Genomic DNA, 51,981 nt, shown 5'->3' with positions numbered 1-51,981 from the left:
GTGTAAAAATGATTGAAAAGCAACAAAGTATGTGAAAACAGCCTTAGTAAAAAACATATTTAGTGGGGAGAAAGAGATATGCCGTTATTAATTGTCGCATTGGGGATTATTGTTTTACTAGTGTTAATCATGAAATTCAATATGAATACATTTATTGCATTAGTAGTCGTTTCATTCTTAATTGCTTTAGCTTTAGGTATGCCAATCAGTGAAATCGTTGGATCCGTTCAAACTGGGCTGGGGAATACGTTAGGTGGTATTGCTTTAGTCTTTGGTCTAGGAGCGATCCTTGGTAAATTCATTGCAGATGCTGGGGGAGCCCAACGTATTGCAATGACGTTAATTGATAAGTTTGGTGAGAAGAAAATTCAATGGGCTGTAGTAGCAGCTGGATTCATCTTAGGAATTGCTTTATTCTTTGAAGTAGGTCTAGTCTTATTAATTCCAATTGTTTATCAAATTTCCAAACATTTAAAAATATCGTTTTTATGGCTAGGTATGCCAATGGCGACTGCATTATCAGTAACGCATGCATTCTTACCACCACATCCTGGTCCGACTGTTATTGCTCAAGAATTCGGAGCAAACGTAGGTCTAGTGTTAGTGTACGGTTTCATTATCGCAATACCAACTGTTATTATTGCTGGTCCATTATTTACAAAATTCGCAAGAAAATTTGTACCATCAGCTTTTGAAAAAGAACCAATGGGTAGTATGGCTTCAATTGGTAATGCAAAACAATTTAAATTAGAGGATACACCTGGGTTTGGAATCAGTGCGTTTACAGCATTATTCCCGGTTATCTTAATGGCACTTTCAACAATATTCACTTTATTGCATGATGCATTACATTTACCACAATTGTTTATTGATATTATCAAAATGATCGGTGCACCAACTACGGTTATGTTGCTTTCTGTATTACTCGCTATGTATACAATGGGTGTAGCACGAAAAATTTCAATCAAACAATTAATGCAATCTGCTGAAAGTTCAATTGCATCAATCGGTATGATGTTACTCATTCTTGGTGCTGGTGGTTCCCTAAAGCAAGTATTAATTGATGGCGGTGTTGGTAATTATGTAGCTGTCCTTTTTGAAGGAAGTACAATCTCACCACTTATCTTGACTTGGTTAATTGCTGCAGTAATTCGACTTGCCCAAGGATCTGCGACAGTAGCTGCCTTAACAACTGTTGGACTAGTTATTCCAATGATGGGCGGCCATGATGTGAATTTAGAATTAATGGTATTAGCAACAGGAGCAGGTAGTATCATTGCTTCACACGTAAATGATACTGGTTTCTGGATTGTTAAAGAGTCCTTTGGTTTAACAATGAAAGAGACATTCGCTACTTGGACAGTGCTTGAAACATTGATTTCTGTTTGCGGTCTTGCTTTTGTACTAGTTCTTAGCTTATTTGTTTAAAAGAAAATGCTCTTTGATTGAAAATGTAATCGGTTTAAAGAGCTAAAAGAATAGCGCTTAAATTAGTGAATAGTAAGAGTAGTGACGACACTCAGTGTGTCATCGTTGGAAAATAGAATAATGTATTACTGTTTACGTACAGTTTCATTAAGGTACAGTGGGGAGTACATACAAATGAAAGAGTAAACAGAGAAGGTTGTTTACGTGTAAAGAAAATAATAGTGGGATGGGGAATTCCTTCGAGATAAGTAAAGGGATTAAATATGTAGTACCATTGGCTTTAATAGTGAGAAACTAATAGGTTCATAAATTTTATTAATGAAAAAAAGCTGTCCGAGTATGAAAGGGTCAAACCACACATCTACTATATTATTGTTTATATGACGTGTATTTAACACTATAAACGGAATATAGAATGTGAGGTCTGACCCTTTTCTATAAAATGTTTTAATTCTCTCGCTGGAATTAGATAAGTTTGGCTGACATCTAGTGCCAAGTCGCCTTTGTAAAACGGAAATAGTATTCAGAAAATATTAAAAAAACAAAAATGAAACTGTTTACAATTAGATATATTTGTAATAAAATGTACTTGTATACAAGTACACAACTTATTTTTGTAGGAGTGTGATCGATAATGAATTATCCTACATCTTGGCTAACCAGCATGTCAATTGGGGAGAAAATTGCTTGTGAAGTACGGTTAAAAATAATTAGGGGTGATATTTCAATAGGATCTGTTTTATCAGAAAATCACTTGGCACAAGAATTTGGTGCAAGTCGATCACCTGTGAGAGACGCATTACGTGTTCTCGCAAATGAAGGATTGATCCGGCTTGAGCGAATGGGTGCAGTCGTACTAGGCTTAAGTAAAAAGGATATGGAAGAATTATATGATGTACGGATATTAATTGAAACATATTTGCTAAAAACGATTAGTAAAACAGATCAGACGCGTCTAAGTCTTGAACTTAATAAAGTGATAGATAAGATGACTTTAGCAATGGAACACCGAAATCCGATTGATTTTTCTTATCAGGACTTAATTTTTCACGAGCTAATCGTAATTGAATCGAAACATGAACGATTATTAAGGGTATGGTATAGTTTAAAGCCGGTCGTTTTGACTGCGCTTCTCGTCGCTACAACAAAGAGATTTGAAGAGGATTATGATGAGATCCAACAATTAATAGACAAACATACATTGATCATTGATGCGCTTCTTTCACAGGATGATGATTTAATCGAACAAACATTACTCAATCATTTCCAAGACACGAGGACAACGGTCTATGATTCTTTATGGAAAGAGGACATACAAGAATAGAAAATGAAAACGCTTAAAGGGGAGAGTCGATTAGTATGAAAGCTGGTTTGTATCTATCTGAAAAAAACGTAAGTGTTGGAGAATTACAGAAACCTGTCATTAAGGAAAATGAAGCTCTTATTAAAGTAGCTTATGCTGGTATTTGTGGAACCGATATGATGATCTACTCAGGTAAACATCCACGGGCAAAAGCGCCACTTGCAATGGGGCATGAGTTTAGTGGAATGATCGAAGAGATAAATGGCGAATCGTCGTTTAATATCGGCGATCGGGTTGTCATTGAACCAACAATCAGCTGTGGAAAATGTGACGCTTGCTTATTAGGGAATTCACATGTTTGTAAAACGTTACAATTAATCGGGATTGATTCACATGGGGGATTTGCTGAATACGTGGCAGTACCGCTACACCGTTTGCATAAAGTACCGAGTTCATTATCCGATTTACATGCAGCATTAGCAGAACCAGTTGCTGTAGGCATCCATACTGTTCGACGTTCTAACGTAAAAGTGGGGGATACTGTCGTTGTACTAGGTGCAGGGCCGATTGGTTTATTGATTGCCTTAACGGCAAAATTGGCTGGAGCAGGTAAAATATTTATTTCCGATATTAGTCCATATCGATTAGGTAAGGCGGAAGAAATGGGATTTATCGCTCTAGATGGTAAACAAGTCGATGTAGTCGAGTATGTGAAAGAGGCTACGAATGGCGTAGGGGCAGATGTTGTTTTTGAAGTAGCTGGTTCAAGCGTAACGGTTGAACAAATGATCCATGTCTGTCGGACACAAGGTCAAATCGTTGTTGTAAGTGTCTTTAAACAACCGCCAACAATTGACCTAGCAGCCATGCATTTCCGTGAATTATCTTTGACAACGACTAGATGTTACAGTTCATCAGATTTTGCCATGGCAGTTAGTATGATGGCAAGTGGCCAAATTGATGTAACGCCGCTGATTTCACATGAACTACCATTGGAGGAAATTAAAAAAGGGTTTGAATTAATGACCAATCCAGAAGATTCATTAAAAGTATTATTTAGACCACACGTATAATTATGGAGGGATTAGAACATGTTTCGATTAGATGGTAAAGTTGCCGCGATTACAGGTGCAACGAGAGGGATAGGTAGAAAAATGGCTTTAGCTTTAGCGGAAGCAGGCGCTACTGTGGCCTTACTTCAAAGGAATACAAGTGATGATTCTGTCCAAAAAGAGATTGAAGCACTGGGACAAAAAAGTGTAATCATACCATGTGATCTGGAAAATCAGGCACAAGTGAAAGCTGCAATCCCGACGGTTGTGAAAGAACTTGGTCAGATTGATATTCTAGTCAATAATGCAGGTATTCAACGAAGATCACCTTCTGTTTCATTCTCTGAAACAGATTGGGATGATGTAATTAATGTGAATTTAAAATGTGTCTGGCTTTTATGTCAGGAAGCCGGTAAATTCATGGTACCTCAAGGTAAAGGGAAGATTATTAATATGGCTTCTTTATTATCCTTTCAAGGAGGTTTAACGGTCCCTGCTTATGCGGCAGCGAAAGGCGGAGTAGCGCAATTAACGAAAGCATTAGCTAATGAATGGGCGAAAGAAAATGTGAATGTCAATGCCATTGTTCCTGGCTATATTGCGACAGATATGAATGAAGCATTATTACAAGATGAAACAAGAAATCGCCAAATTCTTGAGCGAATCCCAGCAGGTCGATGGGGACAGGCAGAGGATTTTATGGGATCTGTAGTCTTCTTGGCATCTGATGCATCGAATTACGTTCACGGTCATTTATTAGTAGTAGATGGCGGTTGGATGGGAAGATAAAATAAGTTGAGTCGAATGGAATGGGCAACCTTGTTTCAACTGAAACATATTGACCTATCTAAATAAGTATAAAGGGTCTTACCTTGCTCTCTAAATCAGTATGTAGTGTTTGATACACTTATTTTATACTGAATTTTATTGTTGCGAGGTCTGGCCCTTTACTTTGTGACGTCCTCTTTTTCTGTGCTGATACTTTCTTCATAACCATTTTTCATCAACACTCGAAATAAAACAAAGAAAGGGTCGGAGCCCACATCTACTCCATCGTTTTTTTGACGTGTACTTGGCACGATAAACGATGTCTTAAGTGTAGGACCCAACCCTTTTAGGACTTTCTTTATTTACCAGTTCTTATTTTTCCAGTCCACTGTTTGAATCCACCTTTTAATTGGTAGATATCTGTGTACCCTTTTTTGCGTAAGATTTGAGCGGCTTTGCCACTGCGCATACTGTTTTGGCAGTATAAATAAATGGGCTTGTCCTTACGTAATTCTGTAAGGCGTGTCTTAATCTGTGTTAACGGGATGTTTCTTGCACCTAATATATGACCGCCCTCGTATTCATTCGGTTCGCGAACGTCAAAAAGCTGTGCTTTACGATATCCTTCAATAAATTCTTCCTGACTAAGCGGTTTAACCGCACGACGCTGACTGAAAAAATTGAAAAGTGCGTAAGCAAGAAGTGCAATAAGGATAACGAGTGATATAATCCAACTCACGGTAAAACTCCTTTCTAAACTAAGCAACATATAGACATTACTTATTATATAATTGTAACGTGACATAATCAAAAGATTTTTCCTTAAATGGCAGGAATGTTTGTTAAAGTTAAAATTCTTTTGATTTTTGGTAGTTTTTGATACACTACTAACGAAAAGGATAGTAATTTACTTTATTTTATGAGAAAAAGACAAGTAGGTTATGGGAGGATTTTATGGAAAAACAAACGTGGGCATTTATTGATTCAGGGAACTGCACGCCAGCGTTTAATATGGCATTAGATGAAGCCCTGTTGAATTGGCATAGTAATGGAGAGATTCCTCCGGTTGTTAGGTTTTACGGCTGGAATCCGGCAACTTTATCGATAGGATATTTCCAAAGAGCAGAAAAGGAAATAAACTTAGAAGAGGTAAAGAGACAAGGATTAGGCTTTATCCGCAGACCTACTGGGGGCAGGGCTGTTTTACATGAACATGAACTTACATATAGCGTGATTGTGAACGAAGAGTATCCAGATATGCCTAAAAATGTGACTGAGGCGTATCGGGTGATTTCAGAGGGCATTCTAATGGGGTTTAGAAATCTTGGACTAGATGCTTATTTTGCCGTTCCATCTACTGAGAAAGAAAAAGCAGCATTGAAAGAACCGAGATCTTCGGTTTGTTTTGATGCGCCAAGTTGGTATGAGCTTGTCGTTGAAGGTAGGAAAGTAGCAGGAAGTGCTCAGACGAGACAAAAGGGAGTCATATTGCAGCACGGTTCGATATTACTCGATATGGATGATGAGAAACTGTTTAATTTGTTTAATTTTCCAAATGAACGAGTGAAGGAACGAATGATGAAAAGCTTTAAAAATAAAGCTGTTGCCATCAATGATATACACACACGAAAAATTAGTTTAGATGAGGCAAAGATTGCATTTCACAAAGGATTTGCTTCAGGTTTGAATTGTAATCTCGAGCCTCTCATTCTGACAAAAGACCAAGAAAATGAAGTATACAACTTAGTGAAAAATAAATATGAATCAGATGAATGGAATTTTATGAGATAAGATGAATCATTGGAATAAGTTCATTGCTTGAGATTTAGTGATATTAGAACAGGACTAGCAATCCGTGGGGGATGAAGAATCCCCCACGGATTGAAGTTGCACTTTAATAAACTTATGTATCTTAATTTAGCGGCTACATCTCTTCAATTTTCTTTTTTCGGAAAGTAGAAGGGGTTGACCCAATTAATTTTTTAAACGTTCGATGAAAATGAGGTAAACTTTCAAAGCCACACTCTAAAGCTATCGTATTAATTTTTTCATCGGTGCTTAGTAATAATTCTTTTGCTTTTATGATTTTTTTAGTCGTAATATAATCTGAAACATTAAAGCCTGTCATTTGTTTGAATACTCGACTAAGGTGTGCTGTACTTACATTTCCAAATTGCGAGAGCTGATCAAGAGATATCCCCAAAGTATAATTTTCCTCAATATATCCTAATATGTCTTTCATCCAAATCGGACCAGAAAATTCAGCTGCTTTAGCTGTGCTTCTACAACTAGTCATGATTCTCCCCAAATATAATAGTAGTGCTTGCAGTTCCAAAAGAGTGGCATGTCTATAGCCTAAAGTTTCCTGACAAACTTCGAGCTGAATCGTTTCAAGAAAGTTTGCAAATACGATCTGCTCATCGATTCCATCTAATTTATATTTAAAGTTATTTAACCGAAGACTTTCTTCAAATATATGAAAATAACTAAAAGAGTCTCCTAAAATACGATTTTGGATAAGAATTGGATTAAAAAAAATAGCAGTTGAAGTTACTGGGTTTTCATAATCTGGAATGGCTCGGTGTAAAGTATTACCTGGAATAATAAAAATACTCCCTTTTTCCATACTTAGTATCGAGTGGTCTATAAAAAAAGTGCCATTCCCATCATAAACATAAACAATTTCATACCAGTCATGAAAATGATAGGGGAGTTCAACTTCTACACTTTTTGTATCTTTATATACGATTTGAAAGGGGAAAAAGTTATCGGGGTTAAATAGTTTTTGAATCGGCTGCATCGATTAAACAATCCACCTTTCTCTATATACCATGCTTAATATAGCAAAAAAAGGTACATGAAAGCAAGATTAGACAATTTAAATTTTTTGAAAATTCGTGATAGTATAACAGATAGAAAGAAGGTAATGTTTCTATTGATCACTAATAATGGAAGCGTTATCAAACGGTTGGAATCATTAACACTCTATATTTTCATTTGTATAGGAAAGGACAATGGCAATTCGTATTGTAAATCACTAATGGGAGGGGATTTTCCGTATTTAGTTAGATATGTATATTCAATAATATGTGATTAAACATAATGAAGAGGGGGACAATCTGTATGCGAAAGAACAAAATAACTGGACTTTTATTAACTGTAGTCTTAGTAGCAGCTCTATTTTTAACGGCTTGTAGCAGTGGAGGTACTTCAACAAAAACTGGAAGTGGAAATGAAAGTTCTGGAAAAGGCAAACGCACATTGCGAATTAGTATGGGGGTAAACGAAGAAAGTCCATCATATGCCGGAGCTGTGAAATTTAAGGAGATCGTTGAAAGTAAAACGGATGATTTTAATATTGAAATTTATCATTCAAGCCAACTTGCGGATGACCGTGGTGCCATTGAAATGTTACAATTAGGAACATTAGAAATGGTTATCCCATCTACCTCACCAGTCGTAAACTTCATTCCAGAGTTTGGAGTATTCGATTTACCTTTTACAATAACGAATGAAGAGACTGCAGATAAAGTATTAGATGGACCATTTGGAGACAAGATGCTTGGGTTACTAGCAGCTCAAGATTTAGTTGGCTTAGCTTGGTGGGAAAATGGATTTCGTAATCTAACCAACAGTAAACATCCTGTCGAAACAGTCGAAGACTTAAAAGGATTAAAGATCCGTACGATGGAAAATGAGATTCATTTAGATTTATGGAAATCACTAGGGGCTAATCCTACACCAATGGCGTTTGGAGAATTGTTTGTCAGTTTACAACAAGGGGTAATCGATGGACAAGAAAATCCATATGCTTCGATCTATCAAAGTAAATTTTATGAAGTACAAAAATATGTATCTGACACGAACCATGTCTACACTCCGTTTTTACTCTTATTAAGTAAGAAAGTTTGGGATGAATTAACACCAGAACAACAAGTGATTCTAAAAGAGGCTGGAGTAGAAGCAGGGAAATATAACCGTCAAGTCAATCGGGAAGATAATGCTGAAAGTTTAGAGAAATTAAAAGAAACACTTACATTTTCAGAAATCTCTCCTGAAGAATTAGAGCGTTTTAAACAATTAGCACAACCAACAATTGAAAAATATAAAGATAAAATTGGTGCGGGAATTGTTGATGAATACATGAAGGAAATTGCAAAATAATACGAGATTTTAGCTTATGAGTGAAGTAGATAAGGATGCTCATAGATAGGGGGAAGACCCACACATCCTACATACAGTGTAATACTGTGTAGGAGTGTTGGAGTCAGCCCCTTTTTTTGGATCCATTATATTTAATAATGAATGGCTGTTTTCACATACTTTGTTGCTTTTCAATCATTTTTACACTAATAACCCGGGTTGATTTCCGTTGCAGGTACTCGCTTTCCGCGGGCGGTCTCAGAAGCCTCCTCAGTGCTTTGCACTTGCGGTGTCTCCCTCAACACGCTTTTCCCGCAGGAGTCTCGCACCTGTAACGAAGATCAACATCTGTTCGAATTGGTTTCTTGCTAAAAACAACAATCTTTACGAAAAGAGCCTAATGAATAAAGGAAGATTAAAACTGTACTCAAATATCAAAATAAGCTATATTATTGTAGTTTTACGCAATATAAGTTCGGAATATTGATGATAATATGAATATGGAAGCTAGACTAGATGAAATCTACTTTTCTGGTTATTTAGAAGGGGCTGTCCCAAATGCAAAGGATCAGATATCCGAAAAACTATAGACAGTATGAGATACGTGTATGAATCACTACAGACTGATTTAGGGTGCGATGTCAAACCCTTATGAGACACCATTATTTTAGAAAGGAGTGGTAATAATGAGAGTGATAAGTTGTAAGGAGCCGAAACATTTGCAAGAGATAATTGAAGATATACCAACTGCTAGACAGGGAGAAGTGATCATAAAAGTAAAAAGAATTGGTATTTGTGGAACGGATGTACACGCATACAATGGGAACCAACCTTATTTTACATATCCAAGAGTATTAGGACATGAATTATCGGGAGAAATAGTGGATGTTGTTGGAGATGACAAGATCCAAGTAGGTGATCTTGTAACGATTATTCCATATATGGAATGTGGAAAGTGTGTAGCCTGTAGAAATGGTAAAACAAATTGCTGCACAGACATGAAAGTTTTCGGTGTACACATGGATGGAGGTATGAAAGAATATATCCGTGTGCCTGTTGATCATGTATTAAAAGTGAATAATTTAAGTTTAGATGAAGCATCAATGGTAGAACCATTAAGTATTGGTGCACATGCAGTTCGCCGTTCTAATTTAAAAGCAGGTCAGATAGCATTAGTAATTGGAGCAGGTCCGATTGGCTTGGGAGTGATGCGGCTTGCTAAGTTAACAGGAGCTACAGTAATAGCGATGGATGTAAACGAAGATCGACTGACATTTTGTAAACAATGGGCTGGAGTCGATCATATCGTTCATGCACAAAAAAATCCCATAGATCGCGTGAAGGACTTTACTAACGGTGAGTTTCCAACAGTTGTTTTTGATGCGACTGGGAATAAGTCGTCGATGATGAGTGCTTTCAATTTTGTAAGTCATGGCGGGATGTTAGTTTATGTTGGTTTAGTGAAGGATGATCTTATATTTAATCATCCTGAATTTCATAAACGAGAAATGAGTTTACTAGCGAGCAGAAATGCAACTTTAAAAGACTTTTTACATGTCATTGATTGTATAGAGGAAGGCTTAATTCAAATTGATGGCTTAATTACAAATCGTACAAACTTTTCCATGATCATTGATGATTTTGAATCATATATTAATCCAGCTAATAAAGTTATTAAAGCAGTAATAGAGATGTAATAAAATAAAGAACAAATCTTGAGAAGGGAAAGTTTCCTTCCGTTTAATAAAGCTAGGGTGTATCGGTAAATTAATCAACAATAGGAGATATAACCTCTATCACCTATTGTTGTTTATTATTGAATAATTCCTTAATTGTTAATAAAATAATTTTTCAAAAAAAACAAAAAACATATTGTAATGGTTTTTATTTTCACTTATACTCAATTCATAAACCGATTTAGTAAATCGATTTATAAAAAAATCGGTTTAGGTAAAAGGAGCTAAAGGATGAAACGGATAACAATAACAGATGTAGCGAAGCTTGCTTGCGTGTCTAAGAGTACTGTCTCACAATATTTAAATAAGCGGTATGACTATATGGGGGAAACAACAAAGTTACGGATTGAAAATGCCATTAGTCAGCTTGGATATCAACCGAATATCGTAGCCAGGAGTTTAAAGCAAAAGCGATCTTCAACAATTGGTGTCATTGTTGCCAATATACTCCACTCATTTTCTACAAAAGTCATTCGAGCTATTGAGGATACATGCAATGAAAATGATTTTCATGTTATCGTTTGTAATGCTGATGATGATCCTGTCAAGGAAGAGAAGTATATTCAAATGTTGCTTGCAAAGCAAATTGATGGTATGGCTATTTTTCCTACAGGTGGCAATTTGGCACTTTACGACTCTATGGTGAAAATGAATTATCCAGTAGTCTTCTTAGATCGGATGATTGAAGGTGTTAATATCGATGCATTTTTATTAGATAATGAAAACGCTTCGAATTTAGCTGTAAAACATCTAGTTGATCGGGGCCATACTCGTATTGGAGTGGTGACACCTTCTATTGAAAGAATGGTTACACCTAGGGTAGAAAGACTCGAGGGTTTTAAAAAGGCTTTGAAAGTACACGGGCTGCCAGTCACCAATGAATATATCAAAAGCATGGGTGTGGACAAGCTTCAATCGGGACTGAAGGAGATGTTTTCATTATGTGAAAAGCCTACAGCCTTAGTTGCGTCAAATGATCTCACACTTTTTGAAGTTCTTAAATTTGTAAAAGAAAATGGGTTGAACATTCCAGAAGAAATAGAAGTTGTGGGATTTGATGATATTCCTTTTGCGACGGTGTTGGAGCCTTCACTCTCCTTCTTATCTCAACCAGCTTTCGAAATGGGGAATAAAGCAGCAGAACGACTTTTAGAAAAGATTGAAAAGAGAGATGTTCTATTCGAGTCCGAGATCCATCGTTTTCAACCGACTCTTTTTCAGGGGCAATTACCTAAGAATTAGCATTGGCTATTTTTCTAGTTAGAAAAAACTAGATTAGATAGATCCACTTCCCATAGGGGGTGGGAAGATGCGTTTTGTAAGCGCATTCTATATTGAGATCGATTATTAAAAGGGGGAAACACAATGTCTAAGAAGTTTTTATCACTATTTATGATTCTAACGTTAATCACATCAATACTTGCTGCATGTGGAACGAGTGGGGAGAAGGCAAGTGGTGGAGGAAAATCATCAGGTGATGCAAGGATCATCCGAGCGGGGATCGGTCTAAATGACAAGCATCCACAATATCTAGGGCTTCTGAAGTTTAAAGAAATCGTTGAAAAAGAAACAAACGGCGCAATCAAAGTAGAAACGTATCACAGCAGTCAATTAGGTGACGATCGCGCAATGATGGAAGCGCTTCAATTAGGGACTCAGCAAATGACGATTCCATCAACAGCTCCAATTGCGAACTTTATACCTGAGTACTCAGTATATGATATCCCATTTATGTTCCCAAGTGAAGAAGTGGCTGACAAAGTATTGTTAGAAAGTGATATTGCAAAAGAGCTATTAGAAAAATTACCAGATCAAGGAATGGTAGGCCTCGCATACTGGGAAAATGGATTTCGTGATTTAACAAACAACAAAGTCGCTGTATCAAATGTTGGGGATTTCAAAAACTTGAAAATTCGTACAATGGAAAACCAACTTCATCTAGAAGCGTTCAAAGCACTAGGTGCCAACCCGACTCCAATGGCGTTTGCTGAATTATTCACTGCTATGCAGCAAGGCACAATTGATGGCCAAGAAAATCCGATAGCAACGATCTATCTTCAAAAGTATAACGAAGTACAGAAGCATGTTTCTCTCACTCATCATGTCTACAGTCCATTTGTTGTGTTATTAAGCAAAATATTCTGGGATGAATCTTCAAAAGAAGAGCAAGACATTTTGGTTAAAGCAGCAAAAGAAGCTGGCGATTACTCACGTAAGCTAAACCGTGAAGCAAACAGTACATATATTGCTGAGTTAGAACAAGAAGGAATGACAGTTACAGAGATTACTCCTGAAGCACGCGAAGAAATGAAAGCGATTACGGATCCAGTTGTGGAAAAATTCTCCGACAAAATTGGGAAAGACACGATTGACAGAATGAGGAAAGCCGTCGAAGAGGCAGGCAAGTAAAAAAAACGCTAAAAATAAAGGGAGGAGAGATCTTTACTTACTCCCTTTATTTTGGCACAAGTTAATAAAACAAAACCTGAATAATCTACTTTTAAGGGGGGAAACGGATGTCTCTATTAAAGAAGTTCGATCGTTACTTTGAAGAGTCCATTATTGCGGTTATTTTTTCAGGAATGGTCATTTTAACGTTTGCGCAAGTATTATCACGATTTGTATTTAACATTTCAATTGGTTGGACAGAGGAAATCTCGCGTTATTTCTTTGTTTGGTTAATCTACCTATCTGCTGCTATGGCTGCCAAGCATGGCCGTCATATTCGAGTTGAAATTATTGATACATTCTTTCCGCGATCTATTTCAAAATGGTTTGGGCTCTTATCGGATATATTATGGGTCGCCTTTACGATTTTCGTTGCATTTTACGGCTATGAAATGGTCATGATGATGATGGGGCATGGACAACTTTCACCAGCAGTCCAATTGCCAATGTGGCTTGTGTATTCAATTATTCCTATCGGCTATGCTTTGATTGCTTTACGGGTATTACAAGGAATCATTGGTCGATTCCGAGGGGATGACGAATTATCGGAAGAAGAAAAATTAAAGAGAGCAATAGAGGGGTGATTTGATGTCAGTACCATTGGTATTAGGATTAGTATTAATTATCTGTCTACTTATTGGCGTGCCAATCGCTTTCTCGATGGGGATTGCAACAGTTTCAGCTTTACTAGTAGGGGGCATACCAGCTTCATTTATGGCTCAGCAAGCTTTTACAGCCGTTGATTCCTTCCCGCTTATGGCTGTACCGTTCTTTATTTTAGCAGGAGCCTTAATGGAAACGGGCGGTCTGTCAAAAAGAATTATTAACGTCGCCCAAGAAATGATGGGTAATATTACTGGTGGGTTTGGGATTGTAACCATTATTGCCTGTTCCATCTTTGCGGCGATTTCTGGTTCTAGTCCAGCTACAGTTGCTGCAATTGGATCGATCATGATTCCGGCGATGGTTGCTAGAGGATATAGTAAAGATTTTGCTTCGGCAGTTGCTGGTTCAGGAGGTGGTTTAGGGATTGTTATCCCACCATCGATTCCAATGATTATTTATGGTGTTGTGACAGGTGTTTCGATTGGCGATATGTTTTTAGCAGGATTCGTTCCTGGTATTTTCTTAGCGCTTTTAATGATTCTAGTAGTCTATCTTATTTCTAAAAGGAGAGGCTATGTTGGGACTGGACAAAAGTTCAATTTTGGCCGATTTGCTAGAACGACAAAGAATGCTTTCTGGGCTTTAATGGCACCGGTCATTATACTCGGCGGAATCTACTCTGGGGCATTTACTCCGACTGAATCAGCGGTTATTGCTGTTGTTTATGGATTAATCATTGGTTTGTTTGTTTATAAAGAATTGAAATGGAAAGACGTACCAAAGATTTTAATCTCTTCAGCGATGATGACTGGTACAGTAATGATTATTCTCGGAACAGCGACTGCATTTGGAAAGCTTATTTCGATGTATCAGGTTCCAAATCAATTGGCCGATTTAATTTTGGGAATTTCCGACAATAAATATATTGTTCTATTATTGATTGTAGCACTCGTCTTATTTGTAGGAACGTTTATGGAGACTTTATCAATTATTATCATTCTCGCACCATTATTCTTACCTGTGCTTCAGCAATTAGGTGTGAATCCAGTGCATTTCGGTATTCTTTTAATTGTAGGAGCGGAAATTGGCATGATGACACCACCGCTTGGTGTTAACCTCTTTGTTGCATCAGGCATTACCGGACTATCGATAGAAAAAGTAGCAAAAGCTATACTGCCATTCGTCGGAATCCTAGTACTTGGTTTGATTATTATGTTATTTATACCGTGGATTTCGCTAGTAATTCCAAATCTATTCGGTTGAATAGATTTACTCTTTTAAAAATGACTACGTTGACTAGACTTTGGAGGTATATAAATTGAAACAGTTAGATGTAGTAACGTTCGGTGAAACAATGGTTTTATTTAATCCTGAACAAATGCTACCACTTGAATATAACCATAAATTCACAAAGCAAATTGGTGGAGCAGAATCAAATGCGGTCATTGGCCTCCAAAGATTAGGTCATCAAACAGGTTGGTTCAGTAAACTTGGTGACGATCCATTTGGGAGATATATTCACAAATTTATTCGAGGTGAAGGCGTAGATACTTCACGCTGTCTATACACAGACGAAGCACCGACTGGTCTCTTTTTTAAAGAGAAAAAATCGCCAACAAATATGCAAGTCTATTATTATCGCAAAAATTCAGCTGCCAGCTTACTATCAGCAGACGATCTAGATGAAGCGTATATCGCGAATGCGAAAATGCTTCATCTAACGGGTATTACACCTGCAATAAGTGAATCCAGCCGTCAAGCTGTTTTCAAAGCTATTGAAATCGCGAAAAAACATCAAGTTAAAATCGTTTTTGACCCAAATATCCGCTATACATTGTGGGAACAAGATGAAGCAAGAGACGTATTATCTCAAATGGCGAAAGAAGCAGATATCATCCTTCCAGGTTTTGATGAAGGTGAATTTATTACAGGTAAATCAACACCAGAAGAAATTGCTGAATGTTTATCACCGAACAAAGACAAAATAGTTATCGTCAAGCTTGGAGCAGAGGGAGCTTACTATCAAAACGGTACTGAGCAAGGATATGTCATTGGCTTCCCAGCGCAAGTTGTCGACCCGGTAGGAGCTGGTGATGGCTTTGCCGCAGGAGTAATCAGTGGGCTATTGTGCAACGAACCGATAGCAGAGGCTGTAAGGCGAGGAAATGCGGTTGGAGCGATTGTAGTTGGCACAAATGGCGATGTGGAAGGTCTTCCAAGTAAGGAAGAGGTAGAGCGAATGCTAAAGGGCGAATCAGATACCCGAGATGTAAAAAGATAGGAGAGGGGTTTTATTCATGGAAAAATTAACGAATATTCAAAGATTAATCGATTCTGGCTTGGTGGCAGTAATCAGAAGACCGAAAGTTGAACAAATTTCCTCCATTGCGGATGCGCTAGTAACTGGCGGAGTTGGAGCACTTGAAATCACTGCCGATACACCTGGCGTTTTCAAGATGATTGAACAAATTAAACAAGAATTCGGTCAGCGGGTACTAGTTGGTGCAGGAACGGTCCTTGATGCAGAAACAGCAAAAAGAGCGATTGAAGCAGGATCCGATTTTATTTTTTCGCCAATCGTCGATGAAAAGACAATTGAAATCTCGAATCGATACGGAAAGATTTCTATTCCAGGAGCCATGACACCAACTGAAATCGTAAAAGCTTACCAATCCGGTGCCGATATTATTAAAGTTTTCCCAGGAAGTGTGGTTGGACCAAACTACTTTAGGGAATTAAAGGGTCCACTTGGCCAGATTCCGATGATGCCAACGGGTGGTGTTTCACTAGATAATGTTGAACAATTTTTTCAATATGGCGTAGTAGCTGTTGGCGTAGGCGGTACATTACTTAACAAGCAGGCGATTGAAGAAGGTAGATATGAAGTATTAACAGATATTGCTAGCCAATTTACAGCTTTGATCAAGAAAGCCCGTAAAGAGGGAGAAAAAAGTAAAGGAAATGAAAGTAGAAACCTTTCTTATCCCATTTAGAACGCGTCATATTGGGGAGAACTTGTACGTATCAGTTGTAGCTAGAATCATATAGTTATTGATCTAACTTGTTAGGAAGTTATTAATATTTCAATGGTTCAAATTGGCAAATTGGTACATACATTCAAACCAATTTGTCTCGTTTTACTTATATATTTCAAGGTAACGAGTAATAGGATTTTTTCTGATTAAAGGAGGTAATATGTAGTATGGAAATAATCGCGGAGCTACTGCAAGATATCCCACTTCCGAAAATGGTGAAAGTGGAGCAGAAATTTACTGCACCAGAATTAAAAGATGTGGCTAAAGAGGTTCATACGTCGATTGAAAAAGCGAATGTTCTTACTCGAATTAATCAAGGTGATCGTGTTGCTATTGCTGTGGGAAGTCGTGGCGTAGCAGATATTCATATCTTAACAAGAGAAGTGGTCCATGCAGTAAGATCTATTGGGGGTGATCCTTTCATTGTACCAGCGATGGGAAGTCACGGTGGGGCAACGGGTGAAGGACAAAAAGAAGTGTTAGAAGGATTAGGGGTAACAGAGGACTTTATAGGTGCTCCCATAAAATCAAGCATGGAAGTTGTTCAAGTTGGAAAGTTGCCTAATGGTTTACCGATTTATGTCGATAAAAACGCCTATGAGGCAGACAAAGTAATTGTGATTAATCGGATCAAAGCCCATACTGCATTTCGTGGTCCTGTAGAAAGTGGTCTAATGAAAATGATCACGATTGGACTAGGCAAGCAAAAAGGTGCAGAAGCAGCCCATTTATATGGATTTAAACATATGGCTAAGCATGTTCCGGAAATGGCGAAAATTGTAATCGAAAAGGTGCCGATTATTTTTGGATTAGGTACGATTGAAAACGCCTATGATCGGCCAGCGAAAATAGTTGCCATACCTACCGAACAGTTTGAAACGGAGGAACCAAAACTTTTACTAGAAGCAAAAAATCTGATGGCCAAGCTGATGTTCGAACAAATTGACGTGCTTGTCATCGATGAAATTGGTAAAGATATTTCCGGTGATGGGATGGATCCTAATATTACAGGCAGATATGCAACGCCATATGCAACTGGAGGGCCAGATGTAAATCGAATCGTTGTCCTAGATTTAACTAAAAAAACACATGGCAATGCAAATGGCATCGGACATGCGGATTTCACTACAAAAAAAGTATTTGATTCAATTGATTGGAAACAAGGTTTTGCTAATGCTTTAACGAGTACAGTAGTCAGTGTAGTGAAGATGCCGATGTTCTTAGAGACGAATGAGTTAGCGGTTAAAGCAGCTGTAAAAACTTCCAATATCAATGATATGAAAGATATTAGAATTGTTAGGATTAAAGATACTCTTGACATAAAAGAAATTTGGGTCTCCGAAGGTATGCTAGAAGAAGTGAGTACTAAAGAAAACTTTAAGATTCTTAGCGATCCAATGAAGATAAATTACTAAATTAATAGAAAGCCTATTTGCTAATACGAATGATAGAAGTCATGTGAGATATTTATTTTAGAATAAAGAAGATGGGGACTGGGCTTTGCGACTTACTAATGTAGCCAATTTACTTAGCAAGTATATGTATTTTTACCCCGAAATCCAGCTTCGCACCGCTACCATTGTGAATAGGTGAGTGTAGCGCGCTACGTGATTATCTTTCATGTTAAATGGTTGCTTTTTAACGCCATATAGGCTTTGTAAGAAAAAAATATAAATGGGGAAAAGTGATGACAAAAAAATTCTTTTTAAAAATACATCCCAATGATTCCGTTATGGTTGCATTAAAAGATTTAAAAAAGGGAGATTTCGTAGAAGTTGATGGTTTAACAGTTCAAATTCAAGAGGATATTGACTATGGTCACAAGTTTGCAATCAAAGATATGGCTGAAAATGAGGATATCATTAAATATGGCTTCCCTATTGGTCATGCAATAAAGGCCATTCAACCAGGAGAATGGGTACATACACATAATGTCAAAACTAATTTAGAAGGAAAGTTGGAGTATAGCTATAAGTTTAAACAATCCACTGCAAAACATGGTGATTTACCAGGTAATCGAACATTCCAAGGTTATGTTAGAAAAAATGGTGACGTTGGTATTAGAAATGAAATCTGGATTATTAACACAGTGGGCTGTATTAATAAAACAGCAGAGATTCTTGCAAAATTAGGAAATGAGCGATTTGGCAACGGAAAGATTGATGGAGTGTTTCATTTTCCACATCCGTTCGGCTGTTCCCAATTAGGGGATGATTTAAAAAATACCCAACTATTATTAAGAAATTTAGTTCAGCATCCAAATGCTGGTGGTGTTCTCGTATTAGGACTGGGATGTGAAAATAACAATATTCCTTTTTTTAAGGATGTGTTGGGACAATTTGATGAAGAACGTGTTAAGTTTCTTGGCGTCCAATCCGTTGATGATGAGATAGATGAAGGAATCGAACTTTTGGAAGAACTAGTTCAGTATGCATCAACATTTGAACGACAGCCAGTTCCTGTTTCAAAATTAAAAGTAGGCTTAAAGTGCGGTGGATCAGATGGTTTATCTGGAATCACTGCAAACCCTTTAGTTGGAGCGTTTTCAGATGATTTAATCGCAGCAGGAGGAACAACTGTTTTAACAGAAGTACCAGAAATGTTTGGTGCAGAAATGATGCTAATGGAGCGAGCGAAGGATGAAGCAACATTTAGTAATATCGTAGATTTAGTGAATGATTTTAAAGATTACTTTATTAAACACGATCAACCCGTTTATGAAAATCCCTCACCAGGCAATAAAAAAGGTGGGATAACGACGCTTGAAGAAAAATCGTTAGGATGTGTACAAAAAGGCGGCAGCTCCATCATTAATGATGTACTTGACTATGGTGGAATTGTAACGAAACAAGGACTCAATTTATTACAAGGGCCTGGGAATGATCTTGTATCGGTCACTTCATTAGCTGCTTCTGGCGCACAATTGGTTTTATTTACAACTGGTAGAGGGACCCCTTTTGGTGGACCTGTGCCGACCGTGAAAATTTCCAGCAATACGACGTTGAGTACTAGAAAGAAAAACTGGATCGATTTTGATGCCGGTCGTTTAGTCGGAGATTCATCCATGGATGAACTAAGATCGGAGCTGTTCCAATATATCATCAGTGTAGCATCAGGAGAGACAGTTACACATAATGAAAAAAATGGTTATAAAGAGATCTCTATTTTTAAAGATGGCGTTTTCTTATAAGAAAAACTAACTAACTTCGAATTTAAATATCTTAGTTTACTTTACAAAAAAATTTCAACATAAATATTTGGAGTGAAAATAAATGAAAAAGTTTAAAGTTGTTGTTACAGATTATGAATATATCACACTTCAACCAGAGGTGGATGTTTTTTCAAAGTTGGATATAGAATTCGTTCCAGCGCAATGTAAAACGGAAGAGGAAGTCATTGAAGCTTGTAAGGATGCTGATGGAATTCTTAACCAATATGCGCCGATAACACGAAAAGTAATAGAGCAATTAGAAAATTGTAAGGTTATCGCTCGTTATGGTGTCGGATACAATACGATAGATATCGATGCGGCAACGGAAAATGGAATTGTTGTTAGTAATGTAACGGATTATTCAATAGACGAAGTATCCGACCATGCTTTTGCCTTAATGATGGCAATGGCCCGTAAAGTTGTGAAGTTAAATAAAGAAGTTAAGGACGGAGTATGGGATTTTAATTTAGGGAAACCTGTGTTCCGTTTGCGCGGAAGGACTTTAGGATTAGTGGGATTTGGGAGAATTCCTCAGGCATTGGCAAAAAAAGCACAAGCTTTTGGAATAAGAGTTGTTGCTTTTGATCCATTTATGTCTAAGCAGAAGGCGAGCTCTTTAGATGTTGAGTTGTTAGAATTAAATGACCTTTGCAGTCAAGCAGATTTTGTTTCTGTTCATTCACCATTGTTGGACAGTACTCTAGGTATGATAAGTGATGAGCAATTCAATGCGATGAAGAAAGAAGCATTCATTATTAATACGGCTAGAGGACCGGTTATTGATGAAAAAGCTCTTATCCGCGCGTTGCAGGATGGAAAAATTGCTGGAGCTGGCCTTGATGTTACTGAGTTCGAGCCAATCCAGCATGATAATCCGCTCCTATCCATGGAAAATGTAGTGATTACTCCTCATATCGCATGGTATTCTGAGGAATCTGAGGTTGAATTAAAGCGAAAATCAGCTCAAAATGTCGTAGATGTTTTAACTGGCTATATTCCTACATATCTTGTCAACCGTGATGTGAAGGACATGGTGAGCTTAAAAGAAAAGGAATAAGCAGGACTACTAGAGTTCAAAGAAGAACGTTGGTAAGTAGGAGAGTCTATAGCTGTTAAAGTTATGGCAGAATTAGATGTTATAAAGACTACTTTTAACCCGGTTTTACAGGCTGTAATCCTCCGCAACAAAAAGGTGGGGGATAAACAGCCGTAACTAATACGAAAAGGGGAGACAACTACAGTTAGATCATATTGAAGAAAGAAACTCAGCACTGGCTTATTGGTTTGGAACATAATAGATAAAATATTTATTATTCCTCTTGAAAATCAAAAAGATTTGTAAATGAAAACGTTTACTAAATAAATCGGCTGTAATACTATTCACTTATAGCTTGTATGACATGTTGTAAAAAGAGGTAGAAAATTGAATTTAAACGTCATTGATAAACAAAATATTGTCAATATTGTTTACGAGAAGTTAAAAGAAAACATCGCTAGTGGCAATTGGGCTCCTGGAAGTAAGATTCCATCTGAATCCCAGTTGACAAAAATGTTTAATGTGAGCAGAGTGAGCATAAGAAGTGCGATACAACGACTTAGGGATTTAGGGATTGTTGTCACGTATCAAGGGAAAGGAACATTTGTTACTGAGCATATTGGTAAGATCGGTATCAATGATTTTAAACCAATCTTGCATCTTAGCGAGGAAGAATTTTTAGACATGATGGTATTCAGGCAGACGATTGAATACAAATGTTTAGAATTAGCAGTGGAAAAAGCAACAAATGAGGACATAATGAACATTGAAGAAGCGCTTAATCAAATGATTCGTTATAGAGATGATTATAAGAAATATTCAGAAGCAGACTATAATTTTCATTTAGCAATTGTTATGGCTTCGAAAAACCAAGTTTTTTTACAAGTGATTCATTCGATTCGTGACATTTACTATTACTATTTAGAAGAATTAAATAGATTCATAGGGGTAACGTTGGATAGTATCGAAGTTCATTTACAACTATTCAGAGCGATTCAAAATAGAGATGCAGAAACAGCAAAAGAGCTTCTTACTAACGCCATGGAAAATAATATTGACAGTATTAAAAAACTAAAAATCCAAAATAAATAATGAGGATGTCTCAAAAAGGGTCTAACTAACACTTTATGCACTGTTTACCATGGGTGTGCTCCTTATATTATGAGACAGCAAATGTATTTTCATTAAACATGTAGGACAACTAACAAGTTTAAATGGAGGGACTTATTAAGATGTACGATTTAGAAATCCGCGATGTAAAAGTAATATTAACTGCACCAGGAGGAGTCGATTTAGTAGTAGTTAAAGTCGAAACAAATGAGCCTGGGTTATATGGATTAGGATGTGCTACCTTTACACAACGTATTTTTGCAGTGAAATCGGCGATTGAGGATTATCTAAAACCGTTTCTTATTGGTAAAAATCCTAGTAGAATCGAAGATATTTGGCAGTCAGCAAATGTAAGCGGATACTGGAGAAATGGTCCGATTGTGAATAATGCACTATCTGGAATTGATATGGCACTTTGGGATATAAAGGGCAAAATTGCTAACTTACCAGTCTACGAATTATTGGGTGGGAAATGCAGGGATGGTATTCCGCTATATCGGCATGCGGATGGGGCGGATGAAATGGCTGTCGAAGAAAATATACGAGCACTTATGGAAGAAGGCTATCAATATGTACGATGCCAAATGGGAATGTATGGTGGGAGTGGAACGACTGATAGAAGCTTAATTGCTACTATGTATGAGAAGTCTACTAAAATTGTACCTAAGCTCTCGCCAAGAAACTCAGCGCCAGGATGCTATTTTGATCCTGAAGCCTATGCCAAAAGTATTGATAAATTATTTGATCACCTCCGCTCGAAAATAGGATTTAATATGGAGTTTATCCACGATATTCACGAAAGAGTTCCACCTATTGAAGCCGTAAGATTAGCGAAAAATTTAGAGCCTTATCACCTTTTTTTCCTAGAAGATCCTGTCGCACCGGAAAATATAGAATGGTTACAAATGATTAGACAGCAAACGTCAACGCCAATTGGAATGGGAGAGCTTTTTACAAATGTGAATGAATGGAAAAGTTTAATTGTTAATCAACAAATCGACTTTATTCGATGTCATGTAAGTTCTATAGGGGGCATCACACCAGCAAAAAAATTAGCAACATTTAGCGAATTATTTGGGGTTAGAACAGCTTGGCATGGGCCTGGTGATATTTCCCCTGTAGGGGTTTTAGCTAATCTTCATTTAGATATAAGTTCCCCAAACTTTGGAATTCAAGAATGGACGCCATTTAATGATGCATTGCAGGAAGTATTCCCTGGTTGCCCAATCGTTGAAGATGGTTTTGCTTATGTGAATAATCGACCTGGTTTAGGGGTGGAAATAGATGAGGAAAAAGCAAAAAAATTCCCCGCAAGAGGTGGGATTCCCTCTTGGACTTTAGCTCGTACACCAGATGGAACAGCTGTTAGACCATAAATCAATAAAATTCGGTAGGTATACACCTTCCTTTCTTCTGAAGCACCGAATTATGTCAATGGCCATTTGCTTGCGGTTGATGGTGGCTAGCTAGGACGATATGTCTCAATTTAAATTCATTGGTTAAGCTATATTAGACTGTCACAAAAAAACAAATGGGTGTCCCGTATGAGACACCCATTTTGTATTTTGATGATAAATTAATTCTTCTCTTCAAAGAATTCAAGTAAATATAATTTATTTAGATAAAATACGAACAGCAAAACCGAATTACTTTATTGATCCAAAATCCGTTCTATATCTAAGGATTTGAATTTTTTGAATCTCATCAGTAGCTATAAAGTTCTTCAAAAGAATTGGCAAGAGCGTACCAATTATGTGCTTTGATTTCGTTTACTTGATCTGTAACGACTTTTGCCAAAAAACTGTCGCTCTCATAGTATTTTGTTATTGGTTTACTATTTTTTAAGTTTTCGATTATTTTAAATAGTATCCTTTGGTACGTTTCTTTAAATTCTCTATATTTTTGTGGATATTTTTCACATAGTTCATGGTATTGAGAGACTACATAATGAATTTGGACGAAATTAAGGGGCTTATGTTCTAATGCTAATGCTAGTACATCGAAGTGGGGGAATTTTTCCATGAATTTATATAAATTATCCATTGCCTCAGGAAAATTATTTGAAGATGTCGGGTGCTCTTGATGATAGCAAAAGGTTGAAGGATCCATAATGAAGCGAGCACCATCTTTGTAAAAACGATAGCCAAGCTCCCAATCTTCTGCCCCATATCCAAGAAATGATTCATCGAAATATCCAACTCGATCAAGCTGTTCTTTGCTAACTGATACATCACCAGTTAAAAAGGCGATATATGGTAGTTTGTAACTGCTTAAATCCATTCCAAAATCATTTAACCCACTAGTTAACACCTGAGTAAAATACCAGTTCGGAAAAGACAAATCTTTATAGCGATTTTCATCAATGTCTTTTTTCGTGATAAGTGGAAATGAAGTGTTGGAAGTTTGATAATTTTGTTTATATTCCTTATAAGGAAAAATAAAATAAGGATCACGTGGAACAAAGTCATCAATATGTTCCCATTGCTGCCTATTGAGGTTAGATGTTAAAAAAGTATAAATCCCCCGATAATGCATTGCGCCTGTTACTACTAGTTTTTTATCATGTGCGTGGTGTTTATAATGATTTTCAATGAAATCAGGTTCTGTTAGCATTTCTCCGTCGAGGAAGATAATTACTTCACCTTCAGAAAGTTTGATACCTAAGTTGCGTGCACGAGATCGACCTTGATTTATGGAAGGTCTGACATATTTAAATTTAAAGGGAGGGTCGAATTCTTGAGGAATTCTAGGCGTCTGGTCATGGGAACAATCATCTATTAAGATTACCTCAAACTCAGAGAAAGCAAAAGTTTGTTTTAACAAGCAATAAAGCGACAATGAAACATATTCATATTTATTAAACGAAGGCATAATAATGCTTACTTTTATGTTATTCATTTCTTTATTCTTGACAATTAATTCGTAGTTTTCAAGCTGCTGTTTTTTTTCTAGCTTCTCATTTTCCTGTCCATATCTTAACGGTTCGTTCTCAACTTGTTGTCTATTTCTTAAGGATTCGTTCTCAACCAGTTGTCTATTTTCTAAGGGTTCGTTCTCAACTTGCTGTCTATTTCCTAGCGGCTTATATGGAACCAGTTGTCTTTTTCCTAATTGCTTTTTATGAATGTATTGTCTATTTCCTAACGGCTTATATGCATCATCTAGTTGTCTTTTTCCTAATTGCTTTTTATCAATGTATTGTCTATTTCCTAACGGCTTATATGGAACCAGTTGTCTTTTTCCTAATTGCTTTTTACCAATGTATTGTCTATTTCCTAACGGCTTATATGCAACTTGTTGTTCTTTTATTAGCTTAATGTTTCCAACCGGTGGCTTTTTTCCTTTTTCCTTTTGGATGAATATATTTTTATTTGTATTATTAGAGGCAATCCCCATTTTTACTTTTTCCCTCCACATCAACTGAATAGTACTATAGAGTATGATTCATTCCTTATTTTGATATTGGACCAATTCATCAGTTTTGCAAACTTTGACACCAGTAATCGAGTCTTTGTAAAAATCGATTATGATAGACGATTTATGACCCATATTGGAATTTCTTAAGCGGATTTTGTATTTTTGTTTCTTTTTCCCATGAAAGTCTTTTGTGTTTTCGGATAAAATAGAAATATTGTTTGCTTAGATGAGGTGTCTTTAATTGATGGATAATCAGGAGTTCAGTGATAATAAAGTTAGCACTTGGTGTGTTGTCAGTATGGCATCAATTCCGCTTGTAATGACATTAGGAAACTCAATGCTTATTCCGGTGCTGCCCATTTTTGAGGAACAGGTGGGAATCAGCTCGTTTCAATCAAGCATGATTATTACAAGTTATTCAATTGCGTCGATTTTTCTCATTCCAGTTGCGGGTTATTTGTCTGATAAAATCGGCAGAAAAAAAGTGATATTGCCAAGTTTGATTTTAGCGTTGATTGGTGGACTAATTGCCGGCTTTGCTTCATGGAAATTGGAACAACCATATACGGTAATTATTATCGGTCGAATCCTCCAAGGGATCGGTGCTTCAGGAGCCATGCCGATTGTTCTACCTCTAGTAGGTGATTTATATCAAGCGGATGATGAAAAGACCAGCTCCTGTTTAGGGATCATTGAAACCTCAAATACATTCGGAAAAGTACTGAGCCCGATATTAGGCTCACTTTTTGCGGCTTATTTATGGTTTCTTCCATTTTTCGCAATTTCTTTTTTTAGTTTCATTTCGATTGTGCTCGTTTTTTTCTTTATAAAGAGTCCTAAAGAGAAAAAAGAGTCAAGAAAATTTAAAGAGTTTATGAAAAAGACAAAGCAAACCTTTAAAAATGAAGGGCCATGGCTATGTACCATTTTTATCATTGGAGCGTTTGTAATGCTCGTTTTATTCGGGGTCCTATTCTTTCTTTCGGAAAATCTGGAAAGAATCCATGTCATAAAAGGTGTGAGAAAAGGCTTTGTGTTAGCGATTCCGCTTTTTTTACTTTGTATTTCCTCCTTTTTGACAGGAAGGACAATTAAAGGACATATCGCTTTAATGCGGAAAATTGTACTGGTTAGTCTGTTTCTCTTAGCTATTAGCGTCGTTTTTGTAGGCTTTTCACGTGAAAAACTATTTTTGCTTCTTCTCGTTACAAGTATATTAGGAATAGCAATCGGAGCGATTCTTCCAGCACTTGATGCGATGATTACTGAGAATATCGAGAAAGATGAGCGGGGAACAATTTCTTCTTTATATAGCTCCGCTCGCTTTATCGGGGTGGCAGCTGGTCCACCGGCAATGTCGCTTTTAATGAAGGATTATTTAAACAGTACGTTTATAGTTACAGGAATAGTAAGTATGATCATTCTTTTTCTAGTTCTTAAGTTTATTAAGAGTGAACCAGAGAATGTATGAGTTTAAAAAAGCCGTCTGATTACTTTCAGGCGGTTTAATTATGCCATTTTATTATCCTAAGGGATGTACACTTATCATTATTCAAAAGAAACAGTAATAAATCCCTCTCTAATGGATTAAAAATGTAAAAAGACCGGATTATGGGGGAGGACTTCAATGATTATTGATGGGGTATTTTCCGGTGGTGGAATTAAGGGCTTCGCTTTAGTTGGAGCTGTTCAAGTTATGGAAGAACATGGATTTTTCTTTAAGCAGTGTGCAGGTACGAGTGCAGGATCAATCATTGCGGCTTTACTGACTGCTGGATATAGCGGCGCAGACATGGAAGAAATTCTGAATGAAACGAATATTAAAGAGCTATTGGATTCAAGGCGAATCTTACCTATTCCATTTGTGAAATGGCTGATGCTGTATCGGAAAATGGGGTTATTTAAAGGGGACGCACTTGAAAAATGGATTGCAACTAAACTTGCTAAGCGAGGCATTGTTACGTTTGGAGATATTCCTTATCAATCATTACGGATTATCGTAAGTGATATTACGAATGGTCAGCTAGCTGTTTTTCCAGATGATCTTGATAAGTATGGCATGAATCCGCTTGAATTTCCTGTTGCAAAAGCTGTGCGGATGAGTTGTAGTATTCCTTATTTCTTTGAGCCAGTTAAATTAAAATGGCGACAGTCGAGCAGTTTGTTTGTCGATGGCGGGATATTAAGTAATTTTCCGATGTGGCTATTTGAAACAGAGGGAGGTAAGAAAATTCGCCCAGTCATTGGTATGAATCTAAGAGGGGATGGGCTTGGCAACAAAGAAAATGAAATTGATGACGCAGTGGATATGTTTGCAGCACTTTTTAAAACGATGAGAGATGCGCATGATTCTCGTTATATTTCAAAAAGAGTAGCCAAAAATATATTGTTTATTCCGATGACAGGGATGTCAGCTACTGATTTTCATTTAACCGAAGCCAATAAAGAGATGTTAGTTGGACGAGGAAGAATGTATGCAGAGACTTTTTTGAAAAACTGGACGTATTAAGTCCTTATAAATCATCTGTGAGTATCAGATCCCAAATAAAGCGATGAAAAGGCTCGGATTCTCAAAAATACATTACCTTTGAAGGTGGAGGTGCGGAGGAGAGCAGGATTTTGTAGTAAATGTAAATTGTCTATATACGTATGTCGCGAAGCCCCGTCCCCATTTCCTTCATATAAAAAGAAAAACCGGATGCTTAAAAAAGCGCCCGATTTTTCTTTTTATTTTTTTTTCCTTCAATGACAGTCAAATGGATATCAGATTTCTTTCTGATACGATTTTTCTTTGTTGAGTTTGCAGCTTTTGAAAAATTAGCGATATTGCTTTTGCTCTTTGTTCTCTTCTTTGACTTTCTGGCAGCTTTCTTAAAAGCTCTTTGCCCAGCATTACTAGGTTTGTCTTTAGTAATCATGCGGTATATGAAAAAGATAGCTCCAGCAATAACGATCATAACGATGATATTTCGAAAAAAACCAACTGGATCATTTACGACTTTTGCAAATAACCCGAAAATTCCCAAGGCGATGATTCCGTAAATTATATAAGACAATGAACGATTCAACAAAGACACCTCCTTAAGAGCATCATGAGCAAATCTGAGTCATTTTAAACGCCCGAAGGAAAATTAATTTTCCTAAGATGGGATAATCTCTTAAACTTTACACTATATCTTCGTTTTTTAAACTTTGTTCAGTACGACTTTCCAATTTCATCAACTCGTTAAAAGAAGCAAGTGCTACTTCCACTTGTGTGTCATCTGGCTCTTTCGTTGTCAGCAATTGCAACCATAAACCAGGATACCCTAAATAGCGTAACACGGGAACATCTCTTAATTTATTTGTGAGCTGAAGAACTTCGAAAGATATTCCGAGAACAACTGGAATTAAGACAATTCGACTGACGACTCTTGACCAAAGCGGCTCAGTCGGTACAAACATGTAAACGAAGATGCCAACTACGACAGTGAAAAGAATAAAGCTGCTACCACAACGATAATGAAGCCGTGAAGAAGATTGAACGTTTTCAACAGTTAAAGGCTTGCCACTTTCGAAGCAGTTGATCACTTTATGCTCTGCACCGTGATACTGAAATACTCTTTTGATTATCGGGGTTAAGGATACAAAATAGATATAAACAAGCAATAGAAGCAGTTTAAAAGCTCCTTCTATTAAAATTTGGGAAATATGACTTTGGAAAATCGGTCGAGTAAGCTCAGCTAAAAACATAGGAACTAGCGTGAAAATAAACTTACCGAACAGAAAGGAGATAATTCCAATGGCAGCGACACCTAGCCACATTGCAAGCTTGGATTCTTTTTTTGACTCCTTCACTTTTCCAGGTTCTTCTGGTGCATCTTCCTCAAATTGCTCGGTTGAAAAATTTAAGTGCTTAGATCCAGTAGCACTTGAGTCAATAATCGCTACAATACCGCGTAGAAACGGAATTTTTTTCAAACTTTGCAGGAGGGGCTTGCTTTGTCGCGGCAAGTGATAGTAGTCAATGGTTGAATCTTTCCGGCGTACAGCTGTTACGGTATGATGTTTGCCGCCAAACATAACACCTTCAACAACGGCCTGCCCGCCATATGCGGGTTTCTTTGTATCAGACATTGTAGACACCAACTTATCCTTAAATTTACTGGTTTTTCATCTAGTGTTACTCTCTTATTCATGTATGAACAGGTCGCTCTAATTATGAAGCAATATTGTAAATAAACCTGCGATTGGTTGATAAGATCAAACATCCATCTAAGAAGAAACTCCACGCATTTTGATGTTCTCTTAATCATACAAAACTAACCAGTTTTTTGCAATAACGACGTGCTTATCATGAAATAAAAAGACTTTGGAAAATACATTGAAAATAACGGTGGAATAGAATGGTTGTCAACAATGAACCTTTGCTAAAATTGATCAATTCATGTAAGAATCCAATTAGGAAACATTCACGAACAGAAGTTTCACTTTATATATTAAACAACCTCATAAAAATGGAGAAATGATTCCAGCTCTAATGGGACATACTAGTAGCGGAGGTGTTATGAGTATGTCAAATGAACCGAAACAAGTTAACGGTGTCGTGTACCATGAATCAATCTTAATGGATGTATTTGTTATTGGGATATATGGAGGTTTCCTTTGGTGTGCGGTAGGACTCGTTGCTGCCTTTTTTCATTTCATGGATGTTAGTCCAAAGTTTATTTTTACATCTTGGTCAAATGCTGCTTGGATTCATACTTGGCTTGGGGCAGTGGTGACGCTCATTATTTATAGTATTGTATCAATTGTTTTTGCGTACCTTTATTATGCTCTTTTTCGAAAAGTAAATCATATTTCCGCAGGGATCGTATATGGAGCCTTATTATGGCTTGTATTTATCCTTGTTCTCCAACCTATATTTCCTGATCTGCCTTCTTTTTCAAAAATGACAGCAGATACAGGGATTACTAGTATATGTTTATTTATCTTATATGGTGTTTTTGTAGGATATTCGATTTCTTATGAATATGGCGAACTACAAAGGGCGTTAAATAGAGATAAATCTGAGGTGGAGACGCACTGAAATTTGTAAAAAGTAGTAAGACAATTCGCAATTATGGTAGAATGTTGATGGTAAAACATTTTTTTGGGAGAGCATTCGATTGTACTTGGAAGTAAGGTGGGAGTGGGGCATGGAAAAAATATTGTTAATAAATGGACCTAATTTAAATAGGCTTGGAAAACGGGAACCTAAGCATTACGGAAATGTAACGCTACGTGATGTGGAAATGAGTGTCCGTGAATTGGCTGATGAGATGAAACTTGAACTAAGCTGTTATCAGTCTAATCATGAAGGGGAAATTATTGATAAGTTACATTGGGCAGAAGATGAGGGCTTTAATGGGATTATTATAAATCCTGGAGCATTTACACATTATAGTTACGCCATACGTGATGCAATTGCAGGAATTGATGTTCCTGTTATCGAAGTACATATATCTAATATTCATGCACGGGAAAGTTTCCGTCATGTTTCTGTAACAGCTCCAGTCACAGCTGGACAAATTGTCGGTTTAGGCGTCAAAGGCTATCTACTTGCTTTAAGAGCCATTGAAACGATAATAGAGGAGAGATAGGGAATGGAGAAACTAGAGAAATTTCGCTCACAGTTGGCTAAAAAAGGTTTGGACGGATTTTTAATTACGAGTACATATAATCTGCGCTATATGACCAACTTTACAGGTACGGCTGGCCTTGCCTTGATATCAGGAGATGAAGCGAAATTTATTACAGACTTCCGATATGTGGAACAAGCAGGTAACCAAGCTTTGGGGTATGAGATTGTTCAACACAAAGGGACAATCATGGAAGAAGTGGCTACTCAAGCAAAGAAGATGGGAATCAAGCAGCTTGGTTTCGAACAAGATCATATGACATTTGCTACATTTAAAGCGTATGAAACTTTGGTAAGTGCAGAACTTGTACCTGTATCAGGGATGATCGAGAATTTACGCTTGATTAAGACTTCTTCAGAGATTAATATATTAAAGGATGCTGCTGCAATTGCAGATGCTGCATTTACACATATTGTTGAATTTATTCGTCCAGGGATTTCTGAGCTGGACGTTTCAAATGAACTTGAATTCTTTATGAGAAAACAAGGTGCTACTTCTTCATCCTTTGATATCATCGTGGCTTCTGGGAAAAGATCGGCTCTTCCGCACGGTGTTGCAACCAATAAAATCATTGATAGCGGTGATTTTGTTACGCTTGATTACGGTGCTTATTTTAACGGGTATGTATCAGATATTACGCGAACACTTGCAGTAGGAGAACCAGATGCACAACTAAAAAAAATCTATGATATTGTTTTAGAAGCGCAACTACGAGGTATGGCTGGTATTAAACCAGGCATGTCTGGAAAAGAAGCGGATGCTCTTACTCGAAACTTCATTGCTGAAAAAGGCTATGGTGAGTATTTTGGGCATTCAACGGGTCATGGCATTGGGCTGGAAGTTCATGAAGGTCCTGCCCTTTCTCTCAAATCCGAAACAATTCTTGAACCAGGAATGGTTGTAACTTGTGAGCCGGGAATATATGTGCCTGGTTTAGGCGGTGTTCGTATTGAAGATGATACGATCATTACAGTGGAAGGCAATGAAGCATTAACACATTCAACAAAAGAATTAATTATTTTATAAGCATGCAGGAGGAAAAAGATGATTTCAGTTAATGATTTTAAAACAGGCTTAACGATTGAAGTAGATAACGGAATTTGGCAAGTGATGGAATTCCAGCACGTAAAACCAGGTAAAGGTGCTGCATTCGTTCGTTCTAAGCTACGTAATCTTCGTAATGGCGCTGTTCAAGAAAAAACATTCCGTGCCGGCGAAAAAGTTGCAAAAGCACATATTGAAAACCGTAAAATGCAATATCTATATGCAAGCGGTGATTCTCATGTGTTCATGGATAACGAATCATATGAACAAATTGAGCTTCCAGAAGCAAATATCGAATATGAGCTAAAATACTTAACAGAAAACATGGAAGTACATGTTATGACATTCGGAACAGAAACTCTTGGAGTTGAACTTCCGAAAAACGTAACGCTTGAAGTGACAGAAACGGAACCAGGAATTAAAGGTGACACATCTTCTGGTGGAACGAAATCAGCTACACTTGAAACGGGCATAACAGTACAAGTGCCATTCTTCATTAACCAAGGCGATAAACTAATCATTAACACATCTGAAGGTTCTTATGTATCTCGTGCATAAGGCTTAATCTGGGTATCCTTAAAGGGTCAGATCACGCACATAATACGCAGTTCATCGAGGCGATTTTCGCTTACATTGAACTGGATATTGTGTTTGCGGGTCTGACCCTTTCGTTATGTAGACCTTTTTTAAAGGCTCAGCCTATCTCCTTTCCCCCGCACTAACGGGCAGAAAAACTCTACTTAATACTTCTATAGTTTAGTAATCGAAATATCCCACTACTTTTCTTGTCATAAACTCATTAATCTAACATACATTTTAACAAATGATTAGCTGTAAATAGGAGGTTTCAGGCATGGAAACGGTGTTTACCCTATTGCCGAAGAAATTGGAGGAGCAATTTAGGAAAATTCCACTGTCTCTGGTAAATAAAGTTGAGGAACTACGGGTTCGAATTGGACGACCTCTTGAAGTGATTATCGAAGGTAGACCAACCTTTTTACCATATTTGGTTCATGATGAAGACGCAAAGCAGCTGCTGCATCACATTAGCAAATATTCTTTATATGCTTTAGAAGAGGAATTAAAGCGAGGGTATATCACAGTAAGTGGTGGTCATCGAATCGGCCTTGCAGGTAAGGTTGTTCTTGAAAATGGCGAGGTAAAAGCGATTAGAGATGTGTCGTCCTTTAATATTCGAATTGCGAGACAGAAAATTGGGACGGCTGAAAAATTAATTCCAAGTCTATACACAGGTGAATGGCATCATACGATTATCATCGGCGCTCCTCAAACAGGTAAGACGACACTTTTGCGTGACATTGCCCGAATTATCTCAACTGGATGCGAAAAGCGAAATATTCTACCTAAGAAAGTCGGTATCGTGGACGAGCGTTCAGAAATCGCTGGATCAGTTCGGGGGGTACCTCAGCTCGATTTTGGACCTCGAGTGGACGTTTTGGACGGATGTCCAAAGGTTGAAGGGATGATGATGCTTATTCGTTCCATGTCACCCGACGTGTTAATTGTTGATGAAATTGGTCGCCGTGAGGATATGGCTGCGGTGTTAGAGGCAGCTAATGCGGGAATTAAGCTTGTAATCACTGCACATGGACGTACATTGTCAGATTTAACGAAAAGACCCTATATGGTACAAATTCTCAATCAACATATATTTGAACGCTTTATTGAGTTAAATAGACATGACAAATCTGGATTTGGCTACACGGTCCTTGATGAGACTGGAAATCCTGTCACAGAATTGGAAGTGGCTAAGAATGATTAAATTCATTGGCGCAGCTCTTATCGTCCTTGCTACAACTTGGGTAGGGTATGAATTAGCCCGTGTGTTAAGACAACGACCAAGAGAATTACGACAACTTAAGTCAGCGTTACAATCTCTAGAAGCAGAAATCATGTATGGACAAACGCCGTTAACGGAAGCTGCTTTTAAACTTGCTAAGCAGTTGCCAAAACCGCTATCTCATTTTTTTGAAAGTTTCGCTGTCAAGCTGTCAGGCGGTGAGACAACAGTAAAGACTGCTTGGGAAACAAGTTTAAAACTTGTATGGAAACAACTTGCTCTTAAGCAAAATGAATACGAAATACTTGTACAATTCGGTGAAACGCTTGGTCAGCATGATCGTCTTTCTCAACAGAAACAAATTCAGTTGGCCATGATTCATTTGGAAAGAGAAGAAAATGATGCCCTCGACCGTCAAAATAAGTATGAAAAGATGATGAAGAGCTTCGGATTTTTATCGGGTGTATTGATAATCATTTTGCTGTTGTAGCAGGACTGGAGGACCTTAGATGGGCTTAGATGTTGATATCATATTTAAAATTGCAGGTGTTGGCATAGTTGTCGCATTTCTCCATACCATTTTAGATCAAGTTGGAAAAAAGGAATATGCACAATGGGTGACTCTATTTGGTTTTATCTATATTTTATTTATGGTGGCAAGCATCGTAGAAAATTTATTTCAAAAAATTAAATCTGTGTTTCTTTTCCAGTAGGAGGGATCGGCCATTGAAATCTTAAAAATTGTCGGGATCTCACTTATCGCCACTTTTTTAGCCCTAATTGTAAAAGAGCAAAAACCGAATTTTGCCTTTTTGCTCGTTGTCTTTACTGGTTGTGCCATATTTCTCGTTCTTGTTGACAAAATATACGAAATAATCGCAATGCTCGAGAAGCTTGCTGTAAATGCAAATGTCAATATGGTGTATCTAGAAACGATATTAAAAATTATCGGAATCGCCTATATCGCCGAATTTGCTGCTCAGATTACCAAGGATGCAGGTCAAGGATCAATCGCTTCAAAAATTGAGCTAAGCGGAAAAATTTTGATTCTAGCTATGGCGATCCCGATTTTGACAGTCATTATTGAAACAATCATTCAATTGATACCGAGCTGACAGGTAGACACCTGCGGCAATGATGAGGTGAATCTATGAGGCAGCGAATTTTCTACTTTTCCTTCTTGTTCATCGCTCTTTTTTCTATGCACATTGATCTAGCACAAGCCTCAGAAACAAATGAAGATACTAATGTTCTTCAATCCGATTTAGTACAAGCTCAGATGGACAGGCTCGGCATTGAAGAATTGAAGAGTTTTTGGGATAGTATCCTCACGGAATATGGTGGATTCTTGCCGGAAAGTCAAAAGGGAAGTTTTATGGACTTTGTCAGTGGTGAGAAGAAATTTTCCTTTGCTGAATGGATGAAAGGGATTGGCAAATTCGTTTTTCATGAGCTTCTTGTGAATGGGAAGCTTCTTGGGTCGCTCATATTATTAACTGTTTTTAGTATGTTTTTGCAATCACTCCAAAACGCATTTGAACAAAGCACAATCAGTAAAGTTGCTTATTCCATCGTCTATTTAGTGTTAATTATTCTTGCGCTAAATAGTTTTCATGTAGCCATACAATATACCCAAGAAACGATTAATACGATGATTTCCTTTCTGATGGCACTATTGCCTATGCTACTTGCGTTAATTGCCAGTTCTGGCGGGGTGTTATCAGCAGGTTTTTTCCATCCCATTCTCATATTTTTAATGAACTCTAGTGGCATATTAATTCAATATGTTGTCTTGCCGTTCCTTTTTCTTAGTGCCGTCTTAAGTGTTGTCAGTACAATGACGGAACAATACAAAGTCACCCAGCTTGCGCAGCTATTGCGAAATTGGGCTATTGGTCTACTTGGTGCTTTTATGACCATCTTTCTCGGTGTTATTTCTGTACAGGGTGTGACAACTGCTGTTGCTGATGGTGTGAGCATTCGGACAGCAAAATTCGTGACAGGAAATTTTATCCCTGTAATCGGCAGGATGTTCACGGATGCAGCGGACACAGTCATCAACGCTTCCGTCCTTCTAAAAAATACAGTTGGTATGGCTGGAGTTATTATTTTACTCTTTATTATCACATTTCCAGCCTTGAAGATATTAATGCTTTCTTTTATTTATAAATTGGCAGCAGCATTATTACAGCCGCTTGGCGGCGGACCTGTTATTAAATGTTTGGATATTATTAGTAAAAGTATGATTTATATTTTTGCAGCACTTGCCATCGTATCGATGATGTTCTTCCTTAGCGTTACCGTTATCATCGCTGCTGGTAACATTACTTTGATGGTGCGGTAGGGAGGGGAAGCTATGGAATTTATCACGAGCTGGGTAACGAATATTATCGTGTTTGTACTCCTTGCGACTGTAATTGATATGTTACTTCCGAATTCGTCCATGCAAAAGTATGCGAAGATGGTAATTGGTTTACTGTTAATTGCCGTGATTATCTCGCCGATTCTTAAGTTGTTTCAATCAGACTTCGATGAGTTATTAAATATTGCGACAAGCTCAATTGATGATAAAACAAATCATCAGGTAGAAAATTTAACCGATTTGAAGAAAAAAGAAATACAAGCAGTACAAGATGCATATATTTTAAAACAAATGGCTGCCGATATGAGGACAGGGGTAGAAGAGGAGATGATAGAACGATATAAAATGGCAATTCAGTCAATGGAACTCGAAGTAAAAAACAAAGATCAGCCTAACCTTCCGGAAGATTTACAAAAAATTTTAATCGTCCTACACAAGACAACAGATGAAGCAGCATCGGTTGAAGTGGTTGCAAAAGTAGAGATTGACACGAAACAATCATCGCAGACATCGTCCAGTGACTTGGATCATATAAGAGAGTTCCTTGCTGCAAAGTGGGCGGTCGACGAAAAAATCATCGAATTTGCCGGAGAAAGGGGGGGCTAACAAGTTGAAAAATGACAAAGGTCCATTATCGTGGCTGAAAAACCTTTTTAAGCAAACGAATAGCGAAGAGGAAAATAAAGAGAAGAAACCTTCCAAGTATGCCTATGTATTAACTATTCTACTATTGGGTGTCGGCATCATGATGGTGAGTAATTTGTTAACAAATAAAGAATCAAAAAAAGAAACTATTACAACGTTTAATCAAACAAGTTCGCAAAACAAAGAACTAGAGACGTTTGGCAAGGCAGAAAAACAGTCTTCACCAGCAGGCGATTATGAAAAATACTTGCAAAATGAAATGAAATCAGCACTTGAAACGATGGCAGGTGTTTCAGATGTCAAGGTTATTATCTATGTAGAAGCTTCTGAGAAAAAAGTGTTTGAAAAAAATAAAGTAACGCAAAAACAAGTGACAGAGGAAACCGACCAAGAAGGTGGCAAGCGAAAAGTTGAAGACATATCGGATGAAGAACAGCTTGTTATTCTCAAAAGTGGGGATAAAGAGGGACCAATCGTTGTCGAGACAAAGAAACCAAAAGTAAGCGGAGTACTCGTCGTTGCCAAAGGTGCTGAAAATATACAAATTAAGAAGTGGATCATTGAAGCTGTAACAAGAGCATTAGATGTACCGAGTCACCGGGTCTCGGTTATGCCTAAAAAATAAGGGGGAGTATCATTATGTTATTAAAAAAACAAACTGTCTGGCTGTTAACAATGTTAAGTTTGGTCGTTGTACTTTCGGTATATTATTTAACGGGTCCTGATCAAAATAGTTCAAATGTAGCATCTAATCAAGAAGAAAAGGACAAACAAAGTACTGAATCAACAAAGCAAAAAGAGGAAACGGCTAAAATTTCTGACAAGGAAGTACCAAAGGTCGCCATCTCTTCGTCAGATGATGAGTTTGAAGCATTACGTATTAATATTCAAGACGAGCGCAGTAAATTAAGTGAAGAACTAACAAATAAAATGGGAGATACAAGCCTTTCAGCGGAAGAAAAAAATCAGGCTGTCGAAGCGAATAACAAGCTTAGTGAAACAGCTACTACAGAGCAGGTGTTAGAATATGAAATTATGCAACTGAATTACCCAGCAGCTTTGGTACGCATTGACGGCAACAAAGTGGACGTCACAGTTAAAACTGATGAAAAATTAACAGCGTTAGAAGTGGCAGACATCATGGATATCGTAAACACAGAAATGGACGATGTAGAAGATGTGGCAGTTGAATTTAAATTAGATGAAGGAAAATAATAGCAATGATGGAGAAGAGGGAGTCTTTAAGGGACACCCTCTTTTTCTAATGTGTTAACTACTAAAATCAATGGTAATCAACGGGAAAACGTTTTCTTTTATGTGTAAAGAATTGCACATTTGTTATGATAAGATGTAAGATAGAGGAACGGCTCAAGAAAAGTCGTAAGCATTGCTAAAACATTTATTGAATTCATACTAAGTATTATCGTATGATATTAGTAGTTGGTCTTAATGATTTTTTTGGTACAGCAATGGAAAGCGTAGGCTAAGCCAGTTTGTAGTTGGATAGTTAGAGGGCTTTTATAATCAGTCAAAAAAATTTAACTTAACTTAACTTAACAATAAAATAAGACAAGGGGTGCCGAGATGTTGAAGGTACAAGAAATACAAGAGATTATTAAATTGGTCGATCAATCTAGCATTAATGAATTTGTTTTTGAACAAGAAGGAACAAAAATTACATTGAAAAAAGCTGTCCAAGAACAAGCTCCACAAGTTGTTTATCAAGCTACACCTGCTGTCCAGTCAGTAGCAGCTATGCCAACAACAAATGTTCCTCAAGAAACACCGAAACAAGTTGAACTTGTAACCGATGCAGAAGCGAATAATCAAGAAAATTTACATAAAATCACATCACCGATGGTTGGAACGTTTTATGCTTCAGCGTCACCAGAAGCAGGGCCATATGTGAAACTTGGATCAAAAGTAGGAAATGATTCGATTGTATGTATCGTTGAAGCAATGAAGCTCTTTAATGAAATCGAAGCAGAAGTAAGCGGTGAGATCGTCGAAATTCTTGTCCAAGACGGCCAATTAGTGGAATACGGTCAACCGTTATTTTTAGTAAAGCCGGAATAAGGAGCTGTTTTCAATGATTGAAAAAGTATTAATTGCAAATCGAGGAGAAATTGCTGTTCGGATTATTCGGGCATGTAAGGAAATGGGAATCGAAACCGTTTCAGTTTTCTCAGAGGCTGACCGTGAAGCTCTTCATGTCCAGCTTGCAGATGAATCGTACTGCATTGGCCCGAAGGCTTCAAAGGATAGCTATTTAAACGTTACGAATATTATTAGTATTGCAAAGAAAACGGGCTGCGACGCTATTCACCCTGGGTATGGATTTTTAGCTGAAAATGCTGATTTTGCAGAGCTTTGCCGTGAATGTAATGTCATCTTCATCGGACCATCTCCTGAAGCTATTTCAAAGATGGGGACGAAAGATGTGGCAAGGGAAACGATGCGTAAAGCAGGAGTACCGATCGTGCCGGGATCTACAGGAATTATTAAAGACTCGGATGAAGCAATTGCTCTTTCTGAAAAAATTGGGTATCCAGTCATCATTAAAGCTACAGCTGGTGGCGGCGGAAAAGGGATTCGGGTCGCTAGAACAGAAGAAGATTTATTGAATGGGATCAGAATCACTCAACAAGAAGCATTGACGGCATTTGGAAATTCCGGCGTATATATTGAAAAATATATTGAAGATTTCCGTCATGTTGAAATCCAGGTAATGGGAGATACACATGGAAATGCTATTCACTTTGGTGAGAGAGATTGCTCGATTCAAAGACGCCTTCAAAAGCTTGTAGAAGAAACGCCATCTCCTGCAGTTGACTCAGAGATGCGTGAGGAAATGGGCTCGGCTGCAGTTAAAGCGGCTCTTGCCGTTAATTATTCCGGAGCAGGTACGGTTGAGTTCATTTATGATTACAAAAACCGTAACTTCTATTTCATGGAGATGAATACAAGAATTCAGGTAGAACATCCGGTAACAGAAATGGTAACTGGTGTTGATTTAATCAAGGAACAAATTCGCGTAGCGGCAGGTAAAAAATTGTCTTTATCACAAGAAGAAGTACAATATAACGGCTGGGCGATTGAATGCCGTATTAATGCTGAAAATCCTGAAAAGAATTTTATGCCTTCTGCTGGGAAAATTCAAATGTATCTTCCACCAGGTGGAAATGGCGTACGCATTGATTCTGCTGCGTACCCAGGATATGTGATTCCGCCGTATTATGATTCAATGATCGCGAAGTTAATTGTTCATGCCCCAACACGCGGTGAGGCGATTGACAAGATGAGACGAGCGTTAGAGGAATTTGCAATTGAAGGAATCCACACTACTATTCCATTCCACAGTAAATTGATGCAGCACGAACAATTTGTCTCTGGAGAATTTAACACAAAATTTCTTGAATTATATGAGGTTATGGATTCATAATGGAAAATACAGGAGGTGCTGAAGAATGAGTGAAATGGAACAAATGCTTGAAGTGAACAATACCTATAATGGATTAGGTAAAGTGGAGATTTCCCCTGATGTAATTGAAGTCATCGCAGGTATTGCTGCTAGTGAAGTAGAAGGAGTTGCGCATATGCGTGGAAACTTCACTACTGGTGTTGTTGAAATGCTTGGGAAGAAAAGCCATGGAAAAGGTGTCAAGGTAGATCTTGCAGACGATGGTATTAAAGTTGACTTATATTGTGTCATGAAATTTGGCGTATCGATTCCAAAGGTTGCGCAAGAAGTTCAAGACAATATTCGTCAAGCTCTACTAAACATGACAGCCCTTGACACTTCCGAAGTGAATATTCATGTTGTAGGAATCCAATTTGAAACAGCAAAACAAGAAAGTGAAATTGAGCAAGAAATGTAAGGAAATCGAAGAGAATCTCTAAAATAGGGTCTGACCGCACACAAATTCCAAGTTTAAAGTGTTTACATGCACTTTTCTCAAACGGTATTCGTTGTACGGTCTGACCCTTTGATTTTGGGAAATTTCGTAAAGAATGTTTAAATACTGAACAGATGTGACATACAATACAAAAATGATGTTTAAACCTGAAAATAGTTTCTTGCGAGAGAAAAAATAAGCGAGCTGGTAATAAAAAGCCTGTAAAACCCCGATTCCCTTAGCGCAAGAGCTGCGCTAAAGGAAGTTTCACTTTACCCCGCATTAACGGACAGTAAGATCTCCGTGCTAGGCCTAATGGAAAGAAAAGAAAAGAGTTTGTAGTAAGGGAACTGTCCGTAAATGCCCGATTGGTGAGATACAGTGAAACTTACCGATGCGTAAGCGGAGGTTTAGTTGAACCAATCGGGTTCGTAGTGTCGCTTTTATCGAAGCGTTAGCGGAGATATTAGCGACACTAGAACGGGACTAACCCTCAGTGGAAAACCACCACTGAGGGAAGTTTCACTTTACCCCGCATTAACGGACAGTAAGATCTCCAAACTAGTCCTAATAGAAAGAAAATAAAAGAGTTTGTAGTAAGGGAACTGTCCGTAAATGCCCGATTGGTTCAACTAACCCTCAGTGGAAAACCACCACTGAGGGAAGTTTCACTTTAACTCAATCTTATTTTCTGTTAGAGTGTTACATATGTGATTTTTTATGATACTAATTAGCATAAGCGATACAATAAAGGTAAGTATATCTTCTTTTTAGGATAAAAAACTTAATATTTATGTTTTTTTATTAAATAATGTTCGTGTATGCTGTGATTTTCATATATAATAGTCGATATAGAAGGAGTCAATTTTATGAAAAGAAGAACTGCCCGTGAAAAAGCCTTGCAGGCCATGTACCAACTTGAAATTGGTAAGGGAGAAATTCAAGATGCTTTAAACAGTGTTTTGGACGGACGTCCGAGTGATGAATATCTTGAACTGTTAGTAAAAGGAACACAAGAAAACAAAGAAGAGATTGATGGAACAATTCGCGATAATCTCGATAATTGGAAGATTGAACGATTGGCGAATATTGATCGGAACTTGCTCCGCATCGCTGTGTACGAAATGATCTACTGTGAACAAGTTCCTATCAATGTTGCTATGGATGAAGCAATAGAAATCGCAAAAGTCTTCGGTGATGATCAATCAAGCCGCTTTGTAAATGCAGTTTTATCAAAAGTGAAAGATCAGCTTAATAAATAAATAGTGCATAGCATAAGTGCTAAGAAAAGAATATTTATTTTGGGTCAAGCGGTTTAAATCATTCTCACCTTAAGGCAATCGATTTCTTAAGCTAACTTTGGAGGATGATGAATGTGTCAGGGAAAATTATTGATGGAAAAGAAATTGCTCAATCTGTAAGAAATACGCTTCGTGAGGAAGTAAGCAAGCTAGAAAGTAATGGCACAGTGCCAGGTCTTGCTGTTATTCTTGTTGGCGATGATCAAGCCTCGAAAACTTATGTAGCCAATAAGCAAAAAGCTTGTGCAGAAATTGGTATTTATTCTGTTTTATTCGATTATCCAGCATCGTTGTCACAACAAGAACTACTTACAAAAATTGATGAATTAAATCAAGATGATGCGATTCATGGTATTTTGGTACAACTCCCACTTCCAGCTCATATCCAAGAAAAAGCTATTATTGAAGCTATTTCTCCCGAAAAGGATGTCGATGGGTTCCATCCAATTAATATTGGAAGAATGATGACTGGTCAGGATGCGTTCTTACCGTGCACTCCATATGGAATTATGGTAATGCTTGAGCATATCGGCTGTGAAATTGCTGGCAACCATGTTGTTGTTGTTGGAAGAAGTAATATTGTCGGAAAGCCTTCAGGACAATTGTTTCTGAATAAAAGTGCCACTGTTACGTATTGCCATTCTAAAACGAAAGATCTTGCTTATCATACAAAGCAAGCTGATATACTGGTTGTCGCTGTCGGCAAGAAAGATATAATCACCGCTGCTCATGTTAAGGAAGGTGCAGTTGTCATTGACGTTGGTATGAATCGAAATGAAGAAGGCAAGCTATGCGGCGATGTTTCTTTTAACGAAGTAAAAGAAGTTGCCTCATATATTACACCGGTTCCAAAAGGCGTTGGTCCAATGACGATTGCCATGCTCCTGGAAAATACCGTTAAATCAGCCAAGAAATCGATTGCCCTACAAGATGCATAAATAGCTATTACCCTAAAAAAACTTATCAAGGATTAACAGTCTGTAAAAAAACACGATTGGTGAGATACAGTGAAACTTACCAACGCGTAAGCGGAGGTTTAGTTGAACCAATCGGGTTCGTAGTGTCGCTTTATCGGAACGATAGTGGAGATATTAGCGACAGTAGAACGGGACTAACCATTAGCGCACAGAGCGGCGCTAATGGAAATTTCACTTTATCCCGCATTAAAGGACAGTAAAATTTCTTATACTAGGCTTTAGTGTAAGGAAAAGTGAAGATCTTGTAGTGGACGGACTGCCCGTAAATGCCCGATTGGTTCCACTAACCATCAGCGAAAGAACGTCGCTAATGCAAGTTTCACTTTATGAAAAAGCTATCACTTGTTCTATAATGGCAAGTGATAGCTTTTTTGTTTTATAATGAAAGTATCAGGTCATCAATTCTGTGGATAGCGCTAAAAATAAAAGATCGAAAACCATTTATAGCGCTGTACTTTTTAGGTAAGGAGAAAATAATGGAAGAAAAAAGATACTTAACTGTTTCAGCGTTGACAAAATATATTAAACGAAAATTTGATGCGGATCCTCATTTGCAAAATGTATACATAAAAGGAGAAATATCAAATTTTAAGCAGCATTCAAGTGGCCATATGTACTTTACGATCAAAGATGAGAAAGCAAGAGTCTTAGCTGTGATGTTTTCAGCTCATAATAAGAGTTTGAAGTTCGTTCCTGAAAATGGGATGAAGATTTTGGTGCGAGGGGATATTTCTGTCTTCGAGCAAAGTGGACAATACCAGTTGTATGTCAAGAGTATGTCGCCTGATGGGGTTGGCGATTTATATTTAGCTTATGAACAGTTGAAGAAGAAGCTTGAAGCAGCGGGGTTATTTTCGGCTCAGCATAAAAAAACACTTCCGAAATATCCCCATGCCGTTGGTGTCATAACTTCACCCACAGGAGCTGCATTAAGGGATATTTTGACCACAATTAAAAGAAGATATCCAATTGCTAAAATAATGATTTACCCAGCGCTTGTGCAAGGCACAAATGCACCTAAATCAGTTGCCAAAGCGATTTCGGAAGCAAATGCACGTAAAGAAGTTGAAGTGCTTATTGTTGGAAGGGGTGGTGGCTCCATTGAAGAACTTTGGGCTTTTAATGAAGAAATCGTTGCAGAATCCATATATGATTCAGATATTCCAATTATCTCGGCTGTTGGGCATGAAACAGATTTCACGATTGCAGATTTCGTAGCAGACTTACGTGCACCAACACCAACAGGAGCTGCTGAACTAGCCGTGCCGCATCTACAAGAAATTTACGAACGGTTATGGTACCAAAAAAATAGGTTGACAAGGACGATTCATGAGCAAGTTAATGTTGAGCAAACAAAGCTGACACGACTGGCAAAATCTTATGCTTTTCGTTATCCTAAAAAAATGTATGAGCAAAAGGCCGAACAATTGGACCGAGTGACGGAACGATTAAAACGCGAGAGTACTAAATATTTTCAAAAGAAAAACGAAATGCTAAAAAATTCATTAGCTCAATTAATAAAACAGCATCCAAACCAACAGCTAACGAATGCTAAGGATCGTTTAACTAATAGTGAAAAGATGTTGAATCGGAGTATGCAAACAATTTTAAAAGGGCACACACAAAGATTCGTCTCAGTTACCCAAACTTTATCTGCCTTAAGCCCGCTTAAAATTATGGAACGGGGCTATGGACTTATTTTTACTGAAGAAGAAACACTCGTTAAAAGCAGATCACAAGTAGAAGTCGGAGATTATATAGATGTAAGCATAACCGACGGAACTTTGCATTGTAAAATAGAAAAAATAGAGGAGCGAAAAGGGAATGAGTAAAGAAAAAGAATTGACTTTTGAGCAGGCAATGGAAGAACTTGAACAAGTTGTTGAAAAATTAGAAGAAGGGGACGTACCTCTTGAAGAAGCAATCTCCATCTATAAAAAAGGAATGGACCTATCTAGACTTTGTCATACAAAATTGAAATCTGTTGAAGAACAATTGACGCAAATACTTAGGGAAGATGGCGAACTTGAAGAATTCGCGGTTGAGGAGGAATAGTCATGAGTGTAATGTCATTTCATACGTTTTCAAAAAACTACAAACAACTCATCGAATCGAAGGTGATTGAATATGTAGAAGAATTAAAAGCGCCTGATAACTTAAAATCAGCAATGGCATATTCCTTGAAAGCAGGCGGTAAAAGAATTCGTCCTTTACTCGTTTTGGCAGTATTGGATGCCTTTGCAAAAGACTTGAACGCTGGAGTCCCTACTGCGGCTGCGATTGAGATGATCCATACTTATTCTTTAGTCCATGATGACTTGCCAGCGATGGATGACGATGATTTGCGTCGCGGTAAACCGACGAATCATAAGGTGTATGGTGAAGCGACGGCGATTCTTGCAGGTGATGCATTACTTACATATAGCTTTCAACTTATTGCAAATACGGAACATCCTTGCGTGACATCAGACATGAAGCTCAACTTAATCCTTGAAATCGCTAAAGCGGCGGGTGCTGAAGGGATGGTTGGTGGACAGATAGCTGATATGGATGGCGAAAACAAGCAGCTTTCATTAGAAGAACTCCAATATATTCATGAACATAAAACAGGCAAGTTGTTAATGGCGTCTGTCCTTGCGGGAGCCATTTTATCTGGTGCTAACAACGAACAGCTTCTTTCACTTAAACGCTTTTCCTATCATCTCGGATTAGCTTTTCAAATTCGAGATGATATTCTAGATATTGAAGGCACAGAAGGAGAAATTGGTAAACCTGTTGGTAGTGATACTGGGAATAATAAGAGTACGTATCCTTCATTGCTTACTTTGTCAGGAGCTAAAGAAAGGCTAGCAGAACATATTAAAATGGCTCACGAAGAGTTGGCAAAAACTCAATTAAATACGGCTCTTCTCAATGAAATAACAGATATGATTGCTCGTCGAAAATCTTGAAACGACAACAATTGTTAACACATCCTATATGTGTTATACTTTTGTTGTTTAACTAGCTTATCCTTTTGAAAATCGGTATAATATGATGAAACTAAAGCCGCCGAAATCATTGGGTATCGGCGGCTATTTTTGAAGTGTTTTGCAGAAAAATGTTGAATTATGACATCCAGAATAGTATTAAATTAGAATTTTCCATCGATAGGTCATTAATAAGGCCTGGAAATAACAGAAAGTGAGTGATCCAATTTGGATCTTCTGTCTATAAAAGACCCTTCTTTTTTAAAAGAAATGAATAATGAAGATTTAAAAGAATTAAGTGCGGATATTAGAAAGTTTTTAATAGAGAAGTTGTCGATTACCGGTGGGCACCTAGGCCCGAACCTTGGAGTAGTTGAATTGACTATTGCGTTACATAAGGAGTTCAACAGTCCAAAAGATAAATTTTTGTTTGATGTTGGCCATCAGTCTTATGTTCATAAAATCCTTACTGGACGCGCATGCCAGTTCGATACATTAAAAAAATACAAAGGTCTTTGCGGCTTCCCGAAAATGAACGAAAGTGAACATGATGTATGGGAAACAGGCCATAGCTCAACTTCTCTATCTGGAGCAATGGGAATGGCTGCAGCACGGGATTTAAAAAAAGAAAAAAACTTTGTTCTGCCAATTATCGGTGATGGTGCTTTAACGGGGGGAATGGCACTCGAAGCACTTAACCATATCGGTCATGAAAAGAAAGATATGATTGTCATCTTAAACGATAATGAAATGTCGATTGCGCCAAACGTTGGGGCCTTGCATTCAGTACTTGGAAGACTTCGTACGGCTGGAAAATATAATTGGGTGAAGGATGAACTCGAATTATTACTTAAGAAAATTCCAGCAGTCGGCGGCAAAGTGGCTGCAACAGCTGAGCGTGTTAAAGATAGCTTAAAGTATTTGTTAGTTTCTGGAGTATTTTTTGAGGAGTTAGGATTTACTTACTTAGGACCGGTCGATGGGCATAACTTCGATGAATTATTTGAGAACTTTCGTTATGCTAAAAAAACAAAAGGTCCTGTCCTTTTACACGTGATTACGAAAAAAGGAAAAGGATATTCCCCTGCTGAATCTGATACAATTGGAAACTGGCATGGAACGGGACCTTATAAAATTGAAACGGGCGATTTTGTTAAAACAGTAACAACGGCTCCTGCATGGAGTTCGCTTGTCAGCGAAACGGTAAGGAAACTCGCTCGTACAGATGAACGAATTGTAGCGATTACACCGGCTATGCCAGTAGGTTCTAAATTAGAAGGTTTTGCAAGTGAATTTCCGGAACGAATGTATGATGTAGGAATCGCTGAACAACATGCAGCAACGTTTGCAGCAGGACTTGCCACGCAAAAAATGAAACCGTTTCTTGCGATTTATTCTACTTTTCTACAGCGTGCCTATGATCAAGTGGTTCATGATATTTGCCGCCAAAACCTGAATGTCTTTTTTGGTATCGATCGAGCAGGTTTAGTCGGGGCAGACGGGGAAACACATCAAGGTGTGTTTGACATCGCCTTTATGCGTCATATCCCGAACATGGTTTTGATGATGCCGAAGGATGAAAATGAAGGCCAACATATGGTTAATACAGCGTTAAAATATGATGACGGCCCGATTGCGATGAGATTTCCACGTGGAAATGGGTATGGTATTCCAATGGATGATAACTTACAAGAAATTCCGATTGGCACTTGGGATGTGTTGAAAGAGGGCAGAGATGCTTGTATTTTAACTTTTGGTACTACGATTCCAATGGCGATGGAAGCAGCAGAATATTTAGACAAGCAAGGGTATTCCATTAAGGTCGTGAATGCACGCTTTATTAAACCTCTGGACAATGATATGATGCACCAATTACTTGAGCAGAAAATGCCAATTTTAACGATTGAAGAAGCTGTTCTTCAAGGTGGTTTTGGCAGTGCGGTGATTGAATTTGCGCACGAGCATGGCTATCATGGTGCGATTATTGACCGAATGGGTATACCTGATCGTTTCATTGAACATGGAAGTGTCGATCAATTACTTGCAGAAATTGGCATGACAGTAGAGGACACGGTGCGGAACATCAAACGAATTACACCGAAAAAGCAAAAAAGGGCTTGAATGAATGAAAGCGAAAAAAGAAAGACTTGATATTTTACTCGTCGAATCTGGGTTGGCAGAAACGCGTGAAAAAGCTAAACGAATGATAATGGCGGGCCTTGTTTATGGAAACGAAGAAAGATTAGAGAAGCCGGGCGAAAAGGTTTCAACTGACTTAGTACTTACAATTAAAGGGAAGGTCATGCCATATGTTTCAAGAGGTGGGCTAAAGCTAGAGAAAGCATTGAAACAGTTTGATTTATCGGTTGAAGGGAAAGTACTGCTTGACATCGGTGCTTCAACTGGAGGATTTACCGACTGTGCTCTGCAAAATGGCGCACGGATGTCTTATGCTCTCGATGTAGGTTACAATCAGCTTGCCTGGAAGCTAAGACAGGATGAGCGAGTGAAGGTAATGGAAAGAACGAACTTTCGTTATGTCACACCTGCTGATCTTGATGGGGAAATGCCTAATTTTGCGAGTATTGATGTTTCATTTATCTCGCTTACATTAATATTACCTGTTTTGAAAACATTGCTGGTGGCTAATAGCGATGTTGTCGCACTTGTGAAGCCTCAATTTGAGGCAGGCAAGGATCAAGTAGGAAAAAAAGGAATTGTTCGTGATGTGAAAATTCACAGAGAGGTTATAGATAAAATAATCCACTTCGCAAAAGGTGAGGGCTATGATATTTATGACGCTTCTTTCTCCCCAATTAAAGGCGGCGAAGGAAATATTGAATTCCTCTTGCATCTAAAGTGGCAAGGTGCAAAAGACCAAGGTGAGAATTTCTTGAAGCAATCGGTTGAAGAAATTGTTCAGAATGCTCATCAAGAATTAAAACAAACAAAAAATGAAGAATAAGTAGTGTCCTCGTATCCTTGATACAAAACCAAATGGTGTTAAAATATGACCCATGGCCATGAAGGATCTATCAAGTAGTACGCTTCACTTACCTAATCACAATGGTGGCGGTGGGGAGCCTGAATTTTAGGTGCTTTCTAAAGTATAATAAGTAAATCGTAAAGTAGAATGGCTATATTAATGAGTCGCGAAGCCCCGTCCCCATAACCTTAGAGCTCCTGATGCAGAACTACTGTTGAAGGAGCTTTTTTTACGGAGGGTAAGTTCTGAGGTGTTATTTTATGAAGTTGGCAAATCACTATGTGAAAAGCGGGTGAGTCTGGTAACTAAGATTCAGGAAGCGAGCTATATGAAAGGTTTGCGCGTCTAAATTTGTACTTTTATAAACTGGAATCAAGACTTGCGAGTGAGAAAGAGCATCTATATCAAATAAGAACCTAAAAACTACACACAATTAAAGGTATCAGAAACGAGCAGGATACGAGTGACCTTCATTTAACATACATAAAACGACGATATTAAATCAATCATTTGACATCTTTGATATCGGGGTTTCCATCCCCCTTTCAAATAAATGCTGACAGTTACAAGAAAAAATTGTACAATTTCAGCGAAATCCGCTAACATTATTTATATATTAAATATTTGTGGTACAAGTTAATTGGACCGCTAACTTAGAGGTGCTTTAAATAGATGAACAAAGGTCAACGACATATAAGGATTCGAGATATTATTACGAATAATGAGATAGAAACACAAGATGATTTAGTGGATGCATTGAAAAATGCTGGCTTTTCTATTACTCAAGCGACGGTATCAAGAGACATTAAAGAATTGCATCTCGTGAAAGTACCACTAATGGACGGTAGGTATAAATACAGTTTACCTGCAGATCAGCGCTTTAATCCGCTTCAGAAATTAAAACGGATGTTGATAGATGCATTTGTTCGGATTGATTCAGCGAGCCATTTTCTCGTACTAAAAACGTTGCCAGGTAATGCACAGGCAATTGGTGCATTAATTGATCATTTAGATTGGGAAGAAATACTAGGGACGATTTGCGGTGATGATACGTGCTTAATTATTTGCCGTACTCCTGAAGATACTGAGGAAATTTCTAATCGATTTTTAGATATGCTCTAATGAAGACAGAGAGGTGATAAGAGTTTGTTAACAGAACTTTCTATTAGAAACTTTGCGATCATAGAAGCCCTTTCGGTATCCTTAGAAAAGGGTTTGACTGTTTTATCAGGAGAAACGGGTGCCGGTAAATCAATCATTATTGATGCGATTCATCTTTTGGTCGGCGGTAGGGGATCTGCAGAGTTTATTAGACATGGGGAAACAAAAGCGGAAATTGAAGGGCTATTTCAAATTGACGACGAACTTCATCCAGTATATCAAAAAGCCTCGGAATTAGGGATCGAGATAAGCGATGGAATGATTGTGCTACGTCGAGATATGTCGATAAGTGGCAAAAGTGTCTGTAGAGTAAACGGTAAACTTGTGACGATTGCTTTGTTACGTGAAATAGGTAGAACGCTAATCGATATTCATGGCCAACATGAACATCAAGAACTGATGGATGAACGGCTTCATCTGCAGCTACTTGATCAATTTGGTGAAGAAAAAATCGACAAAGCACTAGCAGAATACCAAAAGCTTTATAAAGAATATGATCATGCGATGAAACAACTCCAAAAATTCAGTCAAAACGAACAACAAATGGTACATCGGTTAGATCTAATTCAATTTCAATATGAAGAAATTCAGCGCGCCAACTTAAAGTTAAATGAAGACGAAGAGCTGTCTGAAGAAAAAAAGAAAATCAATAATTTTGAAAAAATCCATGAAGCTCTACAAACAAGTTATTTAGCATTATCAGGAGAGCAAAGAGGGCTTGAATGGCTATCTGTTGCAATGAACAACCTCGAAGAAGCAGCAGGTCTTGATGAATCGGTAAAAACAATAACTGAGCCAGTTTCAAATAGTTATTATGTTTTAGAAGATGCAATTTCTGCAATTCGAGACCAGCTTGATGCTCTTGAATATGACCCAGAACGTCTAGAATTTATTGAAAGCCGCTTGAATGAAATTAATCAGCTGAAACGGAAATATGGGAAAACGATTGAAGAGATTGTTGTATATGGTGCAGCGATTGAAGAGGAAATTGAAACATTGCTGAATCGTGAAACCCATATCACTAAACTCGAGACACAATTAAAATCAGTAAAAGCTGATTTATTAGTAGAAGCTAAAAATGTAACTGAATTACGTGAAAAATACGCAAAGCAACTGACCAAGAAAATACAACAAGAATTAAAAGAACTTCATATGCAAAAAACGGTATTTGAAGCTCGCTTTCATCAAACGGCGTATTCGTTTGATGAAGAGGACTCTAATGCCATCGGACGTAACGGATTGGATGTAATGGAATTTTATATTAGCACGAATCCGGGAGAACCGCTGAAGCCATTGTCAAAAATAGCTTCAGGCGGAGAATTGTCACGGATCATGCTTGCATTAAAAAGTATTTTTTCTAAACATCAAGGGATTACATCGATTATATTTGATGAAGTGGACACAGGGGTCAGTGGTAGAGTGGCTCAATCCATTGCTGAAAAGATTTACAAAGTTGCGATCGGTTCACAAGTTCTTTGTATTTCTCACTTACCACAGGTCGCTGCTATGGCAGATACCCACCTATATATAGCAAAAAATATTAAGGCAGGTCGGACGAATACATCCGTTTTTCCATTACAGTATACAGACAAGGTAAAAGAAATCGGTCGAATGATTTCTGGAGTCGAGATTACTGATTTAACGAAACAGCATGCTGAGGAACTTTTGCAACAATCTGATAAAATTAAACAAACTGTTGGAGTATAGTCCTTATCCGGTTTAACAGGCTGTAACATCATCACACATATTTTGTTAAAGATTAAAATATCGAGTTAAAAATAAACAGCCTGTAAAACCCCGATTGGTTCAACTAACCATTAGCGGAAGGTCACCGCTAATGGAAGTTTCACTTTATCCCGGTTTAACAGGCTGTAACATCATCACAC

At 37.7% G+C, this 51,981-nt stretch carries 49 protein-coding genes; 44 read left to right on the top strand and 5 right to left on the bottom strand.

What is annotated here, in order from left to right; genetic code table 11:
- Nucleotides 1-78 precede the first annotated feature (78 nt).
- The 4 genes from HNP81_RS13120 (at nucleotide 79) to HNP81_RS13105 (ending at nucleotide 4,572) form a co-directional block, all read left to right on the top strand.
- On the top strand, nucleotides 79-1,428 hold the full coding sequence (locus HNP81_RS13120; protein ID WP_028391772.1) for a gluconate:H+ symporter: 1,350 nt from the start codon (nucleotides 79-81) through the stop codon (nucleotides 1,426-1,428).
- A gap of 634 nt (nucleotides 1,429-2,062) precedes the next feature.
- The gene (locus tag HNP81_RS13115; protein ID WP_182502901.1) at nucleotides 2,063-2,752 is read left to right on the top strand and encodes a GntR family transcriptional regulator; all 690 of its coding nucleotides are present in this window, start codon (nucleotides 2,063-2,065) and stop codon (nucleotides 2,750-2,752) included.
- Between the two features lie 35 nt (nucleotides 2,753-2,787).
- Nucleotides 2,788-3,804, top strand: coding sequence for a zinc-dependent alcohol dehydrogenase (locus tag HNP81_RS13110; protein WP_182502900.1), 1,017 nt, complete (start codon nucleotides 2,788-2,790; stop codon nucleotides 3,802-3,804).
- 18 nt (nucleotides 3,805-3,822) lie between these two features.
- Nucleotides 3,823-4,572, top strand: a complete 750-nt coding sequence (locus tag HNP81_RS13105) for an SDR family oxidoreductase (RefSeq protein WP_182502899.1) — start codon at nucleotides 3,823-3,825, stop codon at nucleotides 4,570-4,572.
- Between the two features lie 337 nt (nucleotides 4,573-4,909).
- Here the strand turns inward: HNP81_RS13105 and HNP81_RS13100 are convergent, their stop codons facing one another.
- The gene (locus HNP81_RS13100) at nucleotides 4,910-5,320 is read right to left on the bottom strand and encodes a rhodanese-like domain-containing protein (RefSeq protein WP_051405024.1); all 411 of its coding nucleotides are present in this window, start codon (nucleotides 5,318-5,320) and stop codon (nucleotides 4,910-4,912) included.
- Nucleotides 5,321-5,505: 185 nt separating this feature from the next.
- Here HNP81_RS13100 and lipM point away from each other — a divergent pair, with 185 nt between their 5' ends.
- Nucleotides 5,506-6,342 carry an octanoyltransferase LipM gene (gene lipM / locus HNP81_RS13095; protein ID WP_028391767.1) on the top strand — a complete coding sequence of 279 codons (837 nt, stop codon included), beginning with the start codon at nucleotides 5,506-5,508 and terminating at the stop codon, nucleotides 6,340-6,342.
- Nucleotides 6,343-6,475: 133 nt separating this feature from the next.
- On the opposite strand, the gene HNP81_RS13090 is transcribed toward lipM, so the two are convergent.
- Nucleotides 6,476-7,351 (bottom strand): helix-turn-helix domain-containing protein, encoded by an 876-nt coding sequence (locus HNP81_RS13090; protein ID WP_182502898.1) that lies wholly within the window; start codon nucleotides 7,349-7,351, stop codon nucleotides 6,476-6,478.
- 323 nt (nucleotides 7,352-7,674) lie between these two features.
- Here HNP81_RS13090 and HNP81_RS13085 point away from each other — a divergent pair, with 323 nt between their 5' ends.
- The 13 genes from HNP81_RS13085 (at nucleotide 7,675) to HNP81_RS13025 (ending at nucleotide 23,252) form a co-directional block, all read left to right on the top strand.
- Entirely contained in the window at nucleotides 7,675-8,715 is a 1,041-nt protein-coding gene (locus HNP81_RS13085; protein ID WP_028391765.1) for a TRAP transporter substrate-binding protein, read from the top strand.
- Nucleotides 8,716-9,380: 665 nt separating this feature from the next.
- Nucleotides 9,381-10,391: a zinc-binding alcohol dehydrogenase family protein gene (locus HNP81_RS13080; protein WP_182502897.1), complete on the top strand. Its 1,011-nt coding sequence runs from the start codon at nucleotides 9,381-9,383 to the stop codon at nucleotides 10,389-10,391.
- A gap of 270 nt (nucleotides 10,392-10,661) precedes the next feature.
- A complete protein-coding gene (locus tag HNP81_RS13075; protein WP_028391763.1) occupies nucleotides 10,662-11,672 on the top strand; it encodes a LacI family DNA-binding transcriptional regulator in 1,011 nt (336 codons plus the stop codon).
- A 123-nt stretch (nucleotides 11,673-11,795) separates the two neighbouring features.
- The gene (locus HNP81_RS13070) at nucleotides 11,796-12,839 is read left to right on the top strand and encodes a TRAP transporter substrate-binding protein (RefSeq protein ID WP_028391762.1); all 1,044 of its coding nucleotides are present in this window, start codon (nucleotides 11,796-11,798) and stop codon (nucleotides 12,837-12,839) included.
- 107 nt (nucleotides 12,840-12,946) lie between these two features.
- Nucleotides 12,947-13,462: a TRAP transporter small permease gene (locus HNP81_RS13065; protein ID WP_028391761.1), complete on the top strand. Its 516-nt coding sequence runs from the start codon at nucleotides 12,947-12,949 to the stop codon at nucleotides 13,460-13,462.
- Nucleotides 13,463-13,466: 4 nt separating this feature from the next.
- Nucleotides 13,467-14,747, top strand: coding sequence for a TRAP transporter large permease (locus HNP81_RS13060; RefSeq protein ID WP_182502896.1), 1,281 nt, complete (start codon nucleotides 13,467-13,469; stop codon nucleotides 14,745-14,747).
- 55 nt (nucleotides 14,748-14,802) lie between these two features.
- Entirely contained in the window at nucleotides 14,803-15,765 is a 963-nt protein-coding gene (locus HNP81_RS13055; protein ID WP_182502895.1) for a sugar kinase, read from the top strand.
- Between the two features lie 16 nt (nucleotides 15,766-15,781).
- On the top strand, nucleotides 15,782-16,477 hold the full coding sequence (locus tag HNP81_RS13050; RefSeq protein ID WP_182502894.1) for a bifunctional 4-hydroxy-2-oxoglutarate aldolase/2-dehydro-3-deoxy-phosphogluconate aldolase: 696 nt from the start codon (nucleotides 15,782-15,784) through the stop codon (nucleotides 16,475-16,477).
- Nucleotides 16,478-16,686: 209 nt separating this feature from the next.
- Complete coding sequence (locus tag HNP81_RS13045; protein WP_182502893.1) at nucleotides 16,687-17,934, top strand: nickel pincer cofactor-dependent isomerase, group 22; 1,248 nt, start codon at nucleotides 16,687-16,689, stop codon at nucleotides 17,932-17,934.
- 272 nt (nucleotides 17,935-18,206) lie between these two features.
- On the top strand, nucleotides 18,207-19,709 hold the full coding sequence (locus HNP81_RS13040) for a UxaA family hydrolase (protein WP_182502892.1): 1,503 nt from the start codon (nucleotides 18,207-18,209) through the stop codon (nucleotides 19,707-19,709).
- 82 nt (nucleotides 19,710-19,791) lie between these two features.
- Nucleotides 19,792-20,787, top strand: a complete 996-nt coding sequence (locus HNP81_RS13035) for a C-terminal binding protein (RefSeq protein ID WP_028391755.1) — start codon at nucleotides 19,792-19,794, stop codon at nucleotides 20,785-20,787.
- Between the two features lie 366 nt (nucleotides 20,788-21,153).
- Nucleotides 21,154-21,858, top strand: coding sequence for a FadR/GntR family transcriptional regulator (locus HNP81_RS13030; RefSeq protein WP_182502891.1), 705 nt, complete (start codon nucleotides 21,154-21,156; stop codon nucleotides 21,856-21,858).
- 140 nt (nucleotides 21,859-21,998) lie between these two features.
- Nucleotides 21,999-23,252, top strand: a complete 1,254-nt coding sequence (locus HNP81_RS13025; RefSeq protein WP_182502890.1) for an enolase C-terminal domain-like protein — start codon at nucleotides 21,999-22,001, stop codon at nucleotides 23,250-23,252.
- A 328-nt stretch (nucleotides 23,253-23,580) separates the two neighbouring features.
- Here HNP81_RS13025 and HNP81_RS13020 read toward each other — a convergent pair whose 3' ends face one another.
- Nucleotides 23,581-25,272: a glycosyltransferase family 2 protein gene (locus tag HNP81_RS13020; RefSeq protein ID WP_182502889.1), complete on the bottom strand. Its 1,692-nt coding sequence runs from the start codon at nucleotides 25,270-25,272 to the stop codon at nucleotides 23,581-23,583.
- 265 nt (nucleotides 25,273-25,537) lie between these two features.
- Between HNP81_RS13020 and HNP81_RS13015 the strand changes: the two genes are divergently transcribed.
- Entirely contained in the window at nucleotides 25,538-26,764 is a 1,227-nt protein-coding gene (locus tag HNP81_RS13015) for an MFS transporter (RefSeq protein WP_246399343.1), read from the top strand.
- Nucleotides 26,765-26,920: 156 nt separating this feature from the next.
- Nucleotides 26,921-27,802, top strand: a complete 882-nt coding sequence (locus HNP81_RS13010; protein WP_182502888.1) for a patatin-like phospholipase family protein — start codon at nucleotides 26,921-26,923, stop codon at nucleotides 27,800-27,802.
- Nucleotides 27,803-27,995: 193 nt separating this feature from the next.
- On the opposite strand, the gene HNP81_RS13005 is transcribed toward HNP81_RS13010, so the two are convergent.
- Both HNP81_RS13005 and HNP81_RS13000 read right to left on the bottom strand, forming a co-directional pair.
- Nucleotides 27,996-28,361, bottom strand: coding sequence for an SA1362 family protein (locus HNP81_RS13005; protein ID WP_051404942.1), 366 nt, complete (start codon nucleotides 28,359-28,361; stop codon nucleotides 27,996-27,998).
- A gap of 97 nt (nucleotides 28,362-28,458) precedes the next feature.
- Complete coding sequence (locus HNP81_RS13000; protein WP_182502887.1) at nucleotides 28,459-29,409, bottom strand: DUF1385 domain-containing protein; 951 nt, start codon at nucleotides 29,407-29,409, stop codon at nucleotides 28,459-28,461.
- A 436-nt stretch (nucleotides 29,410-29,845) separates the two neighbouring features.
- Between HNP81_RS13000 and HNP81_RS12995 the strand changes: the two genes are divergently transcribed.
- The 24 genes from HNP81_RS12995 (at nucleotide 29,846) to recN (ending at nucleotide 51,802) form a co-directional block, all read left to right on the top strand.
- Nucleotides 29,846-30,361: a YqhR family membrane protein gene (locus HNP81_RS12995; RefSeq protein ID WP_034301105.1), complete on the top strand. Its 516-nt coding sequence runs from the start codon at nucleotides 29,846-29,848 to the stop codon at nucleotides 30,359-30,361.
- 109 nt (nucleotides 30,362-30,470) lie between these two features.
- Entirely contained in the window at nucleotides 30,471-30,914 is a 444-nt protein-coding gene (gene aroQ, locus HNP81_RS12990; protein WP_182502886.1) for a type II 3-dehydroquinate dehydratase, read from the top strand.
- Between the two features lie 3 nt (nucleotides 30,915-30,917).
- Nucleotides 30,918-31,979 (top strand): M24 family metallopeptidase, encoded by a 1,062-nt coding sequence (locus tag HNP81_RS12985; RefSeq protein ID WP_182502885.1) that lies wholly within the window; start codon nucleotides 30,918-30,920, stop codon nucleotides 31,977-31,979.
- Nucleotides 31,980-31,997: 18 nt separating this feature from the next.
- Nucleotides 31,998-32,555: an elongation factor P gene (efp, locus tag HNP81_RS12980; protein WP_028391745.1), complete on the top strand. Its 558-nt coding sequence runs from the start codon at nucleotides 31,998-32,000 to the stop codon at nucleotides 32,553-32,555.
- Nucleotides 32,556-32,850: 295 nt separating this feature from the next.
- Nucleotides 32,851-33,780, top strand: coding sequence for a stage III sporulation protein AA (spoIIIAA, locus tag HNP81_RS12975; RefSeq protein ID WP_028391744.1), 930 nt, complete (start codon nucleotides 32,851-32,853; stop codon nucleotides 33,778-33,780).
- Complete coding sequence (spoIIIAB, locus tag HNP81_RS12970) at nucleotides 33,773-34,288, top strand: stage III sporulation protein SpoIIIAB (protein WP_028391743.1); 516 nt, start codon at nucleotides 33,773-33,775, stop codon at nucleotides 34,286-34,288. The genes spoIIIAA and spoIIIAB overlap by 8 nt, the downstream gene beginning before the upstream one ends.
- 19 nt (nucleotides 34,289-34,307) lie before the next feature.
- Nucleotides 34,308-34,511 (top strand): stage III sporulation protein AC, encoded by a 204-nt coding sequence (gene spoIIIAC, locus HNP81_RS12965; protein WP_028391742.1) that lies wholly within the window; start codon nucleotides 34,308-34,310, stop codon nucleotides 34,509-34,511.
- Nucleotides 34,512-34,523: 12 nt separating this feature from the next.
- On the top strand, nucleotides 34,524-34,913 hold the full coding sequence (gene spoIIIAD / locus HNP81_RS12960; protein WP_152534727.1) for a stage III sporulation protein AD: 390 nt from the start codon (nucleotides 34,524-34,526) through the stop codon (nucleotides 34,911-34,913).
- Nucleotides 34,914-34,948: 35 nt separating this feature from the next.
- Nucleotides 34,949-36,142: a stage III sporulation protein AE gene (spoIIIAE, locus tag HNP81_RS12955; protein WP_182502884.1), complete on the top strand. Its 1,194-nt coding sequence runs from the start codon at nucleotides 34,949-34,951 to the stop codon at nucleotides 36,140-36,142.
- 12 nt (nucleotides 36,143-36,154) lie between these two features.
- Nucleotides 36,155-36,766, top strand: coding sequence for a stage III sporulation protein AF (spoIIIAF, locus tag HNP81_RS12950; protein ID WP_182502883.1), 612 nt, complete (start codon nucleotides 36,155-36,157; stop codon nucleotides 36,764-36,766).
- 4 nt (nucleotides 36,767-36,770) lie between these two features.
- The gene (spoIIIAG, locus tag HNP81_RS12945) at nucleotides 36,771-37,430 is read left to right on the top strand and encodes a stage III sporulation protein AG (RefSeq protein ID WP_182502882.1); all 660 of its coding nucleotides are present in this window, start codon (nucleotides 36,771-36,773) and stop codon (nucleotides 37,428-37,430) included.
- Nucleotides 37,431-37,444: 14 nt separating this feature from the next.
- On the top strand, nucleotides 37,445-38,020 hold the full coding sequence (locus HNP81_RS12940; protein ID WP_028391737.1) for a SpoIIIAH-like family protein: 576 nt from the start codon (nucleotides 37,445-37,447) through the stop codon (nucleotides 38,018-38,020).
- A gap of 369 nt (nucleotides 38,021-38,389) precedes the next feature.
- Nucleotides 38,390-38,881 (top strand): acetyl-CoA carboxylase biotin carboxyl carrier protein, encoded by a 492-nt coding sequence (gene accB / locus HNP81_RS12935; RefSeq protein WP_028391736.1) that lies wholly within the window; start codon nucleotides 38,390-38,392, stop codon nucleotides 38,879-38,881.
- A gap of 13 nt (nucleotides 38,882-38,894) precedes the next feature.
- Nucleotides 38,895-40,247: an acetyl-CoA carboxylase biotin carboxylase subunit gene (accC, locus tag HNP81_RS12930; RefSeq protein WP_028391735.1), complete on the top strand. Its 1,353-nt coding sequence runs from the start codon at nucleotides 38,895-38,897 to the stop codon at nucleotides 40,245-40,247.
- Between the two features lie 25 nt (nucleotides 40,248-40,272).
- The gene (locus tag HNP81_RS12925; RefSeq protein WP_028391734.1) at nucleotides 40,273-40,683 is read left to right on the top strand and encodes an Asp23/Gls24 family envelope stress response protein; all 411 of its coding nucleotides are present in this window, start codon (nucleotides 40,273-40,275) and stop codon (nucleotides 40,681-40,683) included.
- An 887-nt stretch (nucleotides 40,684-41,570) separates the two neighbouring features.
- Nucleotides 41,571-41,963, top strand: coding sequence for a transcription antitermination factor NusB (nusB, locus tag HNP81_RS12920; RefSeq protein ID WP_028391733.1), 393 nt, complete (start codon nucleotides 41,571-41,573; stop codon nucleotides 41,961-41,963).
- 113 nt (nucleotides 41,964-42,076) lie between these two features.
- Entirely contained in the window at nucleotides 42,077-42,940 is an 864-nt protein-coding gene (gene folD / locus HNP81_RS12915) for a bifunctional methylenetetrahydrofolate dehydrogenase/methenyltetrahydrofolate cyclohydrolase FolD (RefSeq protein WP_182502881.1), read from the top strand.
- Nucleotides 42,941-43,455: 515 nt separating this feature from the next.
- Nucleotides 43,456-44,811 carry an exodeoxyribonuclease VII large subunit gene (gene xseA, locus HNP81_RS12910; RefSeq protein WP_182502880.1) on the top strand — a complete coding sequence of 452 codons (1,356 nt, stop codon included), beginning with the start codon at nucleotides 43,456-43,458 and terminating at the stop codon, nucleotides 44,809-44,811.
- A complete protein-coding gene (locus HNP81_RS12905; RefSeq protein ID WP_028391730.1) occupies nucleotides 44,804-45,034 on the top strand; it encodes an exodeoxyribonuclease VII small subunit in 231 nt (76 codons plus the stop codon). The genes xseA and HNP81_RS12905 overlap by 8 nt, the downstream gene beginning before the upstream one ends.
- Nucleotides 45,035-45,036: 2 nt before the next feature.
- The gene (locus HNP81_RS12900; protein ID WP_028391729.1) at nucleotides 45,037-45,930 is read left to right on the top strand and encodes a polyprenyl synthetase family protein; all 894 of its coding nucleotides are present in this window, start codon (nucleotides 45,037-45,039) and stop codon (nucleotides 45,928-45,930) included.
- A 246-nt stretch (nucleotides 45,931-46,176) separates the two neighbouring features.
- On the top strand, nucleotides 46,177-48,069 hold the full coding sequence (gene dxs, locus HNP81_RS12895) for a 1-deoxy-D-xylulose-5-phosphate synthase (protein WP_182502879.1): 1,893 nt from the start codon (nucleotides 46,177-46,179) through the stop codon (nucleotides 48,067-48,069).
- A 4-nt stretch (nucleotides 48,070-48,073) separates the two neighbouring features.
- On the top strand, nucleotides 48,074-48,913 hold the full coding sequence (locus tag HNP81_RS12890) for a TlyA family RNA methyltransferase (RefSeq protein ID WP_028391727.1): 840 nt from the start codon (nucleotides 48,074-48,076) through the stop codon (nucleotides 48,911-48,913).
- A 693-nt stretch (nucleotides 48,914-49,606) separates the two neighbouring features.
- Entirely contained in the window at nucleotides 49,607-50,056 is a 450-nt protein-coding gene (ahrC, locus tag HNP81_RS12885) for a transcriptional regulator AhrC/ArgR (protein WP_028391726.1), read from the top strand.
- Between the two features lie 24 nt (nucleotides 50,057-50,080).
- Entirely contained in the window at nucleotides 50,081-51,802 is a 1,722-nt protein-coding gene (recN, locus tag HNP81_RS12880) for a DNA repair protein RecN (protein WP_182502878.1), read from the top strand.
- Nucleotides 51,803-51,981: the final 179 nt, after the last annotated feature.

This window comes from Peribacillus huizhouensis, assembly GCF_014138605.1.
GTDB classification, from domain to species: Bacteria; Bacillota; Bacilli; order Bacillales; family DSM-1321; genus Peribacillus; species Peribacillus huizhouensis.
This window is presented reverse-complemented; position numbering and strand designations above follow the sequence as displayed.

Coding starts and splice junctions, on each gene's coding strand:
- HNP81_RS13045 (WP_182502893.1), top strand. CDS start 16,687: ATGGAAATAATCGCGGAGCTACTGCAAGATATCCCACTTCCGAAAATG.
- efp (WP_028391745.1), top strand. CDS start 31,998: ATGATTTCAGTTAATGATTTTAAAACAGGCTTAACGATTGAAGTAGAT.
- HNP81_RS13000 (WP_182502887.1), bottom strand. CDS start 29,409: ATGTCTGATACAAAGAAACCCGCATATGGCGGGCAGGCCGTTGTTGAA.
- accC (WP_028391735.1), top strand. CDS start 38,895: ATGATTGAAAAAGTATTAATTGCAAATCGAGGAGAAATTGCTGTTCGG.
- HNP81_RS12925 (WP_028391734.1), top strand. CDS start 40,273: ATGAGTGAAATGGAACAAATGCTTGAAGTGAACAATACCTATAATGGA.
- aroQ (WP_182502886.1), top strand. CDS start 30,471: ATGGAAAAAATATTGTTAATAAATGGACCTAATTTAAATAGGCTTGGA.
- HNP81_RS13020 (WP_182502889.1), bottom strand. CDS start 25,272: ATGGGGATTGCCTCTAATAATACAAATAAAAATATATTCATCCAAAAG.
- HNP81_RS13075 (WP_028391763.1), top strand. CDS start 10,662: ATGAAACGGATAACAATAACAGATGTAGCGAAGCTTGCTTGCGTGTCT.
- HNP81_RS13015 (WP_246399343.1), top strand. CDS start 25,538: ATGGATAATCAGGAGTTCAGTGATAATAAAGTTAGCACTTGGTGTGTT.
- HNP81_RS13105 (WP_182502899.1), top strand. CDS start 3,823: ATGTTTCGATTAGATGGTAAAGTTGCCGCGATTACAGGTGCAACGAGA.
- HNP81_RS13080 (WP_182502897.1), top strand. CDS start 9,381: ATGAGAGTGATAAGTTGTAAGGAGCCGAAACATTTGCAAGAGATAATT.
- spoIIIAE (WP_182502884.1), top strand. CDS start 34,949: ATGAGGCAGCGAATTTTCTACTTTTCCTTCTTGTTCATCGCTCTTTTT.
- HNP81_RS13010 (WP_182502888.1), top strand. CDS start 26,921: ATGATTATTGATGGGGTATTTTCCGGTGGTGGAATTAAGGGCTTCGCT.
- spoIIIAB (WP_028391743.1), top strand. CDS start 33,773: ATGATTAAATTCATTGGCGCAGCTCTTATCGTCCTTGCTACAACTTGG.
- HNP81_RS13065 (WP_028391761.1), top strand. CDS start 12,947: ATGTCTCTATTAAAGAAGTTCGATCGTTACTTTGAAGAGTCCATTATT.
- HNP81_RS12900 (WP_028391729.1), top strand. CDS start 45,037: ATGAGTGTAATGTCATTTCATACGTTTTCAAAAAACTACAAACAACTC.
- nusB (WP_028391733.1), top strand. CDS start 41,571: ATGAAAAGAAGAACTGCCCGTGAAAAAGCCTTGCAGGCCATGTACCAA.
- HNP81_RS13100 (WP_051405024.1), bottom strand. CDS start 5,320: ATGTTGCTTAGTTTAGAAAGGAGTTTTACCGTGAGTTGGATTATATCA.
- HNP81_RS12890 (WP_028391727.1), top strand. CDS start 48,074: ATGAAAGCGAAAAAAGAAAGACTTGATATTTTACTCGTCGAATCTGGG.
- HNP81_RS12995 (WP_034301105.1), top strand. CDS start 29,846: ATGTCAAATGAACCGAAACAAGTTAACGGTGTCGTGTACCATGAATCA.
- HNP81_RS13025 (WP_182502890.1), top strand. CDS start 21,999: ATGTACGATTTAGAAATCCGCGATGTAAAAGTAATATTAACTGCACCA.
- HNP81_RS13085 (WP_028391765.1), top strand. CDS start 7,675: ATGCGAAAGAACAAAATAACTGGACTTTTATTAACTGTAGTCTTAGTA.
- ahrC (WP_028391726.1), top strand. CDS start 49,607: ATGAACAAAGGTCAACGACATATAAGGATTCGAGATATTATTACGAAT.
- xseA (WP_182502880.1), top strand. CDS start 43,456: ATGGAAGAAAAAAGATACTTAACTGTTTCAGCGTTGACAAAATATATT.
- HNP81_RS12940 (WP_028391737.1), top strand. CDS start 37,445: ATGTTATTAAAAAAACAAACTGTCTGGCTGTTAACAATGTTAAGTTTG.
- HNP81_RS13110 (WP_182502900.1), top strand. CDS start 2,788: ATGAAAGCTGGTTTGTATCTATCTGAAAAAAACGTAAGTGTTGGAGAA.
- HNP81_RS13060 (WP_182502896.1), top strand. CDS start 13,467: ATGTCAGTACCATTGGTATTAGGATTAGTATTAATTATCTGTCTACTT.
- spoIIIAA (WP_028391744.1), top strand. CDS start 32,851: ATGGAAACGGTGTTTACCCTATTGCCGAAGAAATTGGAGGAGCAATTT.
- HNP81_RS13050 (WP_182502894.1), top strand. CDS start 15,782: ATGGAAAAATTAACGAATATTCAAAGATTAATCGATTCTGGCTTGGTG.
- lipM (WP_028391767.1), top strand. CDS start 5,506: ATGGAAAAACAAACGTGGGCATTTATTGATTCAGGGAACTGCACGCCA.
- HNP81_RS12985 (WP_182502885.1), top strand. CDS start 30,918: ATGGAGAAACTAGAGAAATTTCGCTCACAGTTGGCTAAAAAAGGTTTG.
- HNP81_RS13040 (WP_182502892.1), top strand. CDS start 18,207: ATGACAAAAAAATTCTTTTTAAAAATACATCCCAATGATTCCGTTATG.
- spoIIIAC (WP_028391742.1), top strand. CDS start 34,308: ATGGGCTTAGATGTTGATATCATATTTAAAATTGCAGGTGTTGGCATA.
- HNP81_RS13120 (WP_028391772.1), top strand. CDS start 79: ATGCCGTTATTAATTGTCGCATTGGGGATTATTGTTTTACTAGTGTTA.
- HNP81_RS13090 (WP_182502898.1), bottom strand. CDS start 7,351: ATGCAGCCGATTCAAAAACTATTTAACCCCGATAACTTTTTCCCCTTT.
- HNP81_RS13035 (WP_028391755.1), top strand. CDS start 19,792: ATGAAAAAGTTTAAAGTTGTTGTTACAGATTATGAATATATCACACTT.
- spoIIIAF (WP_182502883.1), top strand. CDS start 36,155: ATGGAATTTATCACGAGCTGGGTAACGAATATTATCGTGTTTGTACTC.
- HNP81_RS13070 (WP_028391762.1), top strand. CDS start 11,796: ATGTCTAAGAAGTTTTTATCACTATTTATGATTCTAACGTTAATCACA.
- HNP81_RS12905 (WP_028391730.1), top strand. CDS start 44,804: ATGAGTAAAGAAAAAGAATTGACTTTTGAGCAGGCAATGGAAGAACTT.
- HNP81_RS13115 (WP_182502901.1), top strand. CDS start 2,063: ATGAATTATCCTACATCTTGGCTAACCAGCATGTCAATTGGGGAGAAA.
- accB (WP_028391736.1), top strand. CDS start 38,390: ATGTTGAAGGTACAAGAAATACAAGAGATTATTAAATTGGTCGATCAA.